General features: G+C 71.2%; 52 protein-coding genes and 6 pseudogenes (2 of these 58 cut by a window edge). 34 read left to right on the forward strand and 24 right to left on the reverse strand.

The annotated features are described in order from the left end of the window. The 4 genes and pseudogenes from BLU79_RS11665 to BLU79_RS11675 all read left to right on the forward strand — a co-directional run. On the forward strand, window positions 1-402 hold the final stretch of the coding sequence (locus tag BLU79_RS11665; RefSeq protein ID WP_371131847.1) for an SWIM zinc finger family protein. Its footprint begins 1296 nt before the window's first position; only the last 402 of its 1698 coding nucleotides appear in the window; its start codon lies beyond the left edge, outside the window; it ends in the stop codon at window positions 400-402. Between the two features lie 131 nt (window positions 403-533). Next, window positions 534-1520 carry a hypothetical protein gene (locus tag BLU79_RS11670; protein ID WP_093905633.1) on the forward strand — a complete coding sequence of 329 codons (987 nt, stop codon included), beginning with the start codon at window positions 534-536 and terminating at the stop codon, window positions 1518-1520. Window positions 1521-2238: 718 nt separating this feature from the next. After that, window positions 2239-2628 (forward strand): hypothetical protein, encoded by a 390-nt coding sequence (locus tag BLU79_RS49920; protein ID WP_177000977.1) that lies wholly within the window; start codon window positions 2239-2241, stop codon window positions 2626-2628. 73 nt (window positions 2629-2701) lie between these two features. Further along, a pseudogene (locus tag BLU79_RS11675) lies at window positions 2702-2910 on the forward strand (ATP-binding protein); the annotation flags it as partial. A 66-nt stretch (window positions 2911-2976) separates the two neighbouring features. Here the strand turns inward: BLU79_RS11675 and BLU79_RS48165 are convergent. From BLU79_RS48165 to BLU79_RS11710, 8 genes and pseudogenes are all read right to left on the reverse strand, one after another. Then, window positions 2977-3636: a hypothetical protein gene (locus tag BLU79_RS48165; RefSeq protein ID WP_177000978.1), complete on the reverse strand. Its 660-nt coding sequence runs from the start codon at window positions 3634-3636 to the stop codon at window positions 2977-2979. Between the two features lie 192 nt (window positions 3637-3828). Continuing rightward, window positions 3829-4116: pseudogene (locus BLU79_RS11685) on the reverse strand (LysE family transporter); the annotation flags it as partial. Between the two features lie 42 nt (window positions 4117-4158). Next, window positions 4159-4530 carry a hypothetical protein gene (locus tag BLU79_RS11690; RefSeq protein WP_256333262.1) on the reverse strand — a complete coding sequence of 124 codons (372 nt, stop codon included), beginning with the start codon at window positions 4528-4530 and terminating at the stop codon, window positions 4159-4161. A 484-nt stretch (window positions 4531-5014) separates the two neighbouring features. Further along, window positions 5015-5287 carry a hypothetical protein gene (locus tag BLU79_RS47845; protein ID WP_143052487.1) on the reverse strand — a complete coding sequence of 91 codons (273 nt, stop codon included), beginning with the start codon at window positions 5285-5287 and terminating at the stop codon, window positions 5015-5017. A 507-nt stretch (window positions 5288-5794) separates the two neighbouring features. Beyond that, window positions 5795-6034 (reverse strand): hypothetical protein, encoded by a 240-nt coding sequence (locus BLU79_RS11695; protein ID WP_093905635.1) that lies wholly within the window; start codon window positions 6032-6034, stop codon window positions 5795-5797. Beyond that, window positions 6031-6441, reverse strand: coding sequence for a hypothetical protein (locus BLU79_RS11700; protein WP_093905636.1), 411 nt, complete (start codon window positions 6439-6441; stop codon window positions 6031-6033). The genes BLU79_RS11695 and BLU79_RS11700 overlap by 4 nt, the downstream gene beginning before the upstream one ends. Before the next feature lie 50 nt (window positions 6442-6491). Then, entirely contained in the window at window positions 6492-7988 is a 1497-nt protein-coding gene (locus BLU79_RS11705; RefSeq protein ID WP_093905637.1) for a sensor histidine kinase, read from the reverse strand. After that, window positions 7985-8704, reverse strand: a complete 720-nt coding sequence (locus BLU79_RS11710; protein ID WP_093905638.1) for a response regulator transcription factor — start codon at window positions 8702-8704, stop codon at window positions 7985-7987. Before BLU79_RS11710 ends, BLU79_RS11705 begins: the two co-directional genes overlap by 4 nt. Before the next feature lie 194 nt (window positions 8705-8898). Between BLU79_RS11710 and BLU79_RS11715 the strand changes: the two genes are divergently transcribed. Beyond that, entirely contained in the window at window positions 8899-9222 is a 324-nt protein-coding gene (locus BLU79_RS11715) for a hypothetical protein (RefSeq protein WP_143052488.1), read from the forward strand. Window positions 9223-9289: 67 nt separating this feature from the next. Continuing rightward, entirely contained in the window at window positions 9290-12322 is a 3033-nt protein-coding gene (locus BLU79_RS11720) for a helix-turn-helix transcriptional regulator (RefSeq protein WP_256333263.1), read from the forward strand. A gap of 498 nt (window positions 12323-12820) precedes the next feature. On the opposite strand, the gene BLU79_RS11730 is transcribed toward BLU79_RS11720, so the two are convergent. Both BLU79_RS11730 and BLU79_RS11735 read right to left on the reverse strand, forming a co-directional pair. After that, window positions 12821-14224: an NAD(P)/FAD-dependent oxidoreductase gene (locus tag BLU79_RS11730; RefSeq protein WP_093905641.1), complete on the reverse strand. Its 1404-nt coding sequence runs from the start codon at window positions 14222-14224 to the stop codon at window positions 12821-12823. 5 nt (window positions 14225-14229) lie between these two features. Next, the gene (locus BLU79_RS11735; protein WP_256333264.1) at window positions 14230-14976 is read right to left on the reverse strand and encodes a hypothetical protein; all 747 of its coding nucleotides are present in this window, start codon (window positions 14974-14976) and stop codon (window positions 14230-14232) included. 389 nt (window positions 14977-15365) lie between these two features. On the opposite strand from BLU79_RS11735, the gene BLU79_RS11740 reads away from it, so the two are divergent. Next, entirely contained in the window at window positions 15366-16337 is a 972-nt protein-coding gene (locus BLU79_RS11740; protein ID WP_093905643.1) for an acyl-ACP desaturase, read from the forward strand. Window positions 16338-16380: 43 nt separating this feature from the next. After that, window positions 16381-17241 carry a cupin-like domain-containing protein gene (locus BLU79_RS11745; protein ID WP_143052489.1) on the forward strand — a complete coding sequence of 287 codons (861 nt, stop codon included), beginning with the start codon at window positions 16381-16383 and terminating at the stop codon, window positions 17239-17241. A 107-nt stretch (window positions 17242-17348) separates the two neighbouring features. Here BLU79_RS11745 and BLU79_RS11750 read toward each other — a convergent pair whose 3' ends face one another. Next, complete coding sequence (locus BLU79_RS11750) at window positions 17349-17963, reverse strand: hypothetical protein (RefSeq protein ID WP_093905645.1); 615 nt, start codon at window positions 17961-17963, stop codon at window positions 17349-17351. Between the two features lie 327 nt (window positions 17964-18290). On the opposite strand from BLU79_RS11750, the gene hisC reads away from it, so the two are divergent. After that, on the forward strand, window positions 18291-19337 hold the full coding sequence (gene hisC / locus BLU79_RS11755) for a histidinol-phosphate transaminase (protein ID WP_093905646.1): 1047 nt from the start codon (window positions 18291-18293) through the stop codon (window positions 19335-19337). A 5-nt stretch (window positions 19338-19342) separates the two neighbouring features. Continuing rightward, window positions 19343-21028: an aldehyde dehydrogenase family protein gene (locus BLU79_RS11760; RefSeq protein ID WP_256333265.1), complete on the forward strand. Its 1686-nt coding sequence runs from the start codon at window positions 19343-19345 to the stop codon at window positions 21026-21028. Between the two features lie 69 nt (window positions 21029-21097). Here the strand turns inward: BLU79_RS11760 and BLU79_RS11765 are convergent, their stop codons facing one another. Next, window positions 21098-21589 (reverse strand): Lrp/AsnC family transcriptional regulator, encoded by a 492-nt coding sequence (locus BLU79_RS11765; RefSeq protein ID WP_093905648.1) that lies wholly within the window; start codon window positions 21587-21589, stop codon window positions 21098-21100. A gap of 129 nt (window positions 21590-21718) precedes the next feature. On the opposite strand from BLU79_RS11765, the gene pdhA reads away from it, so the two are divergent. The 6 genes and pseudogenes from pdhA to BLU79_RS48170 all read left to right on the forward strand — a co-directional run bounded on the left by pdhA (window position 21719) and on the right by BLU79_RS48170 (window position 28255). Next, window positions 21719-22840: a pyruvate dehydrogenase (acetyl-transferring) E1 component subunit alpha gene (gene pdhA, locus BLU79_RS11770; protein WP_093905649.1), complete on the forward strand. Its 1122-nt coding sequence runs from the start codon at window positions 21719-21721 to the stop codon at window positions 22838-22840. Between the two features lie 3 nt (window positions 22841-22843). Further along, entirely contained in the window at window positions 22844-23881 is a 1038-nt protein-coding gene (locus BLU79_RS11775) for an alpha-ketoacid dehydrogenase subunit beta (protein WP_093905650.1), read from the forward strand. Further along, entirely contained in the window at window positions 23878-25392 is a 1515-nt protein-coding gene (locus tag BLU79_RS11780) for a dihydrolipoamide acetyltransferase family protein (RefSeq protein ID WP_093905651.1), read from the forward strand. The genes BLU79_RS11775 and BLU79_RS11780 overlap by 4 nt, the downstream gene beginning before the upstream one ends. Window positions 25393-25539: 147 nt before the next feature. Further along, entirely contained in the window at window positions 25540-27240 is a 1701-nt protein-coding gene (gene paaN, locus BLU79_RS11785) for a phenylacetic acid degradation protein PaaN (RefSeq protein WP_093905652.1), read from the forward strand. Next, window positions 27233-27491, forward strand: a pseudogene (locus tag BLU79_RS11790) (3-oxoadipyl-CoA thiolase); the annotation flags it as partial. The gene paaN (BLU79_RS11785) and the pseudogene BLU79_RS11790, both read left to right, overlap by 8 nt. 230 nt (window positions 27492-27721) lie before the next feature. Continuing rightward, entirely contained in the window at window positions 27722-28255 is a 534-nt protein-coding gene (locus BLU79_RS48170) for a LysR substrate-binding domain-containing protein (protein WP_177000984.1), read from the forward strand. On the opposite strand, the gene BLU79_RS11800 is transcribed toward BLU79_RS48170, so the two are convergent. The 7 genes from BLU79_RS11800 to BLU79_RS11830 form a co-directional block, all read right to left on the reverse strand. Beyond that, entirely contained in the window at window positions 28252-28563 is a 312-nt protein-coding gene (locus BLU79_RS11800; RefSeq protein WP_093906018.1) for an NIPSNAP family protein, read from the reverse strand. The two genes, BLU79_RS48170 and BLU79_RS11800, sit on opposite strands and share 4 nt — an antisense overlap. Window positions 28564-28675: 112 nt before the next feature. Continuing rightward, window positions 28676-30136, reverse strand: coding sequence for an ABC transporter substrate-binding protein (locus BLU79_RS11805; protein ID WP_093905653.1), 1461 nt, complete (start codon window positions 30134-30136; stop codon window positions 28676-28678). Between the two features lie 68 nt (window positions 30137-30204). Beyond that, entirely contained in the window at window positions 30205-30558 is a 354-nt protein-coding gene (locus BLU79_RS11810) for an ArsR/SmtB family transcription factor (protein ID WP_177000985.1), read from the reverse strand. 124 nt (window positions 30559-30682) lie between these two features. After that, the gene (locus BLU79_RS11815; protein ID WP_093905655.1) at window positions 30683-31408 is read right to left on the reverse strand and encodes an ABC transporter ATP-binding protein; all 726 of its coding nucleotides are present in this window, start codon (window positions 31406-31408) and stop codon (window positions 30683-30685) included. Beyond that, window positions 31405-33153, reverse strand: a complete 1749-nt coding sequence (locus BLU79_RS11820) for a branched-chain amino acid ABC transporter ATP-binding protein/permease (protein WP_093905656.1) — start codon at window positions 33151-33153, stop codon at window positions 31405-31407. Before BLU79_RS11820 ends, BLU79_RS11815 begins: the two co-directional genes overlap by 4 nt. After that, window positions 33150-34001, reverse strand: coding sequence for a branched-chain amino acid ABC transporter permease (locus BLU79_RS11825; RefSeq protein WP_093905657.1), 852 nt, complete (start codon window positions 33999-34001; stop codon window positions 33150-33152). The genes BLU79_RS11820 and BLU79_RS11825 overlap by 4 nt, the downstream gene beginning before the upstream one ends. Window positions 34002-34008: 7 nt before the next feature. Further along, entirely contained in the window at window positions 34009-35226 is a 1218-nt protein-coding gene (locus tag BLU79_RS11830; RefSeq protein ID WP_177000986.1) for a substrate-binding protein, read from the reverse strand. 156 nt (window positions 35227-35382) lie between these two features. Between BLU79_RS11830 and BLU79_RS11835 the strand changes: the two genes are divergently transcribed. Both BLU79_RS11835 and BLU79_RS11840 read left to right on the forward strand, forming a co-directional pair. Next, window positions 35383-36756 (forward strand): amidase family protein, encoded by a 1374-nt coding sequence (locus tag BLU79_RS11835; protein ID WP_093906019.1) that lies wholly within the window; start codon window positions 35383-35385, stop codon window positions 36754-36756. Window positions 36757-37249: 493 nt separating this feature from the next. Further along, window positions 37250-39703, forward strand: a complete 2454-nt coding sequence (locus BLU79_RS11840; protein ID WP_256333266.1) for a SpoIIE family protein phosphatase — start codon at window positions 37250-37252, stop codon at window positions 39701-39703. On the opposite strand, the pseudogene BLU79_RS47395 reads toward BLU79_RS11840, so the two are convergent. After that, window positions 39689-39787, reverse strand: a pseudogene (locus BLU79_RS47395) (IS481 family transposase); the annotation flags it as partial. The gene BLU79_RS11840 and the pseudogene BLU79_RS47395 overlap by 15 nt on opposite strands. 111 nt (window positions 39788-39898) lie before the next feature. Here BLU79_RS47395 and BLU79_RS48945 point away from each other — a divergent pair. The 5 genes and pseudogenes from BLU79_RS48945 to BLU79_RS48180 all read left to right on the forward strand — a co-directional run. Continuing rightward, a pseudogene (locus BLU79_RS48945) lies at window positions 39899-40039 on the forward strand (IS3 family transposase); the annotation flags it as partial. 233 nt (window positions 40040-40272) lie between these two features. Continuing rightward, window positions 40273-40812 carry a hypothetical protein gene (locus BLU79_RS11845; RefSeq protein WP_093905659.1) on the forward strand — a complete coding sequence of 180 codons (540 nt, stop codon included), beginning with the start codon at window positions 40273-40275 and terminating at the stop codon, window positions 40810-40812. Window positions 40813-41792: 980 nt separating this feature from the next. After that, window positions 41793-42593, forward strand: a complete 801-nt coding sequence (locus BLU79_RS11855; RefSeq protein ID WP_093905660.1) for a hypothetical protein — start codon at window positions 41793-41795, stop codon at window positions 42591-42593. 114 nt (window positions 42594-42707) lie between these two features. Then, the gene (locus tag BLU79_RS48175) at window positions 42708-43025 is read left to right on the forward strand and encodes a hypothetical protein (RefSeq protein WP_177000987.1); all 318 of its coding nucleotides are present in this window, start codon (window positions 42708-42710) and stop codon (window positions 43023-43025) included. A gap of 10 nt (window positions 43026-43035) precedes the next feature. Continuing rightward, window positions 43036-43188, forward strand: a complete 153-nt coding sequence (locus BLU79_RS48180; protein ID WP_256333267.1) for a response regulator transcription factor — start codon at window positions 43036-43038, stop codon at window positions 43186-43188. Between the two features lie 41 nt (window positions 43189-43229). On the opposite strand, the pseudogene BLU79_RS11865 reads toward BLU79_RS48180, so the two are convergent. The 4 genes and pseudogenes from BLU79_RS11865 to paaI all read right to left on the reverse strand — a co-directional run. Next, a pseudogene (locus BLU79_RS11865) lies at window positions 43230-43529 on the reverse strand (transposase); the annotation flags it as partial. Between the two features lie 240 nt (window positions 43530-43769). Further along, on the reverse strand, window positions 43770-44384 hold the full coding sequence (locus BLU79_RS11870; RefSeq protein ID WP_093905662.1) for a TetR/AcrR family transcriptional regulator: 615 nt from the start codon (window positions 44382-44384) through the stop codon (window positions 43770-43772). Window positions 44385-44424: 40 nt separating this feature from the next. Then, the gene (paaK, locus tag BLU79_RS11875) at window positions 44425-45771 is read right to left on the reverse strand and encodes a phenylacetate--CoA ligase PaaK (RefSeq protein ID WP_093905663.1); all 1347 of its coding nucleotides are present in this window, start codon (window positions 45769-45771) and stop codon (window positions 44425-44427) included. Further along, window positions 45768-46205, reverse strand: a complete 438-nt coding sequence (gene paaI, locus BLU79_RS11880; RefSeq protein WP_093905664.1) for a hydroxyphenylacetyl-CoA thioesterase PaaI — start codon at window positions 46203-46205, stop codon at window positions 45768-45770. The genes paaK and paaI overlap by 4 nt, the downstream gene beginning before the upstream one ends. A 132-nt stretch (window positions 46206-46337) precedes the next feature. Here paaI and paaN (BLU79_RS11885) point away from each other — a divergent pair, with 132 nt between their 5' ends. The 11 genes from paaN (BLU79_RS11885) to BLU79_RS11935 all read left to right on the forward strand — a co-directional run. Next, window positions 46338-48050, forward strand: a complete 1713-nt coding sequence (paaN, locus tag BLU79_RS11885; RefSeq protein ID WP_093905665.1) for a phenylacetic acid degradation protein PaaN — start codon at window positions 46338-46340, stop codon at window positions 48048-48050. Continuing rightward, window positions 48043-49266, forward strand: coding sequence for a thiolase family protein (locus BLU79_RS11890; RefSeq protein ID WP_093905666.1), 1224 nt, complete (start codon window positions 48043-48045; stop codon window positions 49264-49266). The genes paaN (BLU79_RS11885) and BLU79_RS11890 overlap by 8 nt, the downstream gene beginning before the upstream one ends. Beyond that, the gene (locus BLU79_RS11895) at window positions 49263-50015 is read left to right on the forward strand and encodes an enoyl-CoA hydratase/isomerase family protein (protein ID WP_093905667.1); all 753 of its coding nucleotides are present in this window, start codon (window positions 49263-49265) and stop codon (window positions 50013-50015) included. The genes BLU79_RS11890 and BLU79_RS11895 overlap by 4 nt, the downstream gene beginning before the upstream one ends. Beyond that, on the forward strand, window positions 50012-50866 hold the full coding sequence (locus BLU79_RS11900) for a 3-hydroxyacyl-CoA dehydrogenase family protein (protein ID WP_093905668.1): 855 nt from the start codon (window positions 50012-50014) through the stop codon (window positions 50864-50866). Before BLU79_RS11895 ends, BLU79_RS11900 begins: the two co-directional genes overlap by 4 nt. Then, complete coding sequence (locus BLU79_RS11905; RefSeq protein ID WP_093905669.1) at window positions 50857-51684, forward strand: enoyl-CoA hydratase/isomerase family protein; 828 nt, start codon at window positions 50857-50859, stop codon at window positions 51682-51684. The genes BLU79_RS11900 and BLU79_RS11905 overlap by 10 nt, the downstream gene beginning before the upstream one ends. An 82-nt stretch (window positions 51685-51766) precedes the next feature. Next, window positions 51767-52753: a 1,2-phenylacetyl-CoA epoxidase subunit PaaA gene (paaA, locus tag BLU79_RS11910; protein ID WP_093905670.1), complete on the forward strand. Its 987-nt coding sequence runs from the start codon at window positions 51767-51769 to the stop codon at window positions 52751-52753. Further along, window positions 52750-53043 (forward strand): 1,2-phenylacetyl-CoA epoxidase subunit PaaB, encoded by a 294-nt coding sequence (gene paaB, locus BLU79_RS11915; RefSeq protein ID WP_093905671.1) that lies wholly within the window; start codon window positions 52750-52752, stop codon window positions 53041-53043. Before paaA ends, paaB begins: the two co-directional genes overlap by 4 nt. A 10-nt stretch (window positions 53044-53053) precedes the next feature. Further along, complete coding sequence (gene paaC, locus BLU79_RS11920; protein ID WP_093905672.1) at window positions 53054-53881, forward strand: 1,2-phenylacetyl-CoA epoxidase subunit PaaC; 828 nt, start codon at window positions 53054-53056, stop codon at window positions 53879-53881. Beyond that, a complete protein-coding gene (paaD, locus tag BLU79_RS11925; protein ID WP_093905673.1) occupies window positions 53875-54390 on the forward strand; it encodes a 1,2-phenylacetyl-CoA epoxidase subunit PaaD in 516 nt (171 codons plus the stop codon). The genes paaC and paaD overlap by 7 nt, the downstream gene beginning before the upstream one ends. Next, entirely contained in the window at window positions 54390-55502 is a 1113-nt protein-coding gene (gene paaE / locus BLU79_RS11930) for a 1,2-phenylacetyl-CoA epoxidase subunit PaaE (protein WP_093905674.1), read from the forward strand. Before paaD ends, paaE begins: the two co-directional genes overlap by 1 nt. An 8-nt stretch (window positions 55503-55510) precedes the next feature. Then, window positions 55511-56171, forward strand: the 5' portion of a protein-coding gene (locus BLU79_RS11935; RefSeq protein WP_093905675.1) for an enoyl-CoA hydratase/isomerase family protein. It continues 107 nt past the right edge of the window; only the first 661 of its 768 coding nucleotides appear in the window; it begins with the start codon at window positions 55511-55513; its stop codon lies off the right edge, out of view.

The following is a 56171-nucleotide window of genomic DNA, read 5'->3' on the forward strand; positions in this document are numbered from 1 at the left end:
GCCGCCCGCCCCGGTTCCGGCCTCACCGCCACCACCCGTGCGCTGTACTCCTCGCTCGCCTCCGCCGCGGACCGCACGACGGCCGATCTGGCCCGCGCGGTCGCCGCCTGGCGTCAGGGCGGCCTGGAGGGTCTCGCCGTACTCGAAGAACCCTGGGACCCACCCGCCGGCCGCTTCGACCGGGCCCGCCCCCTCCTCCTCGCCGCGGACCTCCCGGCCTTCCGCCCCTGGCGCAACCGCCTCACCCACCCCCGCGGCCATATACAGCTCCGCCTCGGCCGCGACGGCCTCTGGTACCCGTACGAGTCGGAACCGGGCCACGACGACTGGTGGCCCCGAGGCACCCCCGACCTCGACCCGGTCGGCGCCCTGACCGGCCTGGGCACCTCGCCGGAAGGCTGACAAGGCCCAAGAGCGGTGCACGACAACGAACGTTGTGGAAGCCGACACTTGAGCCGCTCCACGAGCCACTACACTGCCGCGATGTCGCCGTGCGACACAGCAACTGGCCGAAAATCAACGGTGGGAGAGACATGGCAACGGGGGGATGGGGTCCGGGAACGGGCTCGGGACAACCCGGCAACAACGGACCGGGCGGCCCGGGTTGGGGCAATCCTCCGGGGGCGCCGGCCAACAACCCCTACGGGCCTCCGCCCGCGGGCGGCCCATACGGCCCGCCCGCGCCGAACCCCTATCCGAACCAGAACCCGTTCCCGTACGGACCACCGGCCCCCACTCCCGCGCCCCGCCGCCGCAGCCGCAGCCGCCTGTGGTACTTCTCCGTCTTCTTCCTCGCCGGCGCCGTCCTCCGCTCCGCGCACCGTGTCGCCACCCGGCTCTTCGTGCAGGAGGGCGACGGCCGGATCGAGGACCGCACCGTGGACCGGGTCCAAGTGGCCCGCACGGTGCTCGGCGTCATCGCCACCCTCGCACTGATCCTGGTCTACGGCGTGGAGGCGGACCGATGGGAGGACGCGGGGACGGACGGCGTCGCCAACCTGATCATCGCCCCGGTCCTGCTGATCTGCGCCGGACCGCTGGTCATCCTCGGGTTCATCCTCTACGCACCCCCGCAACAGCGGCCGCTGCTGCGCTCCCGGCTCCGTGCCCCGCTCCAGGCGGTCGGCTGGTACGTGCTGACGGTGGTTGTCATCGGCGGGGTCCTCTACGTGGCGGCCCAGAGCGCACTCGACAACCGCAGGGACTGGTTCGGCTATGTGATCGCCTTCGCGGCGTTGGCCGTGATCGTGTGGGGGTTTCCCTTCTTCTTCATGGCGTCGCTGTACTCGGCGCGCAGCGCCTTCAACACCGCCCACGTCCACGCGATGCTGCCGCCCGTGATCACCACGGTCCTGGTGTGGGTGCTCGCGGTCTTCAACCTGATCGACAGCGGCATGCCCAAGGGCCCGCCGGTCTTCCAGTTCTGCTCCCTGCTGGGCGGGCCGCTGTCCGTGACCGCCGTGTCGCTGTGGGAGCTGCGGCGGATGCGGAACCGGTACGGGATCACCGTCCGCGGCTGAGCCGGGGCGGCGTTCCGTGAAGGCCGTGTGAGAGTTCCCCGCTGATCTGCGGGAGCCAGGTGTGGGGACGTGGGGTCCCCGGGTCCGGTGTTCAGCTTCGGACGTTAGCGTGGAGCGGTGAGTGAGACGAAGACCCCTGCCCTCCAGTACCGCTTCGACGGCCCCTAAGACGCCCCGGTCCTCATCCTCGGCCCTTCGCTCGGCACGACGTGGCACAGGTTGTAGAGACCGTCCACGGGCGCCCAGGCGGTCCAGGGCAGTTGCGTATTGCCAGGTCAGGGCCCTATTGTCCGGGGGAGTCCGCACAGTTGGTGAGAGCTGTGTGAGAGCGCAGGGAGACGACGAAGCCCCGCCGGGGTGCTTCCGGCGGGGCTTCTGTGAACAGCGATCTACGATGGCGCGCAGGGGCCGGCCTGGGTCCCGTTGTACTCCGGCACGCCGCTTTCAAGAACGCGGAGCAAAGAGGCAGTGACGACGCGTAGTCGTGCGGCGCTCCGCCCCGGTCAGCGCGGTCAGTGCCCCGGTCGCGACCCGTGCCCGACCGCCGGCCGAGCTCGCGGCCGGCCTCGTCGTCCCGCTGTGACCTGTATGTTCGCACTCGTCGTCACCAGGGCTCCTACGGCAGCCGGTAGCCGCCTGGACCTACCTGGAAGGGCTGCTGCGCAAGCCCGGGGCGACCACGCTGGACGAGGCCCGCGCGGCGGGGCAGTTCACCCCGGTGCACGACGCCTGGTGGAAGGCCGCCAGCCGCGCACACGGGGACGCGGCCGGCACTCGTGCGCTGATCGAGGTTCTGCTGCTGCACCGGCGTATGAGCCACGACCACGTCATCGCCGGGATTGCCGCCGCCCTGCGGGCCGGGGCCCTGACCGTGGATGCGGTGGCCCTGGAAGCACGCCGGACCGCCGGACGCGTAACTCCTGGCGAGGCGGGCCCGTACACGGCGCTGGGCCCTTTCGCCTCTCCGGTGGCGTTGCTCACCGCGCGCAGGCCGGCCGAGCTGCCCCCGGACCCCGGCCGCTGCCTTCGGTGGCCGCCTACGACCAACTCCTGCGTCATACCCGGCCACCGGCCGGGCGTCCTACCAGATGAGGGAGCCCCGCCATGAGCGTCACCCGTCACCGCGACCTGACCGAACCGGCTGCCGACGCGGCCATCGACCCGGCCGCCATCCCTGCCCCGGCAAGTCACACCTGCTGATCGCGTTGGGCACTGAGGCCGCGATGGCCGGCTTCCGGGTCAAGTACGTCCTGGCCACCAAGCGTGTCAGCGAGCTCGTCGAGGCCGCCGGCGAATAGCTGTTGACCAAGACAATCGCCGCTATGGTCGGGTCGATCTCCTCTGCATGGACGAGCTGGGCTATATGGAGCTGGACCGGCGCGGCGCCGAGACTGTCCGTTTCTGAGCCGACATGCCAAGCGCAGGTCTCCGGGTGTGCCGGGGTGGGTGGCGGTCCTCAGCCGATCCCGGACGGACCGCAGGTCTGAGCCGCGTGGAGCGGCACGGCCAGGGTCAGCACGACGGCGGTGGCGACAGTGGCGAGCCATACCGCGTACAGCGCTACCGGCCGCGCCCGACGACGCGAGATCACCCAAGCGAACCACCCGGCCAACGAACCGGCGGCCAGCGCCGCCACGAGGCACAGGACCACCACAGTCCCCGAGACCGGATCCACGGCCGCATTCGCCGAGCAGTAGGTATTGTCGTTCGTCACCGAGGTGGCCAGCAGCACCAAGAGGATCGTGGCTGCCGACATCGTCCAGGCCACGGCGGCCAGCACCCAGTACAGCCCCCTGGGCCAGGACCGCAGGGCGCCCGCCAGAACGGCGAACATCAGCAGAAGCGGCACCGCCATCAGCACAAACGGCCCGCCGATCGCCTGCGCCACCCCCAACAGGCCCGGGCGGTACCGGTTGACCTGGGGGTCGTCAGCCCAGTAAAAGCCCCTGAACGCCGCACACACCGACGTGATGACCACCAGTGTGGCCAGCACGTACGCATGGACACGGGCCCGGGGCGCGTCCGGGAAGGACGCGGGCCAGAGGATGTCCCGGAACCGGCCTTCCGCCTCCGGGCCAGCGGCGGCCCTGCGGCGATCTGCGATCACCAGTCTCACGTCCCACTCTCCCCTCGTAGGCTGTCTGCTCCCCACAGGCACACATCGTGAGAGTCGGGAACCCATACGATCCTGGCTTATCGCGAGCGCGCACCGTATCCGTGAAACCACGTAAGAAGCCGCGTCTGATACGAGCGGTCACAAAACGACAGAACTCCTTGGTCTGGACTGGTTTGACGAACCGCCACCACCTCAGGCGGAGGTGAAGACGAGTGAGACGCCGAGGGCGACCAGAACGGTGCCGATGGTGCGGTTGAGCGCCGCCTGACGGCGCAGCATCCTGGCGCGCAGGACCGCGGAGGAGAAGAGCACGGCTGCCAGACCGAACCAGACCAGGTGGGCGAGGGACATGAACACGCCGTATCCGATCTGCTGGAACAGCGGCGTGTCGTGGTGGACGACCTGGGTGTAGGTGCTCACGACGAAAAGCATCGTCTTCGGGTTGAGGGCGTTGGTGAGGAAACCGGTCCGCAGTGCGCGGGCCGATGAGATCGTCGCGTCGTCCGGGGAACTGGTCGTCTCTCAGAGGGTCGGGAAGACCGCCGCGAAGAAGAACCACAGCAGTACGGCCCAGAAGACCGCCGCTGCCAGAGACACGAGCAGGGAGCTGCGCCATCTGAGCACCAGGAACGGGAAGAGGGCCGGGAGCGCCCAGAAACCGGCCACGTCGATCGACATGCGGGCGGCCTGGCTGAGGGTTCCCGCGTGCCCCGCGGAGATACGCCGCAACAGCCGCTGGGAGACGAAGCCGTACAGGCCGAAGACGATCGGGAAGGACCACAGCGGAGTGATCGTGACCAGTTCGGACTCGTCGAGCTCGTTGAACATGACCAGATAGACACAGGCGGCCCCCAGCACACCGGCAATGAGGGCGGTCACGTAGAGGGCGGTCAAGGCTGCCGGCTCCACCGACGTGGTCGGCTCGGGAACAGGGCTGGGCGTGAGCGCGGGCGAGGCGTACGGAACATCGGCAGCCGGAGCCGGGACCACCCGGTGGCAGTGGGGGCAACGGACGTTCTGCCCGGCACGGTCGGCCGGGGCTGAGATCAAGTGCCCGCATGAGGCGTGGAATTCCATTTGCTGACGGTCCACTCGTTTCCTTCCCTGTACCGCCCTGGTGCTGCTCGCCGGCCGGCGACACGGCGGTCGGCTGAACCGGCTCCGACTGGAAAGCGAAGGCGCCCGAGAGCGGCCGGCCTGCGCCGAGGTGCGGCTCGTGAACGAGTTTCTTCGCTGTGTGACTCCCTGCCATCCGTGGAAATACGTAATCACTCACGGTGTTCGTGAAGCATCTGCCAGCTTCCGGCGTTGTTGACGAGCGCCTTGGTGCTACGGACGCTTCCTGATCGTGGCTGGCCGTCGATGGTTCCGGTCCAGCTCAGCGGATGGCTCCGGCCAGTTCACGACCGGCAGCCGTGGCAGCCCGATCCGGGGTGCTACCCAGGTGTTCGTGTCGTCTACCTAGGGTTTTGGCCCAGACCAGTTCGCACGGCAGCGCTGCCAGCCGAATCCCCACCTCTGGATTGAGCCGCGCCAGTTGAGGGTGGGGACCTGCGTCTTTTTTCAGTTCGCGCGGCGGGTCCTGGCCGAACGGAAGAAGCGGCCCGTCGACATCGAGGGATAGCAGCGGGCGCTTTGCCTGATCGGTCATGCTGCACTGGCCTCCTCACGCTGTATGGGCGCTGTCGCCGACCCCATGACGGGAGTGCGCATGGGCCCGGCGGGCGCAGTCGCGCAGCAGGTCATGCGGCGGCCAGCGCGGCGCGCCGGAAGAATCCACGCCAGGTGAGGTGAGGCAAGGTGCGACTCCGACGAGTGGCGGGGGAGCGGGAAGAGCGCGGGCGCGGCGCCCGGCGATCCCACCTCGCCTGGCTCCGGCCCGTCCCCGGAACTGCGGTCGTGCCGACTTGCTGGAACTCGAACGTGCGACCGATCGGCCCACCCGCGACACGTGAGGGACAGCCAGGACCGCGGTGCCCGTGGCTCGCACACCTGGTGTCGACGGTGATGCTGCGACATGGGACGGACCTCGCCCCCGGTTCCCTCCGGCACCGCTTCGTATGCATGAGAATTCCGGGGTTGAGCTACCGGCCGGGGATGGTGCTGCCGTGTCCGGCGGGACCTCTGTCCGCGGGAAGGCGGCAGGGGTCCCATGTGATCAATCGTCGTCGGCTCCATCGGATTCTGCGGCCGCGGCCGCGCTCTCGGCGCGGTCCAGGATGCGGGTCAGATCCGTGAGGTCGGTGGCAGTCGGATCCGGTGCGACCGTGGTGGTGGCGACCCCGGACGGCTGTCGGCCGCCGCCGCCCGCGTCGCGGTCCGTACCGCAGGCGGCGGTGAGGGCGGCACAGAGCATCACCCCGGCGGCCAGGGCCGCACCGCGGGCCGGCAGCGTCACGGGGTGGCCCCGTTGGCGGTGGTGTTCGCCTCGCACCAGTCGGAGACCTTCGCGAGGTCCTTGCTCCGCTGCTGGAGCGTGGGAACAAGTGACTTGCGGTAGGCGAGCCGGCCGTTGAGGTAGGTCTCAACCGCGTCGTGTCCCGCCGCCTTGGCGTTGTCGACCCGCTGCTGGAGCCGCGCGATGGAACCACGCACGCTCACCGGGCCGTTCAGGCGGGTCAAAGACTTCTCGATGCGCTTTTCGATCCGCACGGCACGCTTGCACAGAGCCTGCGCCCCGTCCCCCGCCGGGCCCGCACTCGGACTGGATGTGGGGCTGGCGCCGTCGGCGGCAGCCACGCCTGAACCCCCGAGTAGCAAGGCGAGGCAGGCAACTGCCGCCACGGTGGTCTTCCTTCGCAGCATGAGGTTCTCCTTCTGCTCTGTGTCGCGGCACTCCGCCGCTCAGGCAGAAGCTAGGAGCCGGCTTTGTGGAAACTCTGTGGTTCCCGCGCGCCCGCGTTGAGCCAGTCCCGGTGCAGCAGGGGCAGGGTCAGGGTTGCCGCGTCCCGTGTGTCGGTGAGGGGAAGGCGTACTTCGAATCGTGCGCCGGGCCCGTCGGGTCGGTCCTGGACGGTGATCCGCCCGCCGTGCAGAGCCGTCTGCTGAGCGACCAGCGTCAGCCCCAGGCCGGAGCCGGGGCTGCCGGGGCGCCTGTAAAAGCGCTCAAAGACCGATGCCCGCGCCGCGGGCGGAATCCCCGGCCCGCGGTCCTCGACGGTGAGGACGGCGGTCGGGCCATTCGTCTCATGGACGCGGCGCACCGAGATGCTGACCTGGGCCGGGCGAGCATCCGTAGAGCCGTGGACGAGGGCGTTGGTCAGGAGGTTGTCCGCCGCCGAACGCAGGCCCTGCTCCCAGCCCTGCACGCGCAGGCCCTCAGGGGCGTTCACCAGCACCTCCGTGCCCGGGTGGCGCCGCCGCAGATCGGCCACGGCCGCGTCGACGACATCTGCCAGGTCGACGGGGCCGAAGGCGTCGGCCTCGACCAGGTCTCCCTCGGTGAGTGCGCGCAGCATCACCAGCAGAGCCAGCACCCGGCCGTGCTCCCGCCGTAGATCCTCCAGCACCTCGGCCCGTTCTGTCTCCGGCAGGCTGAGGTGGCCGATGAGGATGTCGAGGTTGGTTCCCATGCTCATCAGGGGATTGCGCAGTTCGTGCGAAGCGGCCGCGGCGAACGAACGGGCGGTGGCCAGTGCCTCTGTCGTACGGCGGGCCTGCTCGTCATAGCGGGCAAGCGCGGTCTGCAAGGCCCGGGCGAGATCGTCGACCTCGGTGATCCGGCTCGGAGTGTGATCCAAACGGGCCGCGCTGGTCCGGGGGTCGAGGCCGCCGGCACGCTGCTGGAGTCTGCGCAGGGGGCGGGCGGCGTGGGCGGTGGCAGCCCAGGCCAGCAGGCCGGCCACCGGGGCACTGAGCAGGGCGGTGGCGACCATCCGCCGCCGCACGAAGCCGAGTTGGGTCCTGGCGGCGGTGTCGGGTGAGAACAGCCACAGTGTTCCCCGGACCCCGGGCGCCGAGCCGGTCACAGGCACCGAGAGAACGCGCCAGCGGGCTCCCTCGGCCCGCACCGTCACCGGCACACGCTTTGTGGCGGGCAACGCGACCGAGGCCTCGGGCTGCGGGCCGCCCGACACGGTGCCGCCGGGACCGGTGAGCCGTACACCGACATCAAGCGCGGAGGTGAACAGTTGCCGCTGCCGGGCCTCCTCGACCGTGGGACGGTCCTTGGCGGCGGCGCGCAGGAGTGCCTTGGCGTCCGGAAGCGCGGCCTGTGCGCGTTCACGCAGATAGTCGTCCTGCTGGGCGTGCAGGTCTCGGGCGACCATCTGCAGCAACAGGGCGCCCGCCGCCAGCACCACCAGCGGTACGAGCATGCCCACGGCCAGCGCGACCCGGGTGGACAGCCTCATCGCCCGCCCCCGTTCGGTGCCCGGTCGTCGCGCAGCACGAATCCGACCCCGCGCACCGTGTGCAGGATCCGGGGCCGGCCGCCCGCTTCCAGCTTGCGCCTCAGATAACTGACGAAGGTGTCCACGACATCCGTACGCACGTCGAAGTCGTATCCCCACACCCGATCGAGCAACTGCTCACGCGTGAGCACCAGACCGGCGTTGCGCACCAGCGCTTCCAGCAGTCCGAACTCACGCCGGGTGAGCGTCAGCCGTGCTCCGTCCAGCCGGGCCTCGCGCCGTACGGGATCGATCACCAGGCCGCCGGCACACACCTCGTCGTTGACCACCGGGGGCCTGCGACGCAGCAACGCGCGCAACCGCAGCACCAACTCCTGCAGAGCGAACGGCTTGACCAAGTAGTCGTCGCCCCCCGCCTGCAGGCCGGCCACCCGGTCGGCCAGCTCGTCCAGGGCGGAGAGCATCAGCACGGGCACGTCGTTGGCCTCGTCCCGCAGCGTCCGGCATACCTCGATCCCGCTCGGGCCGGGCATCGAGACATCCAGCACCACCACGTCCGGCGCCTTGCCCCGGACGGCGGCGAGCGCGCTGTGGCCGTCGTCCGCGAGGAGCACCGAGAAACCGTCAAGCCTCAGTCCGCGTTCCAGAGAGCGTCGGACGGCCGCGTCGTCGTCGGCGACCAGCACCCGCTCGCCACCATGTATGTCGGTTCCCACGGCGGCGATGGTACGTGCGCCGAAGCGGCGCCCGGATCCGCTCCTGGGATCACAGAATTTCCACAAGGTCCGCCCCTACTGTGCCTCCGTGCCCGAAATCTGGGCCGGGCCGGACAACGGGCCACTCGGGGCGACCACGGGCTCTCCGGATCTCACACGAGGCTTGGCCTGCTGTATCGTCCACAGGGGAACAGGTGATCCAGCGTCGGACATTGGCGGCGAGTTACCGCGTCGGTACCCGCCGCGCCGCACAGCTGCGGGGCATGCCCAGCGGCACATGGATCCACGCGGCCACGGCGAGAGGCGCCGCAGCCGGCCGGCTGGGGGCCGCACGACGATCTCGGGGGGTCCGCGTCGACGGCGCCTTCGTCCTGGACCGCCAGAACCCGGTCCTGGTCGACGGGGGGCAGTTCTTCGCCGAGGCCGCGACCCGCGGCAGGACCGCCGTGGCCGTCGCACCCGTGCACAAGGTCCACTCCCACCTCGATCACGGCCGCACCGCGCCACCCCCGCCGTGATGACGACCGCACAGACTTCCGCAGCCTCCTGTCCGAAGGGACGGAGCGCTCACCGAGGGGGACATCAATGGAGGGGGACACGATGGTGTCGGCGTTCGACGAGACGGCGACGAAGCTGGTCGGCAGGGCTGCCGAACTGGCACGATTCGACTCGGTGATCGGTCGTGTGGGACAGGGCGACGCTCCCGCCGTGATCGATGTCGCCGGAGACGCCGGCATGGGCAAGAGCCGACTGCTCAGCGAGTTCTGTGCGAGGGCGCGGCAGCGAGGGCTGACCGTGCTGCGCGGCAGAGCCACGGAGTACGAACTGCACACCCCGTTCCAGGCGTTCACGGACGCGTTCGCCGACGCCGATCCCTCCTTCCTCGCCTCGGACGCCGTGCCCGAGGCGGCGGCACCCGTGCTGTGCGGCGCCGGCGCGGCGCAGCACGCGGCACAGGGCACGGGCGTCCGCGACCGCTTCGGCCTCTACCGCGCCGTCGCGGACGTGCTGACCAGGCTCGGGGAGCGGAGCGGGCTGGTGATGGTGCTGGACGACCTGCACTGGGCGGATCCCACGTCCCTGGAGCTGCTGGACCACATGATTCGGCACCCGGTACGCGGGCGGGTGCTGCTGGTAGCGGCCCGCCGCGAACGGCAGACGCCGCCCCGCCTGGACGCCGCGCTCATGCGGGGCGTCGACAGCGGAGCCGTTCTGCGCACGAGGCTGCGACCGCTGGCCGAGCAGGAGTCGATCGAGGCACTGGCCCCGGTTGTGCCACCGCGCGACGCCAAGGAGATCTACCAGGCCAGCGGGGGCAACCCGCTCTACCTCCGCTGCCTCCTGCACGCCTACCAGCACGGCGCACGGCGCGGCACCATCGCCAGGGGCCACGACGACACCGCGACGGGGGTGCCGAGCGGGCTCGTCTCCCTGCTCCTGGAGGAACTGACCACTTTGACCGACGCACAGCGACGTACCGTCGAAGCGGTGGCGGTCCTCGGGGACCACGCCACACCCACCATGGTGAGTCTGACGACCGGGAACCCCACGGCGGCCGAACTCGACGACCGTATCGAGGTGCTGGCGCGCCGGGATCTGCTGCGCCTTGGCTCCGACGGCCGCTGGACACTTCGCCACCCGCTGTTGCGGGCGGCGGTCTACGAGCGCACCCCCGCGTCCCGCCGTGCCGAGATCCACCGCACCGCCGCGGACGAACTGGCCCGCACCGGCGCCCCCGCCGCCGAACGCGCCCACCACGTGGAGAGATCACTGGCGGGCTGGGACCCCGTGGCGGCAGCCGTACTGGGCGAGGCCGCCGCCCAGTTCGCCCACACGGCACCCGCCACGGCCGCACATCTGCTGGAGGTCGTCCTGCGGCTCATGCCGGACACGCCCGCCCACGCTAGGCGGCGCGGCGAGCTGACGTTGGCGCGTGCGAGAGCGCTCGGTGTGGGCGGCAGCCTGCGGGAGAGCCGTGATCTGCTGCACACACTGATCAGCGGCCGGGGCGAGGACGACGCGTCGCTGCGCGGGGACGCGACGGCGCTGTGCGCCATGATGGAACGCCACCTCGGACACTCCCCTGAAGCCCTCGCCCTGCTGCAGCGGGAACAGGCCCGCACGCCCGGTCCCGAGCCGCGCCAGGCGGTCTCCCTGGGACTCGCCCTCGGCATGGCCGCCCTGAACACCGTCTCCTACGCCGACGTACGGGACGACATCGCGCGGACCCTCGCCGTGGCCCGCTCACACGGCGATCTCATGGGAGAGACAGCGGCCCTGGCGCTGGCGTCGCTGGGGGAGGCCTACGAAGGACAGGCCGCGGCGGCGCGCCTGTTCGCCGACGCCGCGGCCGGGCTCGTGGACGGCTTCACCGATCCCGCCGTCACGGAAGTCTCCGAGTCGCTGGTCTGGCTGGCCTGGGCCGAAGCCGTGCTGGAGCGCTACGCCGACGCGGAACGCCACGCCGACCGGGGGCTGGACATCGCCCGCCGCAGCGGCCAGGTCCACGTTCTGCCCCACCTGCTCACCGGCAAGGCCTTCGTCCAGCTCACCACATGCCGGCTGCCGGCCGCCCTGGAGTCGGCGGAGGAGGCGGAATCCGTCGCACGAGCCATCGGCAGCAGCGATCTCCTGGCCTTCACACTGTGCTTCAAGGCACTGATCCTCCTCCTGTGCCGCCCCCTGGGCGACACCGGTGCCCTGACGACCGCCGAGGAGGCCGTGGCCGCGGCCGGCGGAAGCGCACACTGGTGGGCCTCACTTGCCGGATGCATGCTCGGCCACACGGCCCTCGTCGGTGGCGAGCCGTACCGGGCACAGACCGCCATCCTGACGGCGGGCGGTCCCGAACTGCTGAAACTCCAGCCGTCGATCCGCCCCGGCCAACTGGAGACCCTCGTCAACACCGCCCTCGCGGTCGGCGACGCCGAGCAGGCCGCGCGCTGGGCCGCACAGGCGGTCGCGGAGGCCGAGCGGATGGGGCTGCACGGCCAGCGGGGGGCGGCACTGCGCGCCCAGGCGGCGCTCGCCCAGCATCGGGGTGACCCACGCGCGGCCGCGAGTCTTTTCGAACGCGCCGCGCAGGCGTACGCACCCTCCGGTGCGACGCTCTGGGAGGCGTACTCCCTGCTCCTGGCCACCCCTCAAGCGCAGGCCGCGGGCGACGCCCGACGCGCCGCCGCGATGTGGAGACGGGCCCGCCGTCTCCTCGCCGACGGCGACGCACGCCTGTTGTCCGACCTGGCCGTGATCGTGCGCCCACCGGGCGAGGAAGCTGCCTCGCACGGGCCGACGGAGCCCGACCGGCCCACCACAAGGCCGGCACACACGGAAGAACCCCCGAGCACGCCCACAGAGCTCGACCAACTCACCAGACGGGAAAGGGAGATAGCCGATCTCGTCGCGGAAGGACTGAGCAACCAGGCCATCGCGACGAAGCTGTTCCTCAGCAGCCGCACGGTCGAGAGCCACCTGTCGGCGATCTACCGCAAGACCAAGCTGCCCTCCCGGTCAGCACTGGCGGGCCTCGTGACGCGCGTCGCCCTCGAACGACGGACCGAACCGACCCCGGAGCCAGTGCTCTTCGGAGCGAGACGCTCTCCCACAGACCGTTCCTGACCTCTCTGATCTCCACGGCCCGGCTGCGGTCCGCCGCGTGGCACTAGCCCTTCGTCGAGCCCGGTGAGCGGGAAGCGGAGGCCGCGGCCGCCGCCGTGGGTGCCACCGCCGACCGCCACCGCGGCCTGACGGCCCTGGGCGAGGCCGTGGTCGCGGGCCGAGGCGCGGCACTCGCCTCACGGGACTTATGCGTGCGGGAACCAGGGGGACGTCACGGCTGCGCGTCTATCCCGGTCGTGGCCACCGACCGCATTAACGGGCGCGGTACGGCAACGCGATGCCCGAAGAACCGCGCTCGGACAGCGGCGGCGATCAGCGCGGGGTGGAGAAGCTCGGCGTCTGAGCTCATGAGGTGGTAAAGCCGGTCGAGAGTCCGTTGCGCGCGCAAGTCGCCGTGCGCGGCCAGCGGCTGAAAACGGCCTGCACCGAGGATTGGCCGGCTTCGCTGCTCGCGTATCGGAGGTCCTACGGCGCACAGGCCGGCGCAGCCCAAGGCGGTCATGTCGGCGGTGAGCACGCGGGATGCCGATCGGTGTCCGACTGGTCCGGCTGTGCGGAGCCGGAGGTGAGTGGCGGTCGGGGGACCGGGGTGGGCAGTCCGAGGAGGCGTCCCCGGACGGCGGCGGCGAGCAGTGCCGGGTGGAGCAGGCCCGCGGGGGAGCCGACGAGGTGATAGACGCGGTCCAGGGCGCGCTGGGCCCTCACGTTGCCGTGCGCGGCGAGCCGGTCCACCTCGCCCGACCATCGGCCGAACAGCGCGTCGAGGCCCGATGCCGGGCCGCCGACGGTGTGGCGCAGGTCCTCGCCGGTCGCGATGGCCCAGGGGAGGTCCGCCGCTCGGTGAAGCCGACGCATCAGCCGCCGCTCCCATCCCGGCCGCACGCCTGCGGCCAGCGCCTGCCGCAGGAGCAGGGCCTGGGTGGCGGCCACGGTGATTCCCTGACCGTAGACCGGGTTGAAGGCGCACAGGGCGTCACCCACGACCAGGAGCCCGTCCGGCCAGCGCGTCAGACGGTCGTAGCGGCGCCGTACATTGTGGGTGCGGCGGTGGACCGTGATGTCGCCGATGGGGCCGGCACCGCGGGTGAAGTCGGCGAGCGCCGGGTCCCGCAGCCGGTTCAGGAAGGCGTCGAAACCGGCCGGGTCGCGGGGCGGCCGGTGGTCTCCGGCGCCTACCGCCGCCACCATCCAGCGTCCGCCTTCGACCGGTAGCGCCACACCGCCGGCCGGTGCGCCCGGAACCGGAAGCATGATGATCCCCGCGACCCGGCCGAGGTGGTCGGGTGAGGCGGCGTAGAGCCGTCCCGCGTAGCCGAATCCGGCGTCGACGACGGTGGGCGCGGGCGCCTCGATGCCCAACTGCGTCAGCCAGTCGGGCAGTCGGGAGCTGCGCCCGGAGGCATCGACGACGAGGTCGGCCCGAACGGGCGGTGCGTCGAAGCACTCGACGAGCCAGCCGCCGCCGGTCGTGGTGGCGCCGCGGTTCAGGCCCCGCACCCGCGTGCCGCCACGCAGCTCCACCCCGGGCAGCTCTGCCACCCGCCGCCGGACCAGGTGCTCGACCAACGGGCGGGTGGCGGAGACCAGTTCGAGCGCCGGTGTGCCGAACGGCGCCCATCCGCGTTCGCCCAGCCACGCCAGTTCGCCCGTGTCCAGCGGCACCCCGCCCGCGGCGACCAACTGTCCGCGCAGCCCGGGAAGAAGCTCCTCGATGGCCGACAGCCCGCGGTGGAGCAGTACATGAGGCTGACGGCCCTGGGGGACACCGCCGCGCGGCGCGGGCATCCCATGGCTCCGGTCCTGTTCGAGGACGATGACCGGGCGACCGGTCGCCCCGATCACCGCTGCCGTCAGCAGCCCGGCCATGCCCGCCCCGATGATGACGGTGTGCTCGGTGTTCATGCCGGCTACACCAGCCGGAAAAGGAGCCGCCGCATCTGCTTGAGCCACGGCAGCGGCACAAGACGCCACAGCGGAGCGCCAGCAGACAGCGGTATGTGCCCGCGGAGTATGGCTCCATAATCGAGTGACGCGGCGTGCGGAAAATATCCGGGCTTGCAGGCCACGATATCTTTGAATCCCTTCTTGTGGTAATAGCGCAGTTGTGGGTCACGGGGGAGTCCGTGACGTTTTTCACGCATGTATACGTCCGCCGGAACGTCCGGATTCAGGCGTCTCCAGGCCCGGAGGCCGGGCATCGGGGAGCCGAGATAGATATCGCGCCAGCCGTGTTTGAGTGCGTGCGGCCAGAAGAACTCGAATATGGCGGTCACCGCGTCCGCGTCGACACTGCTCAAGCTGATTCCGAAGAGCGATCCGGTGGCTTCCGAATGGGGCTCCTCCACCCGGGCGCAGTCGGCCCAGGTGGCTGCCGAGCTCAACACCGCGGTCGTGATCGGCTTCATGAACAACGATGCCAACGCCGCTCCACCCGGCTCGAACGCCCCTATGCTCAACCGCGGATACGCCTGGATGCGGGCGGTCAACTCCGCGCGGTCCGCCGCCTGGTCCTGGTCCCACTTCGCTTGCTCCAGCGTGATGAGCGCCTCGACGTCACCCGGCCGCAGCAAACGGACCTCGATGGAGTCCGAGGGAACAGCGGATTCCCTGTCGGGGTGGTCCTGGACCAATCGGCGCGGACTGGCCATGGTCATGGTTTCTCTCCTGGAAGCCGAACCGGAATGCACATCGACCATGCCGACCGACCGATCGTTCGGGAAGCCCTTCGGTGTTGTGGACGGGATTTGTGCACGAACGGTTCACCTTGGGTTCACGTTCGAAATCCCGTATTCATTCGAGGTTCGGACCGAATGTGATCCAGGCTACGTTTTCCCGTCCTGTGGGAATTAACGGGTATTCTTCAGGCGGCGTCACGCCTGCCGTGGATTTCTTGTCCGGCGGCTCCTCGCCGCCCGCGCGGAAGCGGGAAGGTATTTCGCGAGCTCGTGGCGGACACCGTGGATCCGGCTCGCGTGTTCCCCGCACCTCTTTCCCCTCACCTCTTTCCCCCTCCCCGTTTTCCCCCTCGTCTCAGGGAAGCCGTATGACAACTGTGCCCACCGCCGACATCCGATTGCTGCTGGACCTCGAACCGGTTGTGGAGGCCGGCCTCAACCGCCACCTGGCGACAGCCAAGGAGTGGTTCCCGCACGAGTACGTCCCCTGGAGCCGGGGCCGCGACTTCGACGGAGTGCTCGGCGGACAGGCCTGGGACCCCGGCCAGTCCGAGTTGCCGGAGGCCGTACGCACCTCACTGATCGTCAATCTCCTGACCGAGGACAACCTGCCGAGCTATCACCGTGTGATCGCGGAGCACTTCGGCCGCGACGGTGCTTGGGGCACCTGGGTGCACCGGTGGACGGCGGAGGAGGACCGCCACGGAAACGTCATCCGGGACTATCTGCTGGCCACTCGGGCAGTCGACCCGCTGGCCCTGGAGCGGGCCCGGATGGTCCACATGGCCACGGGCTTCGAACTCGAGTACGCGGGTGCCGCCGAGGCGATCGCGTACGTGTCGTTCCAGGAACTCGCCACCCGGGTCGCACACCGCAACACGGGCCGTCTCTCCGGCGACCCCGTCTGCGACCAACTGCTGGCCCGCGTCGCCCAGGACGAGAACCTGCACATGCTCTTCTACCGCGACCTGCTCGACGCGACGTTCGACCTGGCGCCCGATGCCGCCATGCGCGCGGTCACCACGGTCGTGACGTCCTTCCGGATGCCCGGCCACGGGATCGCCGACTTCGCCCGCAAGTCGGCGCAGATCGCCATGGCGGGCATCTACGACCCGCGCCTGCACCACGACGAGGTGCTCATGCCCGTGCTGCGCCGACTGCGGGTCTTCGAGCGCTGCGGGCTCGGCTCGGACGGGGAACGTGCCCGCGACGCACTGTCGGGGCACCTCGCCCGGCTCGACCGCATCGCGAACCGCTTCACCGAGCGGCGCGAGGCCGTCGGACACCGTGCCGCCCCGGCCGGCCACCGCACCCCGGCCGCCGACGGCGGCGGCAGGTGAGCGAACGCACGGACCCGGAGAGCAACCGGAAGGACTGGAAGAAGTGACAGAAGCCTCCGGCTTTCGACCACTGCCGGCGATCACGGGCACACCCATGGCCCACCTGCGCGGTAAGACCCCGGCGGTGTTTCGTCAGATGGCCTCGGACTGGCCGGCCGTCAGCACCTGGACGTTCCGTCACATCGCCTCCCTCGCCCCGTCGCTGCCCGTGCAACTCGTCAAGGGCAACAGGGAGAAGGACCACACGGCATTCACCGAGTCGACGCTGGGCGAGTACCTGGACTCCCTGACCGGGGATTGCCTGACCGGGGATTCCTTGACCAGGGAATCCCCGGACGGTGACGATCGGACCTACCTGAAGGAGTTCGACCTGCTCAAGCGGTTCCCCGGGCTTCGGGACGATCTGAGACACGAGCGGATGTTTCCGCGTGGCTCCGTCACGTCCTGCAGCACCTGGATCGGACCTGCCCGGTCACGCACGGGCCTGCACCACGACCTGCTCGACAACCTCGCCGTCCAGATCACGGGAAGGAAACGCTTCTACCTGGCACGGCCCGGCACCGTCGAACGCGCCGGGGCGCTCTCCGCCAAGTACGACGCCTGGGCACGGCTGTCCCGTGTGGGCATCGCCGAGCTGGCCGCCGCCGCAGACCCGGCGACCAGCGACGACTTCTTCGCCGTGGATCTCGAACCAGGCGATGTGCTCTACGTCCCGGCACGCTGGTGGCACGAGGTCGTCAACCTCAGCGCAGGCATCCTCCTCAGCGGATTCTTCGGCTCCACGATGCGAGTGACCTCCCTCTGGGCACGCGTCCGGCTCCGCGACACCCTCCATCGCGCAGGCCTGCTCAGCCCGGGCAACTGCACCTGCCATGCGGATCGCCGCGGCGATCCGCACCGGTGAGGCGGGACGCCAGGAGGAGCGCCGCCGAGCGGATCGCCTGCCGACGGCGTACGGGACGTAGCCCGCGAAGAATTGCCTCGGCGGACAGGCTCTGTTGGTGCAGTAGGTCACGGATGGTCGCTGCCCCACGGGTTCGGTGTGGGCTCGGCAGGGGTGCCGCACGCGCTCGTCGGCGGGAGGAGGCGCTGGGCGGCGACTCGGGTGGTGCCGAATGGTATGTCCGCCGTTGTGGAGGCGGGCGTCAAGCGGGGTGCGGTGGCGGGGAGTTCGGTCTGCGTCAGGGGGACGCCCGGGTACGCCGCCATGAGGACGCCGGTGCAGTCGTCGCGTTCCGCCGGGGAGAGGCCCGCGGGGAAGCCGATGGTCCGGGACCTGCTTCCGTCGGTGTTCAGGCGGATGCGCAGGACTGACCTCAGGTCCGTCCCCGCCCTCGTGGCGGTGGCCTCCCAGAACTGGACCTGCACCGCGATCGGTTCGCACAGGGGCTCGCCGGTGTGCGAACCGATCACCACTGCCGCGTCCTCGGCCGCCGCCTCGTCGGGGAACGACACGGCCGTGCGCAGCCACTCCGCGCGCTTCTCGGCCGTCCAGCCGTCGGCCGCCCGGCAGGCGTCGGCGGCGACCTGTGTGCCGTCGGCCTTCTCCGCGCAGCCGGTTGTCAGCAGCGTCAGGGCCGCCGCCAGTGACGTCAACGACCCGTGGGCGAGCTGGGTCCTGGACATGGTCTCCCTCGATCGGTGCGGGCGAGGCGCCGGCGGCCTCGCGGACTGAAGGCAGTCTTTGCGGAGCGCGGCGGCGGCTGGGGACCGGGAAGGGCCATGTGGCCGACTTGTGATCAACACACGCTTGTGGGGCCGGGCCGTCCGTCTTGCGGGAGTGGTTCCGACAGGGGCTCGGCGCGACTACTTGCTGGTACAGGTGTGGCGGACCGGCAGTCTGTCGCCTGATTTCCCAATTGGTTGAACGTTTGTCGATTGCTGTCCACGATTCTCCTGTCAAGTGCCCGGAGGCACGACTTCCGGCCCCGCCGCTGCAGAAGCGAGTCGAGCATGGTGCGCGTCCGTTCGTCCCTGGCCCAATTGCCCGCCTACGTCCCCGGCCGAAAAATGCCCGGTGCGGTCGCGCTGGCCAGCAACGAGTCTCCGTACGGGCTGCTGCCCGGCGTCGCGGCGAGGCTCGCGGAACTGGCCGGCGGGGTGACGCGGTATCCCGACCTGAGTGCCACCGCACTCGTCCAGGCCCTCGCCGAGCACCACGATGTCGAGGCCGAGCGGATCGCGGTGGGCGCCGGTTCCTCGGAGGTCTGCGCACAGCTGCTGCACTCGGTCGTCGGGCCCGGCGACGAGGTCGTCTTCGGCTGGCGGTCCTTCGAGGCGTACCCGATCCTCACGGCGGTGGCGGGCGGTACGGCGGTGCAGGTCCCCCTGCGTGCCCACGGGCTGGACCTCGACGCCATGGCCGAGGCGATCAGCGACCGGACCCGGCTGGTCTTCGTCTGCAACCCCAACAACCCCACCTCCACCGCGGTCGGCGAGCAGGCGCTGCGCGACTTCGCGGACCGGGTGCCCGAGGACGTACTGATCGTCGTCGACGAGGCGTACCGGGAGTACGCCGACCCGGAGCTGGTCCCCGACGCCCTCGCGCTGCTCGGCGACCGGCCGAACGTGGTGGTGCTGCGGACCTTCTCCAAGGCGTACGGCCTGGCCGGGCTGCGGGTCGGCTACTGCGTGGGCCCGTCCGGCATCGCCGCGCCCGTCCGCAAGACCCAGATCCCGTTCAGCGTCAGCGCGCTCGCCCAGGAGGCCGCGAGGGTCGCCCTCGGCGAGCACGCGGAGGTCGTCCGGCGGGCCGCCCTCACGGTCGCCGAACGGGAGCGGGTGACCGAGCGGTTGCGTGCCATCGGCTTCCAAGTCCCCGACTCCCAGGCCAACTTCGTCTGGCTGCCGCTCGCCGGTGACAGCGGGGACTTCGCCCTGCACTGCCTCGGCGACGACGTCGTCGTGCGCCCGTTCGTCGGCGAGGGCGTCCGGGTGACGATCGGGCTGCGGGCGGAGAACGACGCCCTGCTCGCGCTCGCCGCGAGCTGGAGGGGCTGACGGCCATGCGTGTGGGGCCGTACGAGCGGCATCGCGAGCTGCTCCAGCAGGCGGTACGGGCCGTGGCGGCCGGCGAGTGCTGCGCACCGTTCACCCGCGCGGGGCGGGGCGGCACCGATGCGGGCATGAGGTCGACACGGACCGCGGAGAAGGTGTTCGGCTCGCTGCTGGGCCGCGCCTTCGAGCTCGGCCAGCCCGGTGAACTCGGCCGGGTGTGCACCGAGTCCTCGCCGTACGGCATCGCCATGGACATCGGCTATGAGCGGTGCGACCCCGCTGCGCTGGTCGCGGCCGCCGGCCGGGCGATGGCCGGCTGGCGGGCCGCCGGGCCGTACGAGCGGGCCGGGGTGGCGGTGGAGATACTGCGCCGGCTGAACACCCGCAGCCATGAGCTGGCGCTCGCCGTGCACCACACCACGGGCCGGTCCCTTGCGGCCGCCTTCCGGGCTGCCGGGCCGCCCGCCCAGGACCGCGCACTGGAGGTGGTGGCCCGCGCCTTCGCCGAGTCGGAGCGCGTTCCCGCGGACCTGCGCTGGGAGCGTCCGAGCCGACGCAAGGAACCGCTGGCGATGACGGGCACCTGCGCCCTGGCGCCGCGCGGTGTGTCGCTGCTCGTCGGCTGCCCCGACCATCCGACCTGGAACGGCTGGCCGGGCCTGTTCGCCAGCCTGGTGACCGGCAACCCGGTGATCGTGGCCCCGCATCCCAGGTCCGTGCTGCCGCTGGCGATCACCGTGCGCGTCGCGCGGCAGGTGCTGGCGGAGGCCGGACACGACCCCGACCTCGTCACCCTGGCGGTGGCGGCACCCGGGGAACCCCTGCGGCAGCGGCTGGCCACGGACCCGGCGGTGCGCGTCGTCGACTTCACCGGTCCGGCCCGGTTCGCCGACTGGTTGGAGCAACACGCCCGGCAGGCCGTCGTGTTCGCCCAACGGACCGGACTGAACACCGTGGTCCTCGACTCCACCGGGGACTACCGGGGCCTGCTGCACGGCCTCGCGCTCTCCCTGTGCCTGTGCAACGGAACGGTCCGTACGACACCGCAGAACATCCTGGTGCCCGCGACGGGCATCGCGACCGACGAGGGGCGCAAGACCCTCCGGGACCTCGGCGCCGACCTCGGCGAGGCCGTCGACCGGCTGCTCGGGCACCCGGCACGCGTGGCGAGGCTGGTGGGCGCGATCGTCGACGACGAGGTGCGCACGGAGCTGACGCAGGCCGCGCGACACGGCGCGGTGGTGCACGCCTCCGGGGCGCTGCACCATCCGGACCATCCCGACGCCGACCTGCGCAGCCCGCTCGTGGTCCGGTTGGGGGCGCGGGACGAACGGGCCTACGCCCGGGAGTGGCCCGGACCGGTCTCCTTCCTGGTGGGCACCGACTCGACCTCGCACAGCCTGGAGATCTTCCGCCGTACGGCCGGCCGCCACGGTGCGCTGTTCGCCGTGGTGCACTCGACCGACCCGCTGGTGCTGGCGGCCACCGAGGCGGCGGCGCTGGACGCCGGGGTCCACCTGGTGGAGAACCTCGCCGACGACCTGCCCGCCGACCCCTCCTCGGCCGCGCCCGAACCGCCGGGCGGCGGCGCGCACTTCGTCACCGGACGGTTCCGGGTGGTGCGCTCGCGCGGCCGCCTCGCCCCTGCCGTACGCCCGCCCGTGCGCGACCCTGAGGAACTCGTCGGCGCCTGACGGGCCGGCCGGTACCTGCGGTCGGCCCGGTACCCCGGGCAGCGCGGTCGAGGCCGGCCGGCACTTCGGTCAGCCCGTCCAGTCCGCCCCGCGCCCGCGCACCTCGTCGAACACCAGCCAGGTCCGTGTCGAACGCACCCCGGGAACGCCCTGGATGCTCTCCAGCACGACCGAGCGCAACGCCTCGTTGTCCGGCGCGCGCACCAGCACCAGGACGTCGAAGTCGCCCGTCACCAGGGAGACATGCTCCACGTACGGGATGTCGCGCAGCTCGCGCGAGATGTCCCGCCAGGCGGCCTGCTCGGTGCTCAACGTGATGTAGGCGCTCGTGCCGAGGCCGGCCCGCTTGGGGTTGAGCTGCGCGGTGAAGCCGGTGATCACCCCCTCGGCCATCAGCCTGCCGATGCGTGTGTAGGCGTTGGCGCGCGAGATGTGCACCTGCTCGGCCAGCGCACGGACCGACTGGCGGGCGTCCTTCAGCAGCCGGGCCAGGATCTGGCGGTCGGTGTCGTCGAGTGGGACGGCAGTTCGTCCGGGCACGGGCCCCTCCGGCGAGTCCATCTCAGACACATTGCTCTCCAGGACATTGGGATTCGGCACTTCATCTGCGGTTCACGCGAAGTCTTGAACACATATTCCCTCGTCGTCACCATTCTCCTGTCAAGCGTCCAGAGAAAGCGAGTGCCCTCCATGTCCGTGAAGAGCCTCCGACAGACGGTCCAGGGCCTCCTGCCGTCCCTCACCCCGGTGCGGTTCGTGGCCGAGGACGGCACCCCCGTGGCCAAGCCCCCGGCCGACTACCGTGAGCCTTCGGTGGAGGCCCTGCGCGAGGCCTACCGGCGGATGGTCCTGGGGCGCCGCTTCGACACCCAGGCCACCGCGCTCACCAAGCAGGGCCGGCTCGCCGTCTACCCGTCCAGCCGGGGGCAGGAGGCCTGCCAGATCGGCGCCGTGCTCGCACTGCGCCCGGACGACTGGCTGTTCCCGACCTACCGGGACTCCGTCGCCCTGGTCACCCGAGGCATCGACCCGGTCGAGGTGCTCACCCTGCTGCGCGGCGACTGGCACTGCGGCTACGACCCGGCCGCCACCCGCGTCTCCCCCCAGTGCACCCCGCTGGCCACCCAGGTGCTGCACGCCACCGGCATGGCGGAGGCGCAGCGCCGCAAGGGCGAGGACGGCGTGGCGATGGCCCTGATCGGCGACGGCGCCACCAGCGAGGGCGACTTCCACGAGGCGCTGAACTTCGCCGCCGTCCTCCGCGCGCCGGTCGTCTTCTTCGTCCAGAACAACAAGTACGCGATCTCCGTCCCGCTGGCCCGGCAGACCGCGGCGCCCGCCCTCGCCTACAAGGGCATCGGCTACGGGGTGCGCTCCGAGCAGGTCGACGGCAACGACCTGGTCGCCGTGCTCGCGGTGCTCACCGACGCCGTCGCGCACGCCCGCGCCGGGCACGGCCCCGTCCTGGTCGAGGCGCACACCTACCGCATGGACGCGCACACCAACGCCGACGACGCGACCCGCTACCGCGACGCCGAGGAGGTCGAGCGCTGGGGCGCCGCGGACCCCCTCAGCCGGCTGGAGGCACACCTGCGGGGCCGTGGCGCCCTCACCGACGCCGACGCGGCGGCGGCACGGCAGGAGGCGGAAGCCCTGGCCGCGGACCTGCGCACCCGCATGAACGAGGACACCACCGCCGACCCGATGGAGCTCTTCGATCACGTCTACGCCGAGCCCACCCCGCAACTGCTGGAGCAGCGCGCCCAGTTGGCGGCCGAGCTCGCCGAGACCGCCCTGACTCAGGAGGACTGACCCATGGCCGAGACCACCCAGGCCACCAAGGTCACGATGGCGCAGGCGCTGAACACCGCGCTGCGCGACGCACTGCGCGAGGACGACCGCGTGCTCGTCTTCGGCGAGGACGTCGGCCCGCTCGGCGGCGTCTTCCGCATCACCGACGGACTGACCCGCGACTTCGGCGAGGAGAGGTGTTTCGACACCCCGCTCGCGGAGGCCGGCATCGTCGGACTCGCCGTCGGCATGGCGATGGGCGGCTTCCGGCCCGTGGTGGAGATGCAGTTCGACGCCTTCGCCTACCCGGCGTTCGAGCAGATCGCCTCCCACGTCGCCAAGCTGCGCAACCGCACCCGGGGACGGCTCACGCTGCCCATGGTGATCCGCGTCCCCTACGCGGGCGGGATCGGCGGAGTCGAGCACCACTGCGACTCCAGCGAGGCCTACTACGCGCACACCCCCGGCCTGAAGGTCGTCACCCCGGCGACGGCCGAGGACGCGTACTGGCTGCTGCGCGACGCCATCGCCGACCCCGACCCGGTGGTCTTCCTGGAGCCGAAGAAGCTGTACTGGTCGAGGGAGGACACCGACCTGGAGCGGCGCGGTGCGCTGCCGTTCGGGCGGGCCGCCGTACGGCGGGAGGGCCGTGACGCCACCCTCGTCGCCTACGGGCCGTCGGTCCCTGTGGCGCTGGCCGCGGCCGAGGCCGCGGCGGCCGAGGGTATCGAGCTTGAGGTCGTCGACCTGCGCACGATCGTCCCCTTCGACGACGAGACGGTGACGGCTTCCGTACGACGGACCGGGCGCTGTGTGGTCGTGCAGGAGGCACAGGGCTTCGCCGGGGTCGGGGCGGAGATCGCCGCGCGCGTCCAGGAACGCTGCTTCCACTCGCTGGCCGCACCTGTTCTGAGGGTCTCCGGGTTCGACATCCCTTATCCGCCACCGAAGCTGGAGCACGCGCATCTGCCCGGCGTCGACCGGGTCCTCGACGCCGTCGACCGCCTCCAGTTCGGCGACGAACCTGACACCCGGCATCTGCTGAAGGGATCGCTCGCATGACCACGGCAACGAGCCTGGAGCAGCTGTTCCGGCTGCCCGACCTCGGCGAAGGGCTGACCGAGGCGGAGATCGTCGAGTGGAAGGTCGCCGTCGGCGACACCGTGACCGTCGACCAGCTCGTGGTCGAGGTCGAGACCGCCAAGGCCGCGGTCGAGGTGCCGGTCCCGTACGCGGGCACCGTGCTCCGGCTGCACGCGGAGGCGGGCACGGCGCTGGCGGTGGGGGAGCCGCTGATCACCGTAGGGGTGGGCGCCCCCGCCGGGGCCGACGGGTCCGCCTGCGGGCCCCGGCCCGAGGAGGCGGGTGGCGCACCGGAGCCGGTGGTGCCGGCCGACGCGGCGGCGGAGCGTTACCGGGAGGAGGAACAGGCCGGATCCGGCAATGTGCTGATCGGCTACGGCACCGGCCACGGCCCCACGACCTCGCGCCGCCGCCGTCGGCGCGCCGCAGCGGCAGCGGACCCGTCCGCGAGCGCCGTGCCCGCCGGAGCCGCCCGGAGCGCCAGTGCCGCGCAGCGATCCGGCGCGGTCGACAGCGCCGCACCGGTCGGCGGCGCCGTATCCGCGTCGCACGCCGCCCCCGACACCGCGGCCGCCACCGCATTGCACGCCCCCCGGGCGATCTCGCCCCTCGTACGGAGGATGGCCCGGGACCACGGCGTCGACCTCACCGGCGTGTCACCGTCCGGTCCGGCGGGAGTCGTCCTCAGAAGGGACGTCGAGCAGGCCATCGCCCGGGCCGGGCAGACCGCGAGCCCGAACCCGGCCGACAGGGCCGCGGCCCCCGCCCCCGCATCGCAGGAGCCGACCACGGCGGCCGGCCCCGAGCGCATCCCCCTGCGCGGAGTCCGCCGCGCCGTCGCCGACAAGCTCTCCCGCAGCCGGACCGAGATCCCCGACGCCACCACCTGGGTCGACGTGGACGCGACCGGGCTGCTCGAGGCCAAGAAGGCGCTGGAGTCCGCCGGATCCGGCACCCGCATCGGCCTGCTGGCGCTGTTCGCCCGTATCTGTGTCGCCGGACTGCGCCGCTTCCCCGAGCTGAATTCCACCGTCGACACCGAGCGCCGGGAGATCCTCCGCTACGACGAGGTGCACCTGGGCTTCGCCGCCCAGACCGAACGCGGGCTGGTCGTCCCGGTCGTCCGCGACGCCCACCTCATGACGACCGTCCAACTGGCTGCCGAACTCGCCAGGTTGACCGAGCTCGCCCGCGGCGGGAACCTGCCGCCGCACGCGCTGACCGGAGGCACCTTCACCCTCAACAACTACGGGGTGTTCGGCGTCGACGGATCCACACCGATCATCAACCACCCGGAGGCCGCCCTCCTCGGCGTGGGCCGCCTCGTCGACAAACCCTGGGTCGTGGACGGCCAGTTGACGGTCCGCAAGGTCACACAGCTCTCCTTCAGCTTCGACCACAGGGTCTGCGACGGCGGAGTGGCCGGTGGCTTCCTGCGCTTCGTGGCCGACTGCGTGGAGCGCCCGGCGATCCTGCTCGCGGACGTCTGATCCGCCGACCTCACCCGTAGGCCCTCGGCCTGGCCCATCACTCCTCAGCCCGTCGCCTCTCCGTCCCTGACCCGCAGCCCTTCCGTGCATCCGCCCCTGGGCGGACTGCGTCCACCGATCCACCGAACGTTCGGCCAGGAGTTCCCGATGTCCACCGACTTCTACGCCCGCCACGCGGACCTGCTCCAGCAGGCCGTGGAGCACGCCGCCGACCGCGGCTACTGGACGCCGTACCCGGAGACACCCAGCACCTCCGTCTACGGAGCCGAGGCGCCCCAGCAGGGCGAAGCCGCCTTCCGCGACCTCCTCGGCAACCCCTTCCCCCTCGAAGGACACCCCACCGCCGGCACCGTCCCCGCCACCGAGTTCTCGCCCTACGGCTTCCCGCTCGACGTCAGCTACCCCTACCTCGCCCCCGACACGGCCGTCGCCACGGCCAAGGCTGCTGCCACGGCGTGGCGCGCCGCGAGCCCCGACACCCGGGCCGGAGTCGCGGCCGAGATCCTGGCCCGGCTGAACGCGGCGAGCTTCGAGATCGCGCACGCCGTCCAGCACACCACCGGCCAGCCGTTCGTGATGGCCTTCCAGGCCGGTGGCCCGCACGCCCAGGACCGCGGGCTCGAAGCGGTGGCGTACGCCTGGTACGAGCAGAAGCGCCACCCGGCCACCGCCCGCTGGAGCAAGCCGCAGCGCAGGGGCGGCCCGCTCGCCATGGACAAGACCTTCACCCCGGTCGGACGCGGCGTCGCCGTGCTGATCGCCTGCAACACCTTCCCCACCTGGAACGGCCACCCGGGCTTGTTCGCGAGCCTGGTCACCGGCAACCCGGTGATCGTCAAGCCGCATCGGCGGGCCGTGCTGCCGCTGGCCGTCACGGTGCGCATCGCCCGGGAGGTCCTGGCGGAGGCCGGATTCGACCCGGACGTGGTACTGCTCGCCGCCCAGCGCCCCGGCGAGCGCACCGCCACCGCCCTGGCCACCCACCCCGATGTGCGCATCGTGGACTTCACCGGGTCGAGCGAGTTCGGCGACTGGCTGGAGACCAACGCCCGCCAGGCCGCCGTGCACACCGAGAAGGCCGGACTGAACACCGTCCTCGTCGACTCCACCGACGACTACGCGGGACTGCTGCGCAACCTGGCCTTCTCGCTCGCCCTCTACAGCGGCCAGATGTGCACCACCCCGCAGAACATCCTGGTCCCACGCGAGGGCTTCACCACCGACCAGGGGCCGCGCACGGCCGACGAGTTCGCCACCGACCTGGGTACGGCGCTGGACAAGCTGCTCGGCGACCCCGCGCGCGCCGCCGGCACCCTGGGCGCGATCGTGAACGAGGGCGTCCTGAACCGGCTGGAGGAGGCGGCGACGGTCCTCAGCGGCCGTATCGCGCACCCCTCCCGGGAGCTGGCGCACCCCGAACACCCCGACGCGGTCGTCCGCACCCCGCTGGTGGCCCGGCTCGACGCCGGGGCCGACGAGAAGACGTACACCAGCGAGTGGTTCGGACCGGTCTCGTTCGTCATCGGCACCGACTCCACCGCGCACGGCCTGCGGCTCCTGCACGAAACCGTCCGGCGGTACGGCGCGCTGACCGCCTCCGTGTACACCACCGACGACGACGTGCTGGAGGCGGCCCGCGAGACCGCTCTGGATGCGGGCGTGCACCTGTCGGAGAACCTGACCGGCGCCGTCTTCGTCAACCAGTCCGCCGCCTTCAGCGACTTCCACGGCACTGCGGCCAATCCCGCCGCCAACGCCGCCCTCACCGACCCGGCCTTTGTCACCGGCCGCTTCTCGGTGGTCCAGTCCCGCCGCCACGTCCCCGGGGAGGAAAGCAGCCGTGTCTGATGCCGAGGTCTGTCTGATCGACGGGGCCCGCACGCCCGCAGGGCCGTCACGGCGGCACCCTGGCCTCGGTACGCCCCGACGACCTGGCCGTCCTCGTCGTCGGTGAGGCGGTACGGCACTCGGCGATCCGGGCCGACGCCGTGGACGAGGTGATGCTCGGCACGGCCGGCCAGGCCGGCGAGGACAACCGGGACGTGGCCCGTGTGGCGGGGCTGCCGCACACCGTGCCAGGACGCGGCGTCATCCGGCCGTGAGCCTCCGGCCTGACGGCGGACTCCTGGCCTGGCTCACCGAGGCGGTGCCGCGGATGGCCCGACCGGGTGCCGGGCCGGACACGGCCGTCCTGCCGCCTCACTCGGTGCCCGGCCTTCGGGCGGTTGCGGCGCGAGTACCGCTGGTCCAGCCGGAGGGATCCGCGCCGGATCAGTCGGCGCGTACGGCGCGGCTGTCGCCGATTCAGTAGCGGCGCTGCGCCTCCGCCATGCCGGTGGCGTGCAGCACCTGGCGCACCGGGACACAGAACCGGAAGGACTGCTCCGGCAAGCACAAACACCATGGCCTGCTCGTGATCGCGCTCACCGAGGGCCGACTGCTCCGGGCCTCGGCGGCCGGGCCGGGGGCACCGCCGCCGATCCGACGGCGGCCCGTCCCCCTGCGGGAACTGGCAACGCACAGCCTCGCCGTGCCGCCGCCGACCACGGAGCGCGGACAGGCCATCGTGCAGGCCTGCCACCAGGCCGGCTTCACACCCACGGTGCGCTACGTCACCGCCGACATCGCCGCCCAACTCACCCTCGCACGGGCCGCCCTCGCCACCGCGCTCGTCCCCCGGACCGCCATCGACCCGGTCGCGCCCGGAATCCGCACGGCGCCTGTCGAGGATCGCCCGATCCTGCGCCTGCTGTTCGCCGCGACGCGTCACACCGAGACCGCGAACCCGACGACCACGGCCGTCGTCGCAGCGCTGCGCACAGTCACGCGGCAGGATCGCACCCAGCGCCTTCGGCCGGCCTAGGACACGCCCTCGAGGGGTCGCAGGAAGCGGCGCTCGTACCGTTTGATGCAGCGGGTCTCACGGGCCAGTTCGAATGCTTCCTGGCACTCCGGGTCGGACATGCTGTCCGTGCGGTACTGCTCGTACGCGGCCAGGCTGGGAAAGGAGAACAAGGCGTAGGCGATGTCGCTGTCGCCCTCGCTCGGCAGGAAGTAGCCGTGGTGCGTCCCGCCGAAACGGTCGACGAGCCGGACCCAGCGGCGACCGTATTCCTCGAAGTCCTCCAGCTTGTCGGCGTCGATCTCGTACTTCAGATGAACAGTGATCATGCCTGCAATCATGCGCACACCCATTCATGTCCTTTGCGTCGGCTGGGTGTGCCGTGGGGGAGACTGGGCCGGCATACCTGCCGGCCGGTGCCCCGCCAAGCCGTGCGCATGGTCAGGCGGTACCGGACGGCATCTGTCCGCGGATCGCGAACCCCGTGGCAGTGGCCTCGGCCAGGTACATGCTCTGCCGCAGCCGGCCGTCGGCTCCCACCGAGACCCTGCCGCGCGGTCCGGCCAGAGTGAGACCGTGCAGGGCCTGGGAGACCTCACCGCCCCGCGGCGACCCCGCTTTCCGCGCGGCCCGGGCGAACAGTTGCAGGCCCTCGTACGCCGACTCCGTCAGCGCGGAAGGTGACGGCGCCCAGGGGCCGAATGCGGCCCGGTAGCGTCGCAGGAAGTCGGCGTTCTCCGCCGTGTCCAGGGCGGAGTAATACGGCAGACAGGACCAGACCCCGCTGCCCGCGGCGCCCAGATGCTCTCGGGTGCTCTCCTCCAGCAGGGGTGCGAGCGTACGGATACGACGGCGCAGCCCCGCGGCGTGGAACCGTCGCTCGAAGTCGATCGAGCTCCACCCGACCAGGCTGGAGAGCACCAGGTCGGCGCCGGACGCCTCGATGTCCTCCAGCACGTCGTCGAAGGACGACTCGCCGAGCCGGACGAGGCGCTCGCCGACGACATGCCCGCCGTGGTGCTCCGCGATGCGGCGGCCTCGCGTGCAGACGGCCCGGGGCCAGGAGTAGTCGTTGCCGATCAGGTACCAGGAGCGACCGCCGCTCTCGCGCATCAGCGACGGAACCGCCTGCGCCAGTTGGTCCGCCACCGACTCACCGAGCCGGAACAGCGTTCCGTCCTGCACACGGCTGCCCTCGTTCGCGGCGGTGTAGAGATACAGCAGGCCCGACGCCCGCGCGTAGCGGCTCACCGCGTTGAAGGTCGCCGAGCTGTGTACGCCCACCACGGCCGCCAGGCCGCGCCGCTGGTCGAGTTCCCGCAGCCGGGCCAGCCCCGTAGCGGCGTGGGTGCGATCGTCGATCACCTCGATCCGCACCGGCCGGCCGCCGATCCCGCCCTCGGCGTTGATCTCCTCGGCCGCCAGCGCCGCGCAGTTGGCGGCGGCCCGGCCGAACAGGCCGGCACTCCCCGACATGCTGGTCAGCAAGGCGACACACGTCTCGTCGGCTCGCCTCTCGCTGTCCGGCGCCGCCCAGCTCAGGCCGCCCGTCATCCAGCCGAGAGCCTCCTGATCGAGTTCGGTGACCGTGCGCACCCGCGTGCCCCCGGGTTCACGGGCGAAGGTGATGGTGATCCGCCCGGTCCACGGTGTCTCGTGCTGCAGCACGATCCGCCGGTACGGCCGCATCTCCACGATGCGTGCCGTGCCCCGAACGGTCGTCTCGCCCCCTGGGGCCGCGAACGGCAGGGGTATGTCGATGCCGGCCGCCGCGCCGGGCTGCGCGTGCTCGAACCGCGCGGAGAACAACCAGCCCGGGCCGCCGGTTCGTCCGAACATGCCGAACGCCTCGTGCGGGGGCACACCGAGGTGCGTCTCGTTGACGAGGACGATCTCGTGCATGGGCTCTCCTCAGCAGGCCGTGACAAGGCCCGGCTGACGGGCACGCCGGGAGGCGTGCCCGTCAGCCGTCATCCGCTCTTCGCTTCACGCAGCCCGCCCTCCGGCCGGTCTGCTGCCACCCCTTGGTCGGTGGGCAGCGACTGCTCATAGATCTGGCGCAGGAACGCGATCGCCGCGTCCGCGCGGTTGGGACCCAGGCGGTACCGCCGGTGTTTGCCGTCTCGGATCTCGGAGACCAGTTGCGCGTCCCGCAGGACCCTCAGGTGCGCCGAGACCGCGGTCCGGCCGATCGCCGGGAACGCGGCCGCGATGTCTCCGGCCGTGGGTTCGTGTTCCGCTGCCAGCAGGGCCAGAATGGCCCGACGGGTCGCGTCGTTGAGGGCACGGAATACCAGGTCGCTCTCGTGGCTGTGGTCGATCACTTCCTGGGACCTCTCATCCTTTCGGAATGCGGCGCCAACCGTGATTCGGTGACAACGTGCCAATATATGTGTACCCGTTGACTTTACCGTTTCCGTGGCCGCCGGGCCAGGCCGGGGCGGGTGCTCAGGGCGCCATCCGGCCCGCCACATGCTCGACGATTCCCTCGTGGACCTGCCCCTCCTCGGCGATCTGCCCCTTCTCCATCAGGTACCACCGGTCCGCCACGCCCAGCGCCATGTCCAGGTGCTGCTCAGCGAGGAGTACGGCGACGCCGGCGGCAGCGAGCCGTCTCACCGCCTCGGCGAACCGGTCCACATTGGCGGGCTGCAGGCCCTCCGTCGGCTCGTCGAAGACGCACACCGCGCCCGGAGCCGCGACCGTCCGGGCGATCGCCAGCATCTTCTGCTCCCCGCCGGAGAGGGTTCCCGCACGCTGGCGTTCCCGGCCCCGGAGGAAGGGGAAGAGCTCCGCCGGCTCCGACAGATCGCGGATCCCGGCCAACCGCAGATTCTCGGCCACGGTGAGTCCGCCGAGCACCGGCCGGTCCTGGGCGACCACCCGCAGCCCGCCCCGCCTGCGCCGGGAGCCGGGCCAGGCGGTGACATCCCGGCCCGTCAGGAGCGTCACCCCGGCGTCGGCACCCAGGGTGCCCGACACCGCGGACACCAGCGTCGTCTTCCCGACACCGTTGCGGCCCAGCAACGCCACGACCTCGCCGGGCGCGACCGACAGATCGACGCCGCGCACCACCGTGGTTCCGGCGTAGCCCGCGGTGAGCCCACGGATCTCGAGGGCCTTCCCGCCGAGGGCACTCGAAGCATCCCGGATACTGGAAGGAAAGATGCTCATGACCGGCCTCCCGCCGCCCGGCCGACGTAGACCGCCGACACCTCGGAATTCGACTCGATCTCCGCCACCGTCCCGGAGGCCATGACCTCGCCGTCGCGCAGCACGGTGACCCGGTCGGCGACGCTGCGGATGAAGGCCATGTCGTGCTCGACGACCAGGACCGGCAGCGCGTGGTCGCGGACGAGTCCACGGAGCACCTCGGCGACCTGCTCCGTCTCGCTCCGGGTCATACCCGCGGTGGGTTCGTCGAGCAGCAGCACGTCGCAGCCCGCGGTCAGCGTCATGGCGAGCTCCAGCAGCTGCTGCTCGCCGTGCGAGAGGCTGCCCGCGGGGGTGTCCATACGGCCCGCGAACCCGGCGGCGTCGAGGACGAACCAGGCCTCCGGCGGCAGATCGGCCGTCCACGGCTGGCGCACCAGCGCGAGCGCAGCGTGCGTCCTGCCCCACCGGGCCAGGGCGAGGTTCTCCGCCAGGGTCAGTGAACCGGCGACGCTCGGGGCCTGGAACTTGCGGCCCAGTCCGGAGCGGGTCAGTTCCCACGGAGGCCGACCGGTGACGTCCCGCCCGTTCAGCCGCCAGGATCCGTCGGTCGCCGGCGTGAACCCGGACAGCACGTCCAGCAGTGTCGACTTGCCCGCCCCGTTGGGACCGATGAGGCAGTGCACGCCCGGTTCGGTGAGGTCCAGGTCCACCCCCCGCAGCGCGGTGAAGGGACCGAAGCGGCAGCCGACCGACCGTACGACCAGTCCGCCGTCGGCCCGGCCGCCGGCCGACGGGGCCGCCGTGCCGAGCACCACCTGCCGGGCCCCGAACCACCGGGCGGGCATGCGGCGACGGACGACGACCGCCACCCCGTCGGGGACGAAGACCACGGCGGCGACGAACGCCGCACCCGTCGCCAGCAGCCAGTAGTCGAGCGCCGCGTCGGCCAGCAGGTTCGCACCGGCGCTGACCACCAGCGTGGCGACCACCGGTCCCCAGATGGTCCGCCGCGAGCCCAGCATCGCCCAGACCACGAAGTTCGTGCCCATGACGAGCCCGATCAGACTTGGGGAGACGAACTGGACCTGAAGCACGTACACGGCGCCCATCAGCCCGGCCACGACCCCGGTGAAGGTGAACACGCCGGTCTTCGCCGCTCCCACGTCGTAACCGAGGGCGGCCATCCGGCGTTCGTTGTCCCGTACGGCGGCCAGAGCGACACCGTACGGGCGTCGCGCGAGACTCGCCAGCAGCACGATCACCAGCACCGCCAGACCCGCCGTGACACCTCGGGCGGCGGTCGGGGTGAACGCGAGCGCGCCGATGTGGAAGCGGGGGACGTCGGTCAGGCCGTTGAAGCCGCCGGTCACCCCGGTCCAGCGGCCTGCGACCTGTTCCGCCGCGAGCGCCACGACGAAGGTGGCGAGGGCGAAGCCGACCGCGTCCAGCCCGCGTCGCAGGCCCACCGCCGCGATCAGCCGTGCCACGACCCCGCCGAGCAGTGCCCCGGCGGCCAGCCCCGCGAGTGATCCGTATGCCCCCGCGTGCAGGCCGAACCAGGCACCCGCGTACGCCCCCACGCCGAAGGTCACGCTGTGACCGAGGTTGAGGATTCCCGCGGTACCCCAGGTCAGGGCCAGCGCGGCGGTCACCGTGCCGAGGACCAGGCACTGGGCCAGCAGTCCTCCGGCCCAGGGCCCGGCGAGGACGGCAGCCGCGGCTGCCAGCGGTACGGGCAGCAGTTTTCGGACGAAGGGGTTCATGAGGCCACCCGGAAACTCGCGGAGGGACGGACCTGCACTGCCAGGAACGCCAGCAGCAGTACTGCCAGGCGGGCCAGAAGCGGGTCGGTCCAGAAGGTCGTCAGGTTCTGCACCGCCGCCAGACCCAGCGCGGCGATGAGCACCGGCGCCACGTGCCGCCCGGCCACGATGACCACGAGGAAGGCGGTGAAGACGTAGTCCAGGCCCATGTCGGGCTGGACGTTGGTGACGGGTGCGACCAGTGCCCCGGCGGTCGCGGCGAGGCCCGCGCTCGCCGCGAACACCACGAGGTTCACCCGCGTGGAACGCACTCCCAGGGTCTCCGACAGCGCGGCGTCGTCGGCGACCGCGCGGACCCGCAGTCCGAGGGAGGTGAACCGCAGCACGGCAAGGACCGCCACGACGACCGTCACCGCGAGCCCGGTGAGCAGCAACAGGTAGGTGGGGAAGTAGACCCCGAGCACCCGGGTCGCACCGGGCAGTGGATTGGCCACCATCCGGTAGTCCTTGCCGAATTCGAGCTGGATCAGCTGGCGGATGACGATCGACAGGCCGAAGGTCGCCAGGATGGAGAGTTCCGGTGCCCGGTACAGCCGACGTATCAGCAGTACCTCGGTCAGGGCGCCCACCCCGAGACCGACGGCGGCGGCCGCCGCCAGGCCCGCTGCCCAGGGCAGGCCGTGGTCGGCGGTGACGACGGAGCCGTACACCCCGATGGTGAGGAACTCCCCGTGCGCCAGGTTGATGATCCGCATCAACCCGAAGGACAGCGACAGTCCCACGGCCGTCAGTGCCAGGATCGCGGCGGAGGACAGTACGCCCAGCGTCAGGGCGATGGTCTGGTCCATATGTCCGTCACCCTGCGCATGTGCTGTCGGCCGCGACGGCGGGGAAGGTCTTCTTGATCCTCACGGCGCCGTCGGTCACCTGCCCGACGTAGACGGGCTGGGTGGCGGTCCTGTTCTTCTCGAACGTGACCTTGCCCGCGGGCGCGTCGAGGGAGAGCCCGCCGAGCTTGGCGGCCACATCCTTCGCCTCGGTGCTCCCGGCCGCGTTGGCCGCCTGAGCCCATGCCTTGATGGCGACGTAGGTCTGCTCCGAAAGGGAGGTGACGGTCGGGGCCTCGGGGCCGAACTTCTTCCGGTACGCCGTCAGGAAGGCGGAGTTGGCGGGGGCGTTCAGGGACTGGAAGTACCCGAGCGAGGTGTACATCCCCTCCGTGACCTTCGGGCCCATGCCGGCCAGCGTGTTCTCCTCGTAGAGGATTCCCAGCCGCTGCGCCTGGCTGTTGCCCAGCCCGGCGTCGTACGCCTGCTTCTCGAAAGCGATCGCGTCGCCTCCGACGAGGGCGGGGAGCAGCAGTCCGGGGTTCGCCTGCCGGATCTTCTGGATCACGGCCTGGAAGTCGGTGGTGCCGAGCGGCACGAACGCCGTCCCGACGACCTCCCCGCCCGACGCGGTGATGTACTGCTTGGCCGCATCGAGGCTCGCGCGTCCCCAGGCGTAGTCGTTGCCGAGCAGGAACCACTTCTTGCGGCCCGTGGCGCTCTGCGTCCAGGGGATCGTCTGCTTCAGCTGCTGGCTGGGGACTTCGCCGTTGGTGAAGAGGTCCGGGTCGCAGGTGCCGCCCTCGAAGACGGGTGTGTACATGTAGAGCGTGCCGGCGGATCTCGCCTTGGGCAGCACAGCCTCCCTGGTGGCGGAGGTGTGCATGCCCACGAGCACCGAGACCCCGTCGGAGTCCAGCAGGCGGGTGGCCGTCTGTCTGCCGGTGTCGGGGTTGGTCGCGTCGTCGCCGATGACCACGCTGACCTTGCGGCCGAGCACCCCGCCGGAGGCGTTGATCTCCTGGACCGCGAGTTCCGCGACGTTCCTCGTCGCCGGCCCGAAGAGCCCGGCGGGCCCGGACATGCTGGTCAGCAGGCCGATCTTCAGTGCGCCGCCGGAGTCGGACCGCTGCTTCCCGGCGCTCGACTTCCCGCTGTCGGTGGCGCAGCCCGTCAGCGCGAGCGCGGAGGCCGCCGTGACGGCGAGCCAGGTCTTGTTCAGGTGGTTGGACTTGATGGTGGGCACTTTTTCCTCCAACATGTCATCGCGTGAGCGAACGATGACATGAGCCTCAGGGGTGGTCAACCCTCGAAAAGCCGCAACCAAAGCCGGCGTCGTACGGGCGGCGGCGCAGTGATCGTCCGTGAGCTGTCGAAGCGGATCCGCACGAAGGAGCAGGCCATGAGCGAACCCACTACGAAGGAACCCGGCACGCAGACCGGCCGGGCGGCGCTCGCGGGCGCGCGCAGTCGGCACGAGGCCGTGCAGACGTCCTTGGAGCGCGCCGAGGAGACGGCCCACCTGGGCGGCTTCATCACCCTCGACCGTGATGCCGCCGCCAAGACTTCCGACGAGCCGGGCCCGCTGTCCGGCATGACCCTCGCGATCAAGGACAACATCCACGTCGCCGGGCTGCCCAACACGGCCGGCACCCCCGCCCTGCGGGACTTCGTCCCCCCGTGCGACGCGCCGGCGGTACGGCGGCTGCGCGACGCCGGTGCCGTCATCCTCGGCAAGGCCAACATGCACGAGTTGGCGTTCGGTATCACCAGCAACAACCAGGCGTTCGGCCCGGTCCGCAACCCGCGCGACCCCAGCCGTTTCGCCGGTGGCAGCAGTGGCGGGGTGGCCGCGCTCGTCGCGGCCGGGGTGGTGCGGGCGGGCCTGGGCACCGACACCGGCGGCTCGGTGCGTGTCCCCGCTGCCGTCACGGGCATCTGCGGGCTGCGGCCCACGGTCGGGCGCTACCCCGGGGAGGGTGTGACTCCCCTGTCGAGTACCAGGGACACCATCGGTCCCATGGCGCGCCGGGTCGCGGACCTGGTTCTGCTGGACGGTGTCCTCAGCGGTGACGACGCCCCGGTCGTCGCCCGATCGCCGCGGTCGATCCGGCTGGGGGTGCCGACCGGTCACTTCACCGAGCCGCTGCAGGACGAGGTCGCCGTCCAGTGGGAGACGGCCCTGCGCGACCTGGCGGCGGCCGGTGTGGACCTGGTCCCGGTCGATGTCAGCTCGTTCACCGCGGGCGAGTTCGCGACCGGTATGGCCATCGTGCTGTACGAGACCCGGGTGGAGTTGTCCGCCTACCTGGCGAAGTACCGGCCGCAGACGGACCTCGCCGCGCTCGCCGCCCTCATCGCGGGCCCCGACGTGCGCGGCGTCTTCGAGGGCTGCATCCTCGACGGGGCCCCGGGCCTGGTCTCCGAGGACGTCTACCGCGAGTGCCTGGCCCAGCGCCGGCGCCTGCGCGCGGCCTACGCGGACACGTTCGCCGCACACGGCCTGGACGGCCTGGCCTTCCCGACCACCCCGGCTACCGCTCTTGACCTGGCCACCTGTGACCAGGGCATGATTCTGCGCGGAGAAGACGCCGACACCTTCGGCACCTTCATCCGCAACACCGGCCCGGCCAGCGTCATCGGAGCCCCCGGCCTGAGCATCCCCATGGGCCTGGCCACCAACGGCCTGCCGACGGGCCTGGAGATCGACGCTCCGGTCGGAGCCGACCGCGAACTGCTCGCCCTCGGGCTGACCGTTGAGGAGATCTGCGGCTGAAGTTCCCCTGAGTCAGGGTGGGCGGTGCGCTTCTCCAGCAGTCCGCCAAGGGTGCCGCGCTCGTCCGCTGTGAGCACCGGGCCCCGTCCTGCTCCCGCGTCTTCTGACACCATGCGGCAGGAGCGGTCGGCGGGGGACGGACTGCCCACCGCTGCCGTGGCCCTGGCCGCGGTTCGACGGCCTCGTGGGCCGTGTGGTCGACCTCGCGTCGCCGGGCGCGGCCCGGAGTTCTGTGCAGATTGTGGCTCATCACGATCACCGCCGTCGTGGGGGTGATTCGCCACCGGATCAGCCGTCACCACAATGGCCCGCCAGACCGGTTCCCTACTGGGCGTAGCCTGACGGCCACCCTGCTCGGCACGCCCCGTACGGCGAACGACGCACTGACCGCGGAGGGCGCGTCACTGATTTCGGTATGGGCAAGCCAAGAAGCACCTCCCAGTCTTCACGGCACGTGGAGTGACAAGGCGTACCCAGGTGGGCCCGGCGCACAATGGGTATCGACACCGGTGTCGCGCAGAAGGGCGTACGGGTGGACGAGCATAGGGCCACGTCGCCGATGACCCGAGGCGCCGCCATAGCCGAGGCGGACGCCAAGGGGCTGGTCACCGGGTGGAGCGACACGGCCCGCAGCCTGCTCGGCTTCGAGAGCAGGGACGTGCTGGGCCGCCCTGTGACAGAGCTGCTGGCCGAACCCCTGCCGCCTGATGCCCTGCACAGCCTCGCCGAGTCGGACGGGTGGACCGGCACGGTCACGGTCCGGCACCAGGACGGCCACCACGTCGAGGTGCGGCTCGAGGCATACCCGCTGCGGCACTCTGACAACGCGGTCCGCTGGTTCCTGAGGGCCACCGCGCTGGAGCCGACCGCGCGGCTGCAGAGGTGGGCTCTGGAGCAGTTCCCCGTACCGGTGGCTCTCTTCGACCAGGACGGGATCGTGGTGTCGACCAACTCCGCGATGGAGAGGGTGACAGGCAGCCCCTCCTGGCAACTGCGGGGCCGGCGGATGGGCGAGTCAGCCGACAGCCTCCGGCGCCTTCCCGGATTCGAGGGTCTCGGCGACGCGGGGCAGCGAGTCCTGCGCACGGGGGAGACGGTGCCGTACGAGGCTTGGCTGCAACCCCACGGCGAGCCCCGCGAACACGCCTGGCTGGTGTCCCTCAGTCCGTTGAAGGACAGTGCCGACCGCGTACGAGGCATGTGTCTGGCGGCCATGGACAGTACGGACCAGCTCCGCGCCCGACGCAGACTGAGCGTTCTGAACGAGTCCAGCGTCCGCATCGGCTCCACTCTCGACGTGACTCGCACCGCCGAAGAACTGACCGAGGTGTGCACGGAGCACTTCGCCGACTTCGCCCTCGTGGACCTGCTGGATTCCGCGCTGGCCGGGGACGAGACGGCGCCCCCGCCCGCTACCGCGCCCGTCTTCCGCCGCACCGCCTGTTGCTCCGTGCTGGAGGGCTGCCCCGAGGTGACGATTCCGGTCGGCGCCCTCCACGGCTACCGCGAGGGCTCGCCGCAAGGGCGCGTGCTGACCGACGGCCGCGGCATGTTCCACGCGGTCGACGACGCCGGCCGACGCTGGTGGGCCGCGGACTCCCCCGACAGCGTCCGCAGCATCGACGAACACGGCATCCACGCCCTGTTGGTCGTGCCCCTGCGCGCCCGCGGCATCACGCTCGGCCTGGCGATCCTCGGCCGCCATCGAACCCCTGAGCCTTTCGACGACGACGATTTGCTGCTCGCCAAGGAACTCGCGGCGCGCGCGGCGGTCTGCGTCGACAACGCCCGCCGCTACACGCAGGAACGCGAAACGGCACTCGCCCTCCAGCGCAGCCTGCTCCCGCAGCACACTCCCCGGCAGGCGGCTGTCGAGGTCGCGTCCCGCTACTGGCCCACAAGCTCCCGTGCCGGCCTCGGCGGCGACTGGTTCGACGTCATCCCCCTGTCCGGTGCACGGGTCGCTCTCGTCGTCGGCGACGTCGTCGGCCACGGGGTGCATGCGTCCGCCACGATGGGCCGTCTCCGCACCGCCGTACGCACGCTCGCCGATGTCGATCTGGCCCCCGACGAGCTCCTCACCCACCTTGACGACATCGTCCTGCGTCTGGACTCCGAGCAGGCACCGGACGCTGCCGGGGAACTGCAGAGCCCGGGCGAGGTCGGCGCCACCTGTCTCTACGTTGTCTACGACCCCGTCTCACGCCGCTGTAGCGCAGCCCGCGCCGGTCACCCCGTCCCGGCCATGGTCACGCCAGATGGGCACGTCTCATTCCTCGACCTGCCGAGCGGACCACCCCTCGGGCTGGGCGGTCTGCCGTTCGAAACCGCAGACTGCGACCTCCCCGAGGACAGCGTCCTAGCCCTCTACACCGACGGACTGGTCCACGCCCCCGCTCTCGACCTCGACGACGGACTGGCCCTGCTCCGCCGAGCCCTCTGCGGGCCCCGCCGTCCACTGGAGGAGATTTGTGACGGCATCCTGCACAACCTCCCCGACCAACCCACCGACGACGTCGCCCTCCTTGTGGTCCGCACCCGCGCGCTGGAAGCGGGCCGGGTCGCCACCTGGGAGGTACCAGCGGACCCCTCGTGCGTCGCCCGGGCCCGTGCGTTGGCATGCAAGCAATTGGCCACCTGGCATCTGGAGGACCTCGGATTCGTCACAGAACTCGTCGTCAGTGAACTCGTCACCAACGCCATCCGGTACGGCGGATCTCCCATCCAGCTCCGCCTGATCCGTGACACGGCGCTCATCTGCGAGGTCTCGGACTCCAGCAGCACTGCCCCTCACATGCGCCGAGCCCGGATCTTCGACGAGGGAGGCCGCGGTCTGCTACTCGTCGCCCAGCTCACCCAGCGCTGGGGCAGCCGCCTCACCCGCACAGGCAAGACGATCTGGGCTGAACAGGCTCTCCCTACCAGGCCGGCAGGCCGTGGCTCGTGAGATGCCCATCTCGGCCGCGACATGCGCGACCGGCCGGCCTGCGCAGACCCGCTCGACCAGCCGCCGCCTGCCGTGAACGGTCAGTCAGGCATCACGGTGGGACACGAAGACTTCCGTGCGGTGCAGTCATGGACAGCTCCACCCCACCGGGTATCAGCGTGTCCACCACTCAAGGTGAAGGTCCGTCGTCGCCGGTCCATCGCCGACCACATGCGCTGCAGCCTGGTCGCCGACGCTCCGCAGATGGCGGCCTCGACCCGCGGCAGCATGGATGGCGCTGTGTTCCACTCCGACCACGGCGCCCGATACAGCTCCCGGCCCTTCGCCGATCCCTGCGGCCAACCCCGTCGCCGGCTGCAACCCCATCACCTACGCCCCGCCTGCCTCTTCCGAGGCGGTCGCTCCTGGCCGGACCTCGCCATCTCCCGCGGACCCGGCTGATGTTCCAGTGCTGGACTACGTGGTTCCACGGATGTCCCTACATGAGGTGATGCGCCAGAGTCGTACACGTACTGGGGCCTTGCGGTGCACCCGTCCGCATCCCCTTCGAGTCCGAAAGGCACTGGCACGTGCAGCAATTGATCGGTGCGCATTGGAAAGAAGCCCTTCGCCTGGGGCCTGAGACCCGCGCCCACCACATCTTGTGGCCTGCCTCCTTTCCGGGCACACCCCGTGCCCGTGGCCCCGCACACGCGCTGGCCGCGCTGCTGTTCCTCATCGCGACGTCCCCGCCCCTGGCGTTGTTCATGGCGATACAGGTCCTGACGATGTGTGAGGTACTGGGCGGCAGACTGCGAGACGCGCGTGGGGTGGGGCATCGGCTGCTGACTGCCGCGGCCTGGATCCTGTGGGCGCTCACGTTCCTGTATTTTTTGTCCGCGTTCACGGGCGTTCCGGACGTTCATTCTTCAATGGTTCCCCCGGAGCTCGTCTCCCAGGTACGGTCGCTGCTGGCCTCGGCGGCGGTGTGCTGGCTGGTGGGGCTGGCCGCCGGATCGTCGGCGGCGTGGGTCACGTGGGTCCTCTCGGATTGCCGGGTACGGCCTGTGACGCTGTACACGGTGTGGCTTGCCACAACCACCATCATGGCCGCCCTGGCTATTCGCTGAGGCCGTCAACGACCTGATCGGCCGGCTCGCCCAGATCATCGACACCCCGCAGCATCGGCGCGAACCTTCCCCGCGGTGCCCCCTGCGGCACCGCCGCCCAGGCTCGCGTCGGCACCTGGGAAGCGCCGTTGTGCGCGAAGTGCACCAACCCTGACTCGGAGTTCTGGTGCCGTTGCCCGGTCCGCGCTATCACCTGGCAGCTCAGCGCCCGCCCATGCCGGCGATGCGTCCTCGACCAGCAAGTACGCGACCTCCTCGACGGCGCCACTAGGGCCCTCAGCCCTCAACTCGCCACGTGGGACGCAGTGTTGGCGAGCGCTGACCGCCCGGGCGATGTGACGGACCTTCCGAGCCGGAATGGAGGCGTAGCCGCTGCCTCAGGGCTCCGTCGTTCTCGTGATTGGCCGGGAATGATCACGCGAGTCCGAGGGGCGCCAGCGGCCGGGCCATGTCTCGCCCGTGATGGCTCAGGCCCTCGGCGATGTTGTCCCGTCCTGCCAGTCGGAGAGTGCCGATGGCCAGGTTGCGCGGGGATGCCATGGCGTGGGGAGCGGTGCCGGTGCGTACGCGGGGAATTGTCCTCGGCGAGTGTGGTGTCCCTGACGTGGTAGATCTTGTTCTCGATGCCCCAGTGGCCGTGGACGCGGCGGACGATCTCGGTTGCCTCCGCCTGTTCCGCGGTCAGGTCGGTCACCCATAGACACGTTGCGGCAGACATGTCAACGGGTCTGGGGCTACGGCGGGTTATGTCTCGGCGCCGTCGGCAGCGATGCGCCGGATCCTCGCGTGGGCCGATCCCGGCAACTGCCCTCGTATCGCCATCGGGACTACGGGCGGGGTTACCGCGGTCACCCACTGCTGCGGTCTACGTGAAACCACGCAGACCACTACGGGACTTGGGGCCGCAACGCTGCGATCGCAAGCCTGCGGGGGATGATCTCCGTGACGGCGAAGCCGCGAGGTGCGCAGGGGAGGCAGCCATGTCGGACGCACTCGAGGGCCGGTCGAGACGGACTCGCATCGTCCTGGTGGTGTTCCGCCTGGCCATGGCGGTGGTGATCGCGCTGTTTGCCTGGCGGACGTACGAGGAGATGGCCATCGCCAAGGCCCGTTCCTCGGGGAACCTGGAACGGGCGGACGCCACCGTCGTGAACCGGACGGAAGAACGTAGGGAGTCGCTCGGCGGCGCAGGCCAGGACCGCACCTCAGAGACGTTCGTCTGGTACGAGGTCACGCTCGAACTGCGGGTGAACGGCGAGCTGCAGTCGGTGAAGGGCGGCGGCGGCCGCAGGGTGCTGGACGTGGGCGACCATGCCCAGGTCGGCCTGTGGCACGGACACGTCATCGAGCTCGACGGGTATTACGTGTGGCGAGGGTGGCACAGCGGCCTCGGAGGCAACACCCTCCTCGCGTTCTACCCCTTGGCGATGGGCTACCTGATCACCCTGGCGGTGGCGGTACGCATCCGGATGGCGCGCCTGGGGGGCATCGATGAGACCTTCGTCTTCGACATTGTGCTCGGCATCATCGTCGCATGGGCCACGATCGCTGTGCTGGCCCTGGCCCCCGCCGTCCTCGGCACCGACCATCCCCGGTTCTGGCCGCTCATGCCGGTGGCCACCGGCACCACGGCCTCCATGCTCCTCATACGCGGGCAGCTCCGGCGCATGCAGCTCCGGCGGCTCCGGCGCCGGCAGAGAAAGGCCACCCGCGCCGGCAGAGAAAGGCCACCCGCGCCGGCCGACGACACCGATGCCGAGGGCGCGCCCGCTCGGCCCTGAGCACCGTGACGGAGGGGGTGGTCAGCTGTCCGGACCCGCGGCGAGCTCCACCGTGAACGTCGTCGCGCAGGACATCGAGGAATTGCATATGTCCAATTGATGAGGATGGAAGCCATGGGGATGGTGGAAACGTACGGGCCGCAGCCGGATCCGAAGCGGAGACAGCAGCCGGCGGCTCCCGCGCCCGGTGGGAGGTGGTCGCACCTGGCGACCGGGGCGGAACTGGCCTTCATGGCGCAACTCGTTGTCGCGGGAGCGGTCTTCCTCGCCACCGCCGGCATGCGCGACGACCACGGCATCGGCTTCGCCGGTGGCGCCCTTGCCTATGCGCCCCGGGTGCTCTTCCTCGTGGTCCTCGCCGGGTATCTGCACTGGCTGCTGTTCACCCTGCCCGCCATGGCGCTGGCCCGGCTCGTGGCGGCCCCGCGGTGAGATAGCCCGCATGGTGGCGCTGGGCATGTCGAACAGCGACATCGCCCACGCACTGGTCATCTCGCCGAGGACGGTCGAAGCACACCTCACCCGTATCTTCCGCAAGGCCGGCGTGCGCTCCCGCATGGCACTCGCCGCCGCACTGACACGCGCCGCGCCCTAGATTCAAGGAATTTCGTAGCTGGCGATCCCACAAAGATCTCACGGTTGCGGGGAGGCTCCCGGTACGGATCGGCATGGACCGGCGACCTGGCAGTTGGCCTGTTTGCCCAGCGCCCCGCAGTACTGGTGGGCGACGCCGACCGACATCCTTCCGCCCTTGGGGAACGACACGTCATCGACCGCCCAGGCGCCCGGGCCGATCTGCGGCACCAGCCGCTCGGCGATCCGCCGGCGCACCGGCACCAGATCCCAGGTGGACTGGTTCACGAACTGCTGCAGGCTCTGTTCGTTGCCGTCCGGCAGACGTGAGGCCATGGCCTGGATGGACTTCCGGCGACCGTCACGTCGTTTTGCGATATGACGGCCGCGCTGATTGCAGAAGTCCTTGAGATCGACGGTTCGCTCGCCGTTGAGTTGCAACCAGCGGCTGACAGGGCGTCCACTCCGTGGTGGCAATCACCGTCGCCGGTTGGCACAGGCCCTCGCCGCGATGGCCTGGGGAAGGCCGACGGCGCGGGCGGGTCGTCGGATTAGTCAGTGGTACCAGCCGGCCGGTGCCGGTCGGCCCCTCGAACTGATCCCTCAGCCGCCCGGCCGGCCACGCATCCCGTCGAAGAGGACCGCCGTCACAGCGTCGGCCAGAGCCGTGACCGGCACTCCGCCCTCCGGCCGGTACCACTCGATGAGCGAGTTGACGGTGCCGAACAGCAGCCGGGCCGCGAGATGCGGATCGATGTCGGCGCGGACGCCGCCCTCGGAAGCCGCACGGGCGACCAGGTCGGCCACGCGGTGGTCGAACTCACGGCGCCGCTCCAACGCCCGACGTTCCACGACGCTGTTGCCCCGCACTCGCAGCAGCAGGGTGACGTACGGCAGCTCGGCGACGAGCACCTCGACACTGCGGTGCACGACCTGCTCCAGCCGGACGGTCGCCGTGGTGTCCGGGGCGTCAGCCCCGTCCGCCTCGTCGAGTACGTAGAAGAGGGCGTCCAGCGCGCGGCCGACGGCGAGCTCGAGCAGTTCGCCCTTGCCGGAGACATGGTGATAGATGCTCGACTTGCTCAGGCCTAGGCGCCTGGCCAGCTCCTCCATGCCCGTGCCGTCGTAGCCGCGCTCGTTGAAGACGGCGACAGCGACCTCCAGGACGGAGTCACGGTCGTAGACGGGCCGGTCACGACGGTCGGCAGGGCTTTGCACAGGCCTTGTGTTCACCCGGCCATTGTCGCAAGAGGAGCTGTCACGCCCGCCGGAGATCCTTGACACGACGGAGCTTGCCGAGAGACCGCTCCAGGGTCTCGGGGTCGACGATCGCCACCTCGACGGTGACGCCCACGCCGTCCTTGATGCCCTGGCCGATCGCCCTGGCGGCGGCATCGCGCTGTTCGGGGGCGGTGCCAGGGCGGGCCTCGACCCGCACGACCATGTGATCCATGCGGCCGCGCTCGGTGAGCTGGATCTGGAAATGAGGGGCGACCGAGGGCGTGCGGAGCACGATCTCCTCGATCTGGCTGGGGAAGACGTTCACTCCACGCAGGATGATCATGTCGTCGCAGCGGCCGGTGACCTTCTGCATCCGGCGGAAGGCGGGCCGGGCCGTGCCGGGCAGCAGCCGGGTCAGGTCGCGGGTGCGGTAGCGGATGATCGGCAGGGCCTCCTTGGTGAGCGAGGTGAAGACCACTTCGCCCTCCTCGTCCTCCGCGAGCACGGTGTCCGTGACCGGGTCGACGACCTCGGGGTAGAAGTGGTCCTCCCACACGTGCAGCCCGTCCTTGGTCTCCACGCACTCCTGTGCGACGCCGGGGCCGATCACCTCGGACAGGCCGTAGATGTCGACGGCGTGGATGGCCATGCGCTCCTCGATCTCGCGGCGCATCTCCTCCGTCCACGGCTCGGCCCCGAAGATGCCCACCTTCAGGGAGCTGGTTCGCGGGTCGATGCCCTGCTTCTCGAACTCGTCGAGCAAGGTGAGCATGTAGGACGGGGTGACCATGATGATCTCGGGCTCGAAGTCCTGGATGATCTGCACCTGGCGTGCGGTCATGCCGCCGGAGGCCGGGATCACCGTACAGCCGGCTCGCTCGGCCCCGTAGTGCGCGCCGAGGCCGCCGGTGAAGAGCCCGTAGCCGTAGGAGATGTGCACCTTGTGGCCGGGGCGGCCGCCGGCGGCGCGGATCGAGCGGGCGACCATGTCCGCCCACATGGAGAGGTCGTTGTCGGTGTAGCCGACGACCGTGGGGCGGCCGGTGGTGCCGCTGGAGGCGTGGATGCGCCGCACATCCGCCATCGGCACGGCGAACATGCCGAAGGGGTAGGTGTCCCGCAGGTCGGCCTTGGTGGTGAAGGGGAACCGGGCCAGGTCCTCCAGCGACCGGCAGTCGTCGGGCCGCACACCGGCCTCGTCGAATTTCTTCCGGTACAACTCGACGTTGTCGTACGCGTGTCGCAGCGTCGATCGCAGACGATCGAGCTGGAGTTCTCTCAGCTGCTCCCGCGTCAGGCGCTCGCCGTCGTCCCGCAGGTCGTGGGGGAGGGGTTCTCCCAGACGGGATGTGGGGGCCGCCGTGGCCGTCGTCTCGCTGCTCATCGCGACTCCTTCGTGGTCGTGCTCGGCGTCCGGTGCGCCGTCGTGTCCCTGGTCAAGTGCGGTGCCGTGCCGGTGATGCTGCGGCTGCGTCCGCGGAACTCCGCGATCACCTCTTCGTCGCGCCGGACGCTCACGTCGTAGATGCCGCTGCGGCCGAACCGGGTGCGCTCCTCGGCGGTCGCCACGAGTACGTCGCCCTCGTACGCCGGGGCGACGAAGGTGATGTCGGCGCCCGCCGCGACGGTCACGGGACCGTGGCTGTTGCAGGCGCAGGCGAAGGCTGTGTCGGCGAGCAGGAACACATATCCGCCGTGGGCGATCCTGTGTCCGTTCACCATCGCCGGGGTCACCGTCATGCGGAGCACGGCGGTCCCTGCGCCGTGTTCGAGCAGCTCGATCCCCAGTCCTCGGGACGCCTCGTCCGCGGAGAACATCGCCTCCGTAGGAGTCGCCTCAGTGGTTTGAGTCACTATTTATGCCACCTTGTCTCCCGACCGAACATTCGGTTAGCGTGCGGCACGGCTAAGTAATCCAACCGGACCAATGCCTGTCAAGAGGTTGACCACATGCCGCACAAGAGGCCGAACGGCCCTGCTCTCTTCGCGCGCCATCGCCCGCTGCTGGAACAGTCGGTCGCCGCCACCGCGAGCCGGGACCACTGGACGCCGTATCCCGAGTCGCCGAGCAAGTCGGTGTACGGCGAGGACGCCGCGAAGAACGGAGAAGCCGCCTTCCGGGACCGGCTCGGGGGCCACTTCGAGCTCCCCGGCCATCCGGGCAACGGAGCAGTACCGGCGACCGAGACGTCTCCGTACGGTTTCCCGCTGGATGTGACCTACCCCCGCGTCGCCCCGGACGAGGCGGTGGCCGCCGCGAAGGCCGCTATCGGCCCGTGGCGTGACGCGGGGCCGGACACCCGCGCCGGCGTGGCCGCGGAGATCCTCGCCCGTCTGAACGCAGCGAGCTTCGAGATCGCGCACGCCGTGCAACACACGACCGGCCAGGCCTTTGTGATGGCTTTTCAGGCCGGCGGCCCGCACGCCCAGGACCGTGGCCTGGAGGCGGTCGCCTACGCCTGGGCGGAGCAGAAACGGCACCCGGCCGCGGCTCGCTGGAGCAAGCCGCAGCGCAAGGGCGGGCCGCTGGTGATGGACAAGAAGTTCACGACCGTCGGACGCGGGGTGGCGCTGTTGATCGCCTGCAACACCTTCCCCACCTGGAACGGCTATCCGGGCCTGTTCGCCTCCCTGGTCACCGGCAATCCGGTCGTCGTCAAGCCGCACCCGGGTGCCGTCCTGCCGCTCGCGATCACCGTGCGCATCGCCCGCGAGGTGCTGGCCGAGGCCGGCTTCGACCCGAACGTGGTGATCCTGGCCGCGGAGAGCCCCGAGGACCGTACGGCGTCGGTGTACGCCCTCCACCCGGACGTACGGATCATCGACTTCACCGGCTCCACCGCGTTCGGCGACTGGCTGGAGACACACGCCCGCCAGGCCGCCGTGTACACCGAGAAGGCGGGGTTGAACACGGTGGTGCTGGACTCCACCGACGACTACCGCGGGCTGCTGGGCAACCTGGCCTTCTCGCTGTCCCTCTACACCGGTCAGATGTGCACCACCCCGCAGAACCTGCTGATCCCGCGCGACGGCATCGCCACGGACCAGGGCGTCAAGAGCGCCGACGAGTTCGCCGCCGACCTCGGCGCCGCGCTGGACCGGCTGCTCGGCGACCCGGCCCGCGCGGCCGGCACCCTGGGCGCCATCGTCAACGACGGTGTGCGCGAGCGGCTGGAGGAGGCGGCCGGGCTCGGCCGTACGGTGCGCGCGTCGGCACCGGTCGAGCATCCGGAGTACCCGGAGGCGGTCGTCCGGACGCCGCTGGTGGCGCGGCTGGACGCGGAGACCGACCGGGAGATCTATACCCGCGAGTGGTTCGGGCCCGTCTCCTTCGTCATCGGCACCGACTCCACCGAGCACAGCCTCTCGGTCTTCCGGGAGACCGTGCGGGAACACGGCGCGCTGACGGCCGCCGTCCACGCCACGAGCGAAGCCGTGCTGGCCGCCGCCGAGTCGGCCGCCCTGGATGCCGGCGTGCACCTGTCGGAGAACCTCACCGGCGGGGTCTTCGTCAACCAGTCCGCCGCCTTCAGCGACTTTCACGGCAGTGCCGCCAATCCCGCGGCCAGCGCCACCCTGTCCGACCCCGCCTTCGTCACCGGCCGCTTCGCGACGCTGCAGTCGCGCCGGCCCGTTCCCTTCGAGGAGTCCGCCCATGTCTGACGACGTCTTCCTGATCGACGGCGCGCGCACCCCGCAGGGCCGCTACGGCGGCGTACTGGCCTCCGTGCGTCCCGACGACCTGGCCGCCCTGGTGGTGGGTGAGGCCGTGCGCCGCGCGGGGATCCCGGCCGAGGCCGTGGACGAGGTGGTCCTGGGGGCGGCCAACCAGGCCGGTGAGGACAACCGGGACGTGGCGCGCATGGCCGTGCTGCTGGCGGGGCTGCCGCACACCGTCCCCGGCTACACGGTCAACCGGCTCTGTGCCTCCGGGCTGACCGCGGTCGCGAGCGCCGCCCAGGCGATCCGCTCCGGGGAGGCGGACCTGGTGGTCGCGGGCGGGGTGGAGTCCATGACCCGCGCCCCCTGGGTGATGGCCAAGCCCGGCACTCCCTGGGCCAAGCCGGGGGAGGTGCACGACACTTCACTGGGCTGGCGCTTCACCAACCCGCGCTTCGCCGCCGCCGACCGGGCCGTGCCCGCGGGGGCCGGTCCCGAGACGGTCAAGGTGACCCTGGCGATGGGGGAGACAGCCGAGGAGGTCGCGGCCCTGGACGGCATCACCCGTGCCGAGTCCGATGCGTTCGCGTTGCGCAGTCACCAGCGAGCCGTGGCGGCACAGGAGGCGGGGCGCCTCGACCGCGAGATCGTGCCGGTTCCGGTGAAGGACGGCGAGGTCACCCGCGACGAGGGGCCGCGCCCCGGCACGACGCTGGAGAAGCTCGGTGCTCTGCGGACCATCTTCCGCAAGGACGGCATCGTCACCGCCGGTTCCTCCTCGCCGCTGTCGGACGGCGCCGCCGCGCTGGTGGTCGCGAGCGCCGAAGCGGTACGGCGGTACAGGCTCACCCCGCGGGCGCGGATCGTCACCTCCGCGTCGGCCGGCGTGCAGCCCCATGTCATGGGCCTCGGCCCGGTTCCCGCCACACAGAAGGCCCTGGCCCGCGCCGGATGGCAGGCCGGGGACGTGGACGCGGTCGAGCTGAACGAGGCGTTCGCCGCGCAGGCGCTGGCGGTCATGCGCCGTCTCAAGCTCGACGAGGAGAGGGTCAACGCCGATGGCGGCGCCATCGCGCTCGGGCATCCCCTCGGCTGCTCCGGCGCCCGCATTCTGCTGACGCTGCTCGGCCGGCTGGAGCGCGAGGACGCCCGCCGGGGTCTGGCGACGCTGTGCGTGGGAGTCGGCCAGGGCGTCGCGATGCTCGTGGAGCGCGTATGAGCACCGCAACCGCCTACGAGACGCTGCTCGTCGAGGAACGCGAGGACCGGGTCGTCGTCACCCTGCACCGGCCCGAGGCCCGCAACGCCATCAGCGGCCGCATGATCGCTGAACTGCACGAGGTGTGCGGTCTGCTGGAAGCCGATCCGAAGCTGCTGCTGCTCACCGGGCACGGCGGTGTCTTCGCGGGCGGCGCCGACATCGCCGAGCTGCTGCGTCGCGGCCGCGACGCAGCCCTCCAGGGCATCAACAGCCGCCTGTTCGAGCGCGTGCGCAGACTCCCCATGCCCACGCTCGCCGCCGTCGACGGCTGGGCGCTGGGCGGCGGCGCCGAACTGTCGTACGCCTGCGACCTCCGCATCGCAGGTCCGGACGCCGTCTTCGGCAACCCCGAGCCGGGGCTCGGCATCCTCGCCGCGGCCGGGGCCTGCTGGCGCCTGCCCGAGCTGGTCGGCGAGTCGATCGCCAAGCAGGTGCTGCTCGCCGGGCGGAACCTCGACGCGCCCGCGGCACTGGCGGCGGGCCTGGTCATCGATGTCGTACCGGCGGACAGGCTGCTGGACGAGGCGCACGCCCTGCTCGACCGCATGACGCGTTCCTCCGCCACCGCCCTGCGACTGACGAAGCTCGTCGTCGACTCACCCGGTGCCCACCCGGTCGCCGACGACCTGGCACAGGCCGTGCTGTTCGAGGGACAGGACAAGAAGGACCGCATGACACGTTTCCTGGAGAAGAGGAGTCGGGCATGACCTCAGCCCCCACAGTCGTCGGGGTGATCGGCGGCGGCCGCATGGGCGCCGGCATCGCACAGTCCTTCGCGACGGCCGGTTCGGCCGTGACCGTCGTGGAGAGCGGCGAGCAGGCCGCGGCCGCGGCACTGGACCGTGTCGCCACCGGGCTGAAGAGAGCCTCCCAACGGGGCGCACTGGCCGAGCCAGTTGAGGAGGTGCTGGCCCGGGTGACGACGGTTCCGTCCGTCGACGCCCTGCCCCCGCACGCCGACCTGGTCGTCGAGGCCGTCCCCGAGGACGCCGCGCTCAAGGCCCGGCTCCTCGCCGCCGCCGAGCAGACGGTGAGCCCGAGCACGGTACTGGCCAGCAACACCAGCTCCCTGTCAGTCACCGACCTCGCCGCCGCCCTCACCCGGCCCGCCCGCTTCCTGGGCATGCACTTCTTCAACCCCGTGCCCGCCTCCGAACTGGTCGAGATCGTCGTCGCACCCGACACCGCGGCCCACACCGTCGAGGCGGCCCTCGGCTGGACCAACTGCCTCGGCAAGAAGGACGTCGTCGTCCAGGACTCGCCCGGTTTCGCCAGCAGCCGCCTCGGCCTGGCTCTGGGACTGGAGGCGATCCGCATGGTCGAGGAGGGCGTCGCGGAACCGGAGGCGATCGACGACGCCATGCGGCTCGGCTACAAGCACCCCATGGGACCGCTGCGTCTGACCGACCTGGTCGGGCTCGACGTACGCCTCGCCATCGCCGAGCATCTGCACGCCACGCTCGGCGAGCGCTTCGCCCCTCCCCGGTTGCTGCGCGAGAAGGTCGCCCGTGGGGAGCTGGGGCGGAAGACGGGGAAGGGGTTCCACACATGGGAGTGAGCAGCATGGCCACGTCCGCGGCCGGCGAGGCCCGGCACGGCGTCGGCTACACCCTGGACGGCCAGGTCGCCGTCATCGAACTGCGCAGGCCCTCCGCGGGAAACGCCCTGGACGTGTCGCTGCGCGCCGGACTGATCGCCGCCGTACGCCGGGTGCGCGGCGACGGCGACCTCGTCCGGGCGGTGCTGCTCACCGCTGAGGGCCGGCACTTCTGCGTCGGACAGGACCTCAAGGAGCACGCGCGAGCCCTGGAGAGCGCACCCGCCTCCGCCTTCGCCATCGTCCGGGACGAGTACAACCCGCTCGTCGAGGAGCTGCACGCGCTGCCGCATCCTGTGGTCGCGGCCGTCGAGGGCGCCTGCGTCGGCGCGGGCCTCGGGCTCGCACTCTGTGCCGACCTGCGGGTCGCGGGAGCCGGCGCCCGGTTCTCGACCGCGTTCACCGGGATCGGCCTGGCCGCCGACAGCGGTCTGAGCGGGGCTCTGGCACAGGCGGTCGGCCGGTCGCGAGCTGCCGCCCTGATGCTCCTCGGCGACCGCTTCGACGCCGAAGCGGCACACCAGTGGGGCCTCGTCCACAGCGTCGTGCCGGACGGAGGCGCCGCCGCGGAGGGCCTGGCCCTCGCCAAGCGCCTCGCCGCCGGCCCCACCGCGGCGTACGCCGAGGTCAAGGCGCTGCTGCAGGCCGACGGAGCGCCCTTGCCCGTCGTACTGGAACGCGAGGCGGCGGCCCAGGAGCGGCTGGGCACGACCGAGGACCACCAGGCCGCTGTGCGGGCCTTTCTCGCAGGCCGACAGCCGTCCTTCACCGGACACTGACCCGGCTGCCGCACTTGCCGGAACACGAACGCTCAGCCATGATGTCGACCGAACGAACGGTCGGTCGGGAAGGTAGGGACAGATGACCGGGTCACACACCGACGTGTCGGCGGTGGGCTGCGCAGGGCCGGAGCTGCAGGAGCACTTCGAGGCCACAATCTCGCGCGACCAGCGGATCGAGCCGCGGGACTGGATGCCGGACGGCTACCGCAAGACGTTGATCCGGCAGATCGCGCAGCACGCCCACTCGGAGATCATCGGCATGCAGCCCGAGGGCGAGTGGATCACCCGGGCGCCGTCCCTGCGCCGCAAGGCGATCCTCTTCGCCAAGGTGCAGGACGAGGCCGGGCACGGGCTCTACCTGTACTCGGCGGCGGAGACCCTGGGCGCCGACCGTGCGGACCTGACGGACCGGCTGATCGAGGGCCGCCAGAAGTACTCGTCGATCTTCAACTACCCGACCATGAGCTTCGCCGACATCGGTGTGATCGGCTGGTTCGTGGACGGCGCGGCGATCTGCAACCAGGTGCCGCTGTGCCGCAGCTCCTACGGGCCGTACGCCCGCGCGATGGTGCGGATCTGCAAGGAGGAGTCGTTCCATCAGCGGCAGGGCTACGAGCTGCTGATGACGATGATGCGCGGCACCGACGCCCAGCGCGAGATGGTGCAGGACGCCGTGAACCGCTGGTGGTGGCCGTCGCTGATGATGTTCGGCCCGCCCGACGACGCCTCGCCCAACTCCGCGCAGTCGATGGCCTGGAAGATCAAGCGGCACAGCAACGACGAACTGCGCCAGCGTTTCGTCGACATGACGGTCCCGCAGGCCGAGAAGCTCGGCGTCACCCTGCCCGACCCGGAGCTGCGCTGGAACGCCGAGCGCGGCCACCACGACTTCGGCACCCCTGACTGGGACGAGCTGATGCGGGTCATCAAGGGCGACGGGCCCTGCAACGCCGAGCGCGTCGCCCGGCGCCGGGCCGCCCACGAGGAGGGCGCCTGGGTGCGGGAGGCGGCCACCGCCCACGCCGCCAAGCAGGCGACCATTACGCAGAAGGGAGCGGTGGCATGACCGCCGAGAAGAACAACTGGCCGCTGTACGAGGTGTTCGTGCGCGGCAAGCGCGGGCTGAACCACGTCCACGTGGGCTCGCTGCACGCGGCCGACGACCGGATGGCGCTCACCCACGCGCGTGACCTGTACACGCGGCGCAACGAGGGTGTGTCCGTCTGGGCGGTGCGCAGCGACCACATCGCCGCCTCCACCCGCGACGAGAAGGACCCCTTCTTCGCCCCCAGCGCCGACAAGGTGTACCGCCACCCGACCTTCTACGACATCCCCGACGATGTCCCGCACATCTGAGGAGCAGGGCATGAGTGACGACCACCTCTACCTCACCCTCGCCGAGGGACACGAGGACGACACCCGCTGGGCCTACGGCACCGGCTTCGAGGACCCGCTGCACGGCGTGGAGAGCGCGATACCCGACGGCATCGACGCCGGCGAACTGGCCGCCGTCTGTGCCGCGTTGGCCGACGACGCCCTCGTCCTGGCGCAACGGCTGGCCGAGTGGACCACTCGCGCGCCGGAGCTGGAGGAGGAGGTGGCGCTGGCCAACATCGGGCTCGACCTCCTCGGTCAGGCCCGCCTGCTCTACTCCCGGGCCGGCCAGGTCGACGGCACCGGCCGCGACGAGGACGCCTACGCCTACTTCCGCGACGCGGGCGACTTCCGCAACGTACGCCTCGCCGAACTACCGAACGGCGACTTCGCGTTCTCCGTCGCACGGCTGCTGGGGCTCTCCGCATGGAGGCTCGCTCACTTCGAGCGGCTCGCCGCCTCCGACGATCCGGTGCTCGCCGCGATCGCCGCCAAGGGTGTCAAGGAGCTTACGTATCACCGGCAGTACGCCGCTGAGTGGGTCGTCCGCCTCGGCGACGGCACCGCCGAGTCGCATCACCGGATGCGGGACGCGCTGGAGCGGGTCGCGCCGTACCTGGGCGAGCTGTTCACCGTGTACGACGTTCGGGACGAGGTCGTCGCGGTGCTGAAGCAGGTCACCGACGCGGCCGGACTGCCCATGCCGGTGTACCGCCCGCTGCCCGGGTCCGGCCGCGACGGCGAGCACACCGAGCATCTCGCCCCGCTGCTGGCCGAGCTGCAGAGCGTGGCCCGCGCCCACCCGGAGGCGACATGGTGACCGTACTGACGGACGTGCGCCGCGCTCGGCACATCGCCGAGCGCGTGCCGGATCCCGAGTTGCCCATGCTCACCCTGGCCGACCTCGGCGTGCTGCGAGACGTCGAGGTCGGTGCGGGCGGGACGGTCGTCGTCAGCCTCACCCCGACCTACTCCGGCTGCCCGGCCATGGCCGAGATGCGCGCCGAAGTGGCCGCGCGCCTCACAGCCGCCGGATACGCGCATGTCCGGGTGCGCACGGTGCTCGATCCGCCCTGGACCACGGACTGGATCACACCGAGCGGCCGCCGCACCCTCGCCGAGCACGGCATCGCGCCCCCCGGACCGGCGCCGCGCCCCGCCCCCGGCCCGGTGCCGCTGACACTGTCGCCCACCCGCCCCGCGGTTCCGTGCCCCCGGTGCGGCTCGGCGGACACGGAGGAGACCTCCCGTTTCGGCGCCACCTCCTGCAAGGCGCTGCTGCGCTGCCGCGCCTGCCGCGAACCCTTCGAGTACGTCAAGGAGATCTGATGGAGGACCTGCTGCCACCCGGCACCTCCGCCCCCACGCCGGTGGGGCGACGCCGCCCGGCCTTCCACCACCTGCGCGTGGCCGCCGTGCAGCGGCTGTGCGAGGACGCGGTCGCGGTCGGCTTCGACATCCCGGACGACCTGGCCGAGGAGTTCGCTTTCACCCCGGGCCAGTCGCTCACCCTGCGCCGCGAGGTCGACGGGCGGGACGAGCGGCGCTCCTACTCGATCTGTTCCCCGGTGGGCACACGGCCGCGCATCGGGGTGCGCGAAGTGCCCGGCGGGCTGTTCTCCTCCTGGCTGGTCCACGACGTACGGCCCGGAGACACCCTGGAGGTGATGGCCCCGACCGGCGCCTTCACCCCCGACCTCACCGCACCAGCCCACCACGTCCTCGTCGCCGCGGGGTCCGGCATCACCCCCATGCTCTCCATCGCCGAGTCGGTCCTCGCCGCCGACGACCGCTCGCGGGTCACGCTGTTCTACGGCAACCGCCGCACCGGCTCGGTCATGTTCGCCGACGAACTCGCCGACCTGAAGGACCTCCACCCGGTGCGCTTCCAGCTCGCCCACGTCCTCTCCCGCGAGCCCCGCGAGGCCGAGGTGCTCTCCGGCCGCCTGGACGCCGACCGCCTTTCCGCCCTCATCGGCGCGCTGGTCGACGTCACCACCGCGGACCACTGGTGGCTGTGCGGACCCCACGGCATGGTCCGCGACGCCCAGCGGGTCCTGGCCGGCCTGGGGGTGCCCGACATCCGTATCCACCAGGAGCTGTTCTACGCGGACGACGCGCCGGTACGTCAGACGCGGCACGAGGAAGCCGCTGCCGAGGGCCCGGTCAGCCAGGTCACCATCACGCTCGACGGCCGGTCCACCACCGCCGCACTGCCGCGCGCGGCCACGGTGCTGGACGGAGCCCAGAAGACGCGCCCCGACCTCCCCTTCGCCTGCAAGGGCGGCGTGTGCGGCACCTGCCGCGCCCTGGTCACCGAAGGGAAGGCCGACATGCGCCGCAACTTCGCCCTCGAAGCCGCCGAGGTCGAGGCCGGCTATGTGCTGACCTGCCAGACCTTCCCCGTCTCCGAGACGCTGACCGTCGACTTCGACAGCTGAGGAAGCCCATGTCCGTGCATCTGGAAGTCGCCGAAGGCGTCGGCACCATCCGCCTCGACCGCCCTCCGATGAACGCCCTCGACATCGCCACCCAGGACCGGCTGGGCGAGCTCGCCGCAGAGGCCACCGAGCGCGACGACGTCCGGGCGGTGATCCTGTACGGCGGCGAGAAGGTGTTCGCGGCCGGGGCAGACATCAAGGAGATGGAGCTCCTCGACCACGCGGGAATGGTCAGGCGCTCGCGCCCGCTTCAGGACGCCTTCACAGCCGTCGCTCGCATCCCCAAGCCGGTCGTCGCCGCAGTCACCGGTTACGCACTCGGAGGCGGCTGCGAGCTGGCCCTGTGCACCGACTACCGGATCGCCGCCGACAACGCCAAGTTCGGCCAGCCCGAGATACTCCTCGGCCTGATCCCCGGCGCGGGCGGTACCCAGCGCCTGTCCCGGCTCGTGGGCCCCTCCAAGGCCAAGGACCTCATCTTCACCGGCCGGATGGTCAAGGCTGACGAGGCCCTTCGGATCGGCCTGGTCGACCTCGTGGTCCCGGCCGCCGAGGTGTACGAGCAGGCGCACGCCTGGGCCGCCCGCCTGGCGAAGGGCCCGGCACTCGCCTTGCGAGCCGCCAAGGAGTCGATCGACCAGGGCCTGGAGGCCGACATCGACACCGGTC

It is taken from the genome of Streptomyces sp. cf386, assembly GCF_900103585.1.
Taxonomy (GTDB): Bacteria; Actinomycetota; Actinomycetes; order Streptomycetales; family Streptomycetaceae; genus Streptomyces.

What these genes read in the sequence shown, in the direction of transcription:
- BLU79_RS11670 (WP_093905633.1), top strand. Translation starts at nt 534, where the DNA reads ATGGCAACGGGGGGATGGGGTCCGGGAACGGGCTCGGGACAACCCGGC.
- BLU79_RS47845 (WP_143052487.1), bottom strand. Translation starts at nt 5,287, where the DNA reads ATGACCGATCAGGCAAAGCGCCCGCTGCTATCCCTCGATGTCGACGGG.
- BLU79_RS11700 (WP_093905636.1), bottom strand. Translation starts at nt 6,441, where the DNA reads ATGCTGCGAAGGAAGACCACCGTGGCGGCAGTTGCCTGCCTCGCCTTG.
- BLU79_RS11705 (WP_093905637.1), bottom strand. Translation starts at nt 7,988, where the DNA reads ATGAGGCTGTCCACCCGGGTCGCGCTGGCCGTGGGCATGCTCGTACCG.
- BLU79_RS11720 (WP_256333263.1), top strand. Translation starts at nt 9,290, where the DNA reads ATGGAGGGGGACACGATGGTGTCGGCGTTCGACGAGACGGCGACGAAG.
- BLU79_RS11730 (WP_093905641.1), bottom strand. Translation starts at nt 14,224, where the DNA reads ATGAACACCGAGCACACCGTCATCATCGGGGCGGGCATGGCCGGGCTG.
- BLU79_RS11735 (WP_256333264.1), bottom strand. Translation starts at nt 14,976, where the DNA reads ATGACCATGGCCAGTCCGCGCCGATTGGTCCAGGACCACCCCGACAGG.
- BLU79_RS11740 (WP_093905643.1), top strand. Translation starts at nt 15,366, where the DNA reads ATGACAACTGTGCCCACCGCCGACATCCGATTGCTGCTGGACCTCGAA.
- BLU79_RS11750 (WP_093905645.1), bottom strand. Translation starts at nt 17,963, where the DNA reads ATGTCCAGGACCCAGCTCGCCCACGGGTCGTTGACGTCACTGGCGGCG.
- hisC (WP_093905646.1), top strand. Translation starts at nt 18,291, where the DNA reads ATGGTGCGCGTCCGTTCGTCCCTGGCCCAATTGCCCGCCTACGTCCCC.
- BLU79_RS11760 (WP_256333265.1), top strand. Translation starts at nt 19,343, where the DNA reads ATGCGTGTGGGGCCGTACGAGCGGCATCGCGAGCTGCTCCAGCAGGCG.
- BLU79_RS11765 (WP_093905648.1), bottom strand. Translation starts at nt 21,589, where the DNA reads ATGGACTCGCCGGAGGGGCCCGTGCCCGGACGAACTGCCGTCCCACTC.
- pdhA (WP_093905649.1), top strand. Translation starts at nt 21,719, where the DNA reads ATGTCCGTGAAGAGCCTCCGACAGACGGTCCAGGGCCTCCTGCCGTCC.
- BLU79_RS11775 (WP_093905650.1), top strand. Translation starts at nt 22,844, where the DNA reads ATGGCCGAGACCACCCAGGCCACCAAGGTCACGATGGCGCAGGCGCTG.
- BLU79_RS11780 (WP_093905651.1), top strand. Translation starts at nt 23,878, where the DNA reads ATGACCACGGCAACGAGCCTGGAGCAGCTGTTCCGGCTGCCCGACCTC.
- paaN (WP_093905652.1), top strand. Translation starts at nt 25,540, where the DNA reads ATGTCCACCGACTTCTACGCCCGCCACGCGGACCTGCTCCAGCAGGCC.
- BLU79_RS48170 (WP_177000984.1), top strand. Translation starts at nt 27,722, where the DNA reads ATGCCGGTGGCGTGCAGCACCTGGCGCACCGGGACACAGAACCGGAAG.
- BLU79_RS11800 (WP_093906018.1), bottom strand. Translation starts at nt 28,563, where the DNA reads ATGATCACTGTTCATCTGAAGTACGAGATCGACGCCGACAAGCTGGAG.
- BLU79_RS11805 (WP_093905653.1), bottom strand. Translation starts at nt 30,136, where the DNA reads ATGCACGAGATCGTCCTCGTCAACGAGACGCACCTCGGTGTGCCCCCG.
- BLU79_RS11815 (WP_093905655.1), bottom strand. Translation starts at nt 31,408, where the DNA reads ATGAGCATCTTTCCTTCCAGTATCCGGGATGCTTCGAGTGCCCTCGGC.
- BLU79_RS11820 (WP_093905656.1), bottom strand. Translation starts at nt 33,153, where the DNA reads ATGAACCCCTTCGTCCGAAAACTGCTGCCCGTACCGCTGGCAGCCGCG.
- BLU79_RS11825 (WP_093905657.1), bottom strand. Translation starts at nt 34,001, where the DNA reads ATGGACCAGACCATCGCCCTGACGCTGGGCGTACTGTCCTCCGCCGCG.
- BLU79_RS11835 (WP_093906019.1), top strand. Translation starts at nt 35,383, where the DNA reads ATGAGCGAACCCACTACGAAGGAACCCGGCACGCAGACCGGCCGGGCG.
- BLU79_RS11840 (WP_256333266.1), top strand. Translation starts at nt 37,250, where the DNA reads ATGGGTATCGACACCGGTGTCGCGCAGAAGGGCGTACGGGTGGACGAG.
- BLU79_RS11855 (WP_093905660.1), top strand. Translation starts at nt 41,793, where the DNA reads ATGTCGGACGCACTCGAGGGCCGGTCGAGACGGACTCGCATCGTCCTG.
- BLU79_RS48175 (WP_177000987.1), top strand. Translation starts at nt 42,708, where the DNA reads ATGGGGATGGTGGAAACGTACGGGCCGCAGCCGGATCCGAAGCGGAGA.
- BLU79_RS48180 (WP_256333267.1), top strand. Translation starts at nt 43,036, where the DNA reads ATGGTGGCGCTGGGCATGTCGAACAGCGACATCGCCCACGCACTGGTC.
- paaK (WP_093905663.1), bottom strand. Translation starts at nt 45,771, where the DNA reads ATGAGCAGCGAGACGACGGCCACGGCGGCCCCCACATCCCGTCTGGGA.
- paaI (WP_093905664.1), bottom strand. Translation starts at nt 46,205, where the DNA reads ATGTTCTCCGCGGACGAGGCGTCCCGAGGACTGGGGATCGAGCTGCTC.
- paaN (WP_093905665.1), top strand. Translation starts at nt 46,338, where the DNA reads ATGCCGCACAAGAGGCCGAACGGCCCTGCTCTCTTCGCGCGCCATCGC.
- BLU79_RS11890 (WP_093905666.1), top strand. Translation starts at nt 48,043, where the DNA reads ATGTCTGACGACGTCTTCCTGATCGACGGCGCGCGCACCCCGCAGGGC.
- BLU79_RS11895 (WP_093905667.1), top strand. Translation starts at nt 49,263, where the DNA reads ATGAGCACCGCAACCGCCTACGAGACGCTGCTCGTCGAGGAACGCGAG.
- BLU79_RS11900 (WP_093905668.1), top strand. Translation starts at nt 50,012, where the DNA reads ATGACCTCAGCCCCCACAGTCGTCGGGGTGATCGGCGGCGGCCGCATG.
- BLU79_RS11905 (WP_093905669.1), top strand. Translation starts at nt 50,857, where the DNA reads ATGGGAGTGAGCAGCATGGCCACGTCCGCGGCCGGCGAGGCCCGGCAC.
- paaA (WP_093905670.1), top strand. Translation starts at nt 51,767, where the DNA reads ATGACCGGGTCACACACCGACGTGTCGGCGGTGGGCTGCGCAGGGCCG.
- paaB (WP_093905671.1), top strand. Translation starts at nt 52,750, where the DNA reads ATGACCGCCGAGAAGAACAACTGGCCGCTGTACGAGGTGTTCGTGCGC.
- paaC (WP_093905672.1), top strand. Translation starts at nt 53,054, where the DNA reads ATGAGTGACGACCACCTCTACCTCACCCTCGCCGAGGGACACGAGGAC.
- paaD (WP_093905673.1), top strand. Translation starts at nt 53,875, where the DNA reads ATGGTGACCGTACTGACGGACGTGCGCCGCGCTCGGCACATCGCCGAG.
- paaE (WP_093905674.1), top strand. Translation starts at nt 54,390, where the DNA reads ATGGAGGACCTGCTGCCACCCGGCACCTCCGCCCCCACGCCGGTGGGG.